General features: G+C 43.6%; 53 protein-coding genes, 1 riboswitch and 1 other annotated feature (2 of these 55 only partly in view). Of the genes, 12 read left to right on the top strand and 41 right to left on the bottom strand.

Going from position 1 to position 57,671, the window contains the following annotated elements; all coding sequences use genetic code 11:
• The 4 genes from E7L17_RS03735 to E7L17_RS03720 form a co-directional block, all read left to right on the top strand.
• Window positions 1-804, top strand: the 3' portion of a protein-coding gene (locus E7L17_RS03735) for an efflux RND transporter periplasmic adaptor subunit (RefSeq protein ID WP_316321920.1). The gene continues 285 nt to the left of window position 1, outside the view; 804 of the gene's 1,089 nt are visible here — the last part of the coding sequence; its start codon lies off the left edge, out of view; its stop codon occupies window positions 802-804.
• Window positions 797-1,984, top strand: a complete 1,188-nt coding sequence (locus E7L17_RS03730) for an ABC transporter permease (RefSeq protein WP_316321919.1) — start codon at window positions 797-799, stop codon at window positions 1,982-1,984. Before E7L17_RS03735 ends, E7L17_RS03730 begins: the two co-directional genes overlap by 8 nt.
• A gap of 32 nt (window positions 1,985-2,016) precedes the next feature.
• The gene (locus E7L17_RS03725; RefSeq protein ID WP_316321918.1) at window positions 2,017-2,790 is read left to right on the top strand and encodes a DUF6873 family GME fold protein; all 774 of its coding nucleotides are present in this window, start codon (window positions 2,017-2,019) and stop codon (window positions 2,788-2,790) included.
• Between the two features lie 157 nt (window positions 2,791-2,947).
• On the top strand, window positions 2,948-4,015 hold the full coding sequence (locus E7L17_RS03720) for a tyrosine recombinase XerC (RefSeq protein ID WP_316321956.1): 1,068 nt from the start codon (window positions 2,948-2,950) through the stop codon (window positions 4,013-4,015).
• A 114-nt stretch (window positions 4,016-4,129) separates the two neighbouring features.
• Here the strand turns inward: E7L17_RS03720 and E7L17_RS03715 are convergent, their stop codons facing one another.
• The 11 genes from E7L17_RS03715 to queA form a co-directional block, all read right to left on the bottom strand.
• Window positions 4,130-4,978 carry an SseB family protein gene (locus E7L17_RS03715; RefSeq protein WP_316321917.1) on the bottom strand — a complete coding sequence of 283 codons (849 nt, stop codon included), beginning with the start codon at window positions 4,976-4,978 and terminating at the stop codon, window positions 4,130-4,132.
• Window positions 4,979-4,993: 15 nt separating this feature from the next.
• The gene (locus E7L17_RS03710) at window positions 4,994-5,923 is read right to left on the bottom strand and encodes a hypothetical protein (protein WP_316321916.1); all 930 of its coding nucleotides are present in this window, start codon (window positions 5,921-5,923) and stop codon (window positions 4,994-4,996) included.
• Window positions 5,924-5,962: 39 nt separating this feature from the next.
• Window positions 5,963-6,865 carry a site-specific tyrosine recombinase XerD gene (gene xerD, locus E7L17_RS03705; RefSeq protein WP_316321915.1) on the bottom strand — a complete coding sequence of 301 codons (903 nt, stop codon included), beginning with the start codon at window positions 6,863-6,865 and terminating at the stop codon, window positions 5,963-5,965.
• 30 nt (window positions 6,866-6,895) lie between these two features.
• A complete protein-coding gene (locus E7L17_RS03700; protein WP_316321914.1) occupies window positions 6,896-7,585 on the bottom strand; it encodes a stage II sporulation protein M in 690 nt (229 codons plus the stop codon).
• 131 nt (window positions 7,586-7,716) lie between these two features.
• Entirely contained in the window at window positions 7,717-8,514 is a 798-nt protein-coding gene (proC, locus tag E7L17_RS03695) for a pyrroline-5-carboxylate reductase (RefSeq protein ID WP_316321913.1), read from the bottom strand.
• Window positions 8,515-8,871: 357 nt separating this feature from the next.
• Window positions 8,872-10,236 (bottom strand): thioether cross-link-forming SCIFF peptide maturase, encoded by a 1,365-nt coding sequence (gene scfB, locus E7L17_RS03690; protein ID WP_316321912.1) that lies wholly within the window; start codon window positions 10,234-10,236, stop codon window positions 8,872-8,874.
• 92 nt (window positions 10,237-10,328) lie between these two features.
• Entirely contained in the window at window positions 10,329-10,478 is a 150-nt protein-coding gene (gene scfA, locus E7L17_RS03685) for a six-cysteine ranthipeptide SCIFF (protein WP_009063491.1), read from the bottom strand.
• A gap of 67 nt (window positions 10,479-10,545) precedes the next feature.
• Window positions 10,546-10,974 carry a TIGR04086 family membrane protein gene (locus E7L17_RS03680; RefSeq protein ID WP_316321911.1) on the bottom strand — a complete coding sequence of 143 codons (429 nt, stop codon included), beginning with the start codon at window positions 10,972-10,974 and terminating at the stop codon, window positions 10,546-10,548.
• A 91-nt stretch (window positions 10,975-11,065) separates the two neighbouring features.
• On the bottom strand, window positions 11,066-11,395 hold the full coding sequence (gene yajC / locus E7L17_RS03675) for a preprotein translocase subunit YajC (RefSeq protein ID WP_316321910.1): 330 nt from the start codon (window positions 11,393-11,395) through the stop codon (window positions 11,066-11,068).
• 67 nt (window positions 11,396-11,462) lie between these two features.
• Window positions 11,463-12,593, bottom strand: a complete 1,131-nt coding sequence (gene tgt / locus E7L17_RS03670) for a tRNA guanosine(34) transglycosylase Tgt (RefSeq protein ID WP_316321909.1) — start codon at window positions 12,591-12,593, stop codon at window positions 11,463-11,465.
• Between the two features lie 43 nt (window positions 12,594-12,636).
• Window positions 12,637-13,674 carry a tRNA preQ1(34) S-adenosylmethionine ribosyltransferase-isomerase QueA gene (gene queA, locus E7L17_RS03665; RefSeq protein ID WP_316321908.1) on the bottom strand — a complete coding sequence of 346 codons (1,038 nt, stop codon included), beginning with the start codon at window positions 13,672-13,674 and terminating at the stop codon, window positions 12,637-12,639.
• A 101-nt stretch (window positions 13,675-13,775) separates the two neighbouring features.
• A riboswitch (Lysine riboswitch) is annotated at window positions 13,776-13,950 on the top strand.
• A 113-nt stretch (window positions 13,951-14,063) separates the two neighbouring features.
• On the opposite strand from queA, the gene asd reads away from it, so the two are divergent.
• From asd to E7L17_RS03640, 5 genes are all read left to right on the top strand, one after another.
• Entirely contained in the window at window positions 14,064-15,143 is a 1,080-nt protein-coding gene (gene asd / locus E7L17_RS03660; protein ID WP_316321907.1) for an aspartate-semialdehyde dehydrogenase, read from the top strand.
• Window positions 15,144-15,237: 94 nt separating this feature from the next.
• Window positions 15,238-16,125, top strand: a complete 888-nt coding sequence (gene dapA, locus E7L17_RS03655) for a 4-hydroxy-tetrahydrodipicolinate synthase (RefSeq protein WP_316321906.1) — start codon at window positions 15,238-15,240, stop codon at window positions 16,123-16,125.
• A 39-nt stretch (window positions 16,126-16,164) separates the two neighbouring features.
• Window positions 16,165-16,938 carry a 4-hydroxy-tetrahydrodipicolinate reductase gene (gene dapB, locus E7L17_RS03650; RefSeq protein ID WP_316321905.1) on the top strand — a complete coding sequence of 258 codons (774 nt, stop codon included), beginning with the start codon at window positions 16,165-16,167 and terminating at the stop codon, window positions 16,936-16,938.
• Complete coding sequence (locus E7L17_RS03645; protein ID WP_316321904.1) at window positions 16,938-17,405, top strand: ACT domain-containing protein; 468 nt, start codon at window positions 16,938-16,940, stop codon at window positions 17,403-17,405. The genes dapB and E7L17_RS03645 overlap by 1 nt, the downstream gene beginning before the upstream one ends.
• A gap of 141 nt (window positions 17,406-17,546) precedes the next feature.
• A complete protein-coding gene (locus tag E7L17_RS03640; RefSeq protein WP_316321903.1) occupies window positions 17,547-18,548 on the top strand; it encodes an SPL family radical SAM protein in 1,002 nt (333 codons plus the stop codon).
• Window positions 18,549-18,635: 87 nt separating this feature from the next.
• Here the strand turns inward: E7L17_RS03640 and E7L17_RS03635 are convergent, their stop codons facing one another.
• The 15 genes from E7L17_RS03635 to E7L17_RS03565 form a co-directional block, all read right to left on the bottom strand.
• Window positions 18,636-21,332, bottom strand: a complete 2,697-nt coding sequence (locus E7L17_RS03635) for a YfhO family protein (protein ID WP_316321902.1) — start codon at window positions 21,330-21,332, stop codon at window positions 18,636-18,638.
• A 78-nt stretch (window positions 21,333-21,410) separates the two neighbouring features.
• Window positions 21,411-22,637, bottom strand: coding sequence for a tyrosine--tRNA ligase (gene tyrS, locus E7L17_RS03630; protein ID WP_316321901.1), 1,227 nt, complete (start codon window positions 22,635-22,637; stop codon window positions 21,411-21,413).
• A 61-nt stretch (window positions 22,638-22,698) separates the two neighbouring features.
• Window positions 22,699-22,949, bottom strand: a binding site (T-box leader).
• A 49-nt stretch (window positions 22,950-22,998) separates the two neighbouring features.
• Window positions 22,999-24,669 carry a DNA repair protein RecN gene (gene recN / locus E7L17_RS03625; protein ID WP_316321900.1) on the bottom strand — a complete coding sequence of 557 codons (1,671 nt, stop codon included), beginning with the start codon at window positions 24,667-24,669 and terminating at the stop codon, window positions 22,999-23,001.
• 6 nt (window positions 24,670-24,675) lie between these two features.
• A complete protein-coding gene (argR, locus tag E7L17_RS03620) occupies window positions 24,676-25,131 on the bottom strand; it encodes an arginine repressor (RefSeq protein WP_316321899.1) in 456 nt (151 codons plus the stop codon).
• Between the two features lies 1 nt (window position 25,132).
• Window positions 25,133-25,990 carry an NAD(+)/NADH kinase gene (locus E7L17_RS03615; protein ID WP_316321898.1) on the bottom strand — a complete coding sequence of 286 codons (858 nt, stop codon included), beginning with the start codon at window positions 25,988-25,990 and terminating at the stop codon, window positions 25,133-25,135.
• Window positions 25,987-26,808 (bottom strand): TlyA family RNA methyltransferase, encoded by an 822-nt coding sequence (locus E7L17_RS03610; protein WP_316321897.1) that lies wholly within the window; start codon window positions 26,806-26,808, stop codon window positions 25,987-25,989. The genes E7L17_RS03615 and E7L17_RS03610 overlap by 4 nt, the downstream gene beginning before the upstream one ends.
• Complete coding sequence (gene dxs, locus E7L17_RS03605) at window positions 26,805-28,664, bottom strand: 1-deoxy-D-xylulose-5-phosphate synthase (protein WP_316321896.1); 1,860 nt, start codon at window positions 28,662-28,664, stop codon at window positions 26,805-26,807. Before dxs ends, E7L17_RS03610 begins: the two co-directional genes overlap by 4 nt.
• A 32-nt stretch (window positions 28,665-28,696) precedes the next feature.
• A complete protein-coding gene (gene folD / locus E7L17_RS03600) occupies window positions 28,697-29,557 on the bottom strand; it encodes a bifunctional methylenetetrahydrofolate dehydrogenase/methenyltetrahydrofolate cyclohydrolase FolD (protein WP_316321895.1) in 861 nt (286 codons plus the stop codon).
• A 54-nt stretch (window positions 29,558-29,611) separates the two neighbouring features.
• Entirely contained in the window at window positions 29,612-30,703 is a 1,092-nt protein-coding gene (lgt, locus tag E7L17_RS03595) for a prolipoprotein diacylglyceryl transferase (protein WP_316321894.1), read from the bottom strand.
• A 16-nt stretch (window positions 30,704-30,719) separates the two neighbouring features.
• A complete protein-coding gene (yfmH, locus tag E7L17_RS03590; RefSeq protein ID WP_316321893.1) occupies window positions 30,720-31,994 on the bottom strand; it encodes an EF-P 5-aminopentanol modification-associated protein YfmH in 1,275 nt (424 codons plus the stop codon).
• Window positions 31,991-33,274 carry an EF-P 5-aminopentanol modification-associated protein YfmF gene (yfmF, locus tag E7L17_RS03585; protein ID WP_316321892.1) on the bottom strand — a complete coding sequence of 428 codons (1,284 nt, stop codon included), beginning with the start codon at window positions 33,272-33,274 and terminating at the stop codon, window positions 31,991-31,993. The genes yfmH and yfmF overlap by 4 nt, the downstream gene beginning before the upstream one ends.
• Window positions 33,275-33,746: 472 nt before the next feature.
• Window positions 33,747-34,310 carry a metalloprotease gene (locus tag E7L17_RS03580; RefSeq protein ID WP_316321891.1) on the bottom strand — a complete coding sequence of 188 codons (564 nt, stop codon included), beginning with the start codon at window positions 34,308-34,310 and terminating at the stop codon, window positions 33,747-33,749.
• A 47-nt stretch (window positions 34,311-34,357) separates the two neighbouring features.
• Window positions 34,358-35,338 (bottom strand): M23 family metallopeptidase, encoded by a 981-nt coding sequence (locus tag E7L17_RS03575; RefSeq protein ID WP_316321890.1) that lies wholly within the window; start codon window positions 35,336-35,338, stop codon window positions 34,358-34,360.
• Between the two features lie 180 nt (window positions 35,339-35,518).
• Window positions 35,519-36,913, bottom strand: a complete 1,395-nt coding sequence (gene gltA / locus E7L17_RS03570; RefSeq protein WP_316321889.1) for an NADPH-dependent glutamate synthase — start codon at window positions 36,911-36,913, stop codon at window positions 35,519-35,521.
• On the bottom strand, window positions 36,906-37,754 hold the full coding sequence (locus E7L17_RS03565; RefSeq protein WP_316321888.1) for a sulfide/dihydroorotate dehydrogenase-like FAD/NAD-binding protein: 849 nt from the start codon (window positions 37,752-37,754) through the stop codon (window positions 36,906-36,908). Before E7L17_RS03565 ends, gltA begins: the two co-directional genes overlap by 8 nt.
• A gap of 368 nt (window positions 37,755-38,122) precedes the next feature.
• Here E7L17_RS03565 and E7L17_RS03560 point away from each other — a divergent pair, with 368 nt between their 5' ends.
• Both E7L17_RS03560 and E7L17_RS03555 read left to right on the top strand, forming a co-directional pair.
• Window positions 38,123-38,644, top strand: a complete 522-nt coding sequence (locus tag E7L17_RS03560; RefSeq protein ID WP_316321887.1) for a nitroreductase family protein — start codon at window positions 38,123-38,125, stop codon at window positions 38,642-38,644.
• A 36-nt stretch (window positions 38,645-38,680) separates the two neighbouring features.
• A complete protein-coding gene (locus E7L17_RS03555) occupies window positions 38,681-39,175 on the top strand; it encodes a DUF4240 domain-containing protein (protein ID WP_316321886.1) in 495 nt (164 codons plus the stop codon).
• A 107-nt stretch (window positions 39,176-39,282) separates the two neighbouring features.
• Here E7L17_RS03555 and spoIVA read toward each other — a convergent pair whose 3' ends face one another.
• From spoIVA to pflB, 8 genes are all read right to left on the bottom strand, one after another.
• Window positions 39,283-40,761, bottom strand: coding sequence for a stage IV sporulation protein A (spoIVA, locus tag E7L17_RS03550; protein ID WP_316321885.1), 1,479 nt, complete (start codon window positions 40,759-40,761; stop codon window positions 39,283-39,285).
• Window positions 40,762-40,805: 44 nt separating this feature from the next.
• Complete coding sequence (locus E7L17_RS03545) at window positions 40,806-42,344, bottom strand: DUF3794 domain-containing protein (protein ID WP_316321884.1); 1,539 nt, start codon at window positions 42,342-42,344, stop codon at window positions 40,806-40,808.
• Between the two features lie 195 nt (window positions 42,345-42,539).
• Window positions 42,540-43,541 (bottom strand): NrtA/SsuA/CpmA family ABC transporter substrate-binding protein, encoded by a 1,002-nt coding sequence (locus tag E7L17_RS03540; protein WP_316321883.1) that lies wholly within the window; start codon window positions 43,539-43,541, stop codon window positions 42,540-42,542.
• Window positions 43,538-44,281, bottom strand: coding sequence for an ABC transporter ATP-binding protein (locus tag E7L17_RS03535; RefSeq protein WP_316321882.1), 744 nt, complete (start codon window positions 44,279-44,281; stop codon window positions 43,538-43,540). Before E7L17_RS03535 ends, E7L17_RS03540 begins: the two co-directional genes overlap by 4 nt.
• Window positions 44,253-45,011 (bottom strand): ABC transporter permease, encoded by a 759-nt coding sequence (locus E7L17_RS03530; RefSeq protein WP_316321881.1) that lies wholly within the window; start codon window positions 45,009-45,011, stop codon window positions 44,253-44,255. Before E7L17_RS03530 ends, E7L17_RS03535 begins: the two co-directional genes overlap by 29 nt.
• Window positions 45,008-45,631, bottom strand: coding sequence for a hypothetical protein (locus tag E7L17_RS03525; protein WP_316321880.1), 624 nt, complete (start codon window positions 45,629-45,631; stop codon window positions 45,008-45,010). Before E7L17_RS03525 ends, E7L17_RS03530 begins: the two co-directional genes overlap by 4 nt.
• 161 nt (window positions 45,632-45,792) lie before the next feature.
• On the bottom strand, window positions 45,793-46,527 hold the full coding sequence (gene pflA, locus E7L17_RS03520; RefSeq protein WP_316321879.1) for a pyruvate formate-lyase-activating protein: 735 nt from the start codon (window positions 46,525-46,527) through the stop codon (window positions 45,793-45,795).
• Window positions 46,528-46,654: 127 nt separating this feature from the next.
• On the bottom strand, window positions 46,655-48,868 hold the full coding sequence (gene pflB, locus E7L17_RS03515) for a formate C-acetyltransferase (protein WP_316321878.1): 2,214 nt from the start codon (window positions 48,866-48,868) through the stop codon (window positions 46,655-46,657).
• 201 nt (window positions 48,869-49,069) lie between these two features.
• On the opposite strand from pflB, the gene E7L17_RS03510 reads away from it, so the two are divergent.
• Window positions 49,070-49,816: a Crp/Fnr family transcriptional regulator gene (locus tag E7L17_RS03510; protein ID WP_316321877.1), complete on the top strand. Its 747-nt coding sequence runs from the start codon at window positions 49,070-49,072 to the stop codon at window positions 49,814-49,816.
• A gap of 560 nt (window positions 49,817-50,376) precedes the next feature.
• On the opposite strand, the gene E7L17_RS03505 is transcribed toward E7L17_RS03510, so the two are convergent.
• The 7 genes in view from E7L17_RS03505 to E7L17_RS03475 are tightly spaced (at most 23 nt apart) and all read right to left on the bottom strand, a layout consistent with a single transcriptional unit that may run on beyond the window.
• Complete coding sequence (locus tag E7L17_RS03505; protein ID WP_316321876.1) at window positions 50,377-51,000, bottom strand: thiamine diphosphokinase; 624 nt, start codon at window positions 50,998-51,000, stop codon at window positions 50,377-50,379.
• The gene (rsgA, locus tag E7L17_RS03500; protein ID WP_316321875.1) at window positions 50,997-51,884 is read right to left on the bottom strand and encodes a ribosome small subunit-dependent GTPase A; all 888 of its coding nucleotides are present in this window, start codon (window positions 51,882-51,884) and stop codon (window positions 50,997-50,999) included. The genes E7L17_RS03505 and rsgA overlap by 4 nt, the downstream gene beginning before the upstream one ends.
• Complete coding sequence (gene pknB / locus E7L17_RS03495) at window positions 51,884-53,890, bottom strand: Stk1 family PASTA domain-containing Ser/Thr kinase (RefSeq protein WP_316321874.1); 2,007 nt, start codon at window positions 53,888-53,890, stop codon at window positions 51,884-51,886. Before pknB ends, rsgA begins: the two co-directional genes overlap by 1 nt.
• Before the next feature lie 23 nt (window positions 53,891-53,913).
• Window positions 53,914-54,645 carry a Stp1/IreP family PP2C-type Ser/Thr phosphatase gene (locus E7L17_RS03490; protein ID WP_316321873.1) on the bottom strand — a complete coding sequence of 244 codons (732 nt, stop codon included), beginning with the start codon at window positions 54,643-54,645 and terminating at the stop codon, window positions 53,914-53,916.
• Entirely contained in the window at window positions 54,642-55,688 is a 1,047-nt protein-coding gene (gene rlmN / locus E7L17_RS03485) for a 23S rRNA (adenine(2503)-C(2))-methyltransferase RlmN (protein WP_316321955.1), read from the bottom strand. The genes E7L17_RS03490 and rlmN overlap by 4 nt, the downstream gene beginning before the upstream one ends.
• Before the next feature lies 1 nt (window position 55,689).
• The gene (gene rsmB, locus E7L17_RS03480; RefSeq protein WP_316321872.1) at window positions 55,690-57,033 is read right to left on the bottom strand and encodes a 16S rRNA (cytosine(967)-C(5))-methyltransferase RsmB; all 1,344 of its coding nucleotides are present in this window, start codon (window positions 57,031-57,033) and stop codon (window positions 55,690-55,692) included.
• Window positions 57,034-57,036: 3 nt separating this feature from the next.
• Window positions 57,037-57,671, bottom strand: the 3' portion of a protein-coding gene (locus E7L17_RS03475; protein ID WP_316321871.1) for a zinc metallopeptidase. It continues 64 nt past the right edge of the window; the window shows 635 of its 699 coding nt (coding positions 65-699); its start codon lies beyond the right edge, outside the window; it ends in the stop codon at window positions 57,037-57,039.

Below are 57,671 nucleotides of genomic sequence, written 5' to 3'. Positions count from 1 at the left end.
CTCGCCCAAAGTACAGGTTCCATACCATCTAATTCCTTGGATGAACAAACATATCAAGGGCTGCTCCAAGCGTATTATAACCAAATTTCAGGTGGCAGCGATTCATCAACCGCTGCACTGGAAGCGCCCGCTGCTTCTGCTTCAAGTAGCTCGGCGGAGGTTAGCTCTGCACCAGTTGATATCAATTCTTCCGAAACAAAGGAAATTGAGGTAACTGCGCCCATTGCGGGAGTGGTGACTTCGATTCCCGTTTCAGAGCAGGCAACGGTAGACCGGAACAAGCCGGTTATAACAATTTCTAAATCCACCGATTTGCAGGTGCGTTTGTCAATAAATGAATCGCAAATATCTGAAATTAAAGTTGGGCAGAGAGCAATCATTACCGGTGCAGGGTTTCACACGGCATATGAGGGAAAAGTAACCTCCATATCATCGGAAGCAAAACAGGAAATTAATACAACCGGAACAGAAACGATTGTTGAAGTTATTGTTCGCATTCAAAATCCAAAAAGCGATATAAAGCCCGGTTTTTCTGCGAAAGCAAAAATTGTTACGGACGAAAGTAAAAATGTTTTGGTGGCCCCTTATGAGGCAGTTCATGCTGATGACGATGGAAAAGAATTTGTGTATCTTCTCCAAGGGCGCAAAGCTGTAAAAGTACCGGTGACAACCCGCAAGGAATTTGAAACTGGTTTTGAAGTATTGAACGGCATAAAAGATCAAGATTCGCTAATTATTAACCCCGATTCCATCAAAGACGGCGCCGCGGTATTGCCAAAGGAGGAGGGGGCCTCCCATGGCTGATATTTTTCGCTCTGCTTTTCAAAACCTTGGGCGTAAACGACTACGTACAGCATTAACAATGATGGGAGTAGCCATAGGTGTTGCCTCTGTTATCATGATTGGCAACATTAGTCAATGTGGTACCGACGCACTTACGCAAGAATTCGACAGCCTTGGCCTAAGTGGATTATCCATTAGTGCTTTAGAGAACACTAGCCAAGTTACTTTAAACGATACCGACCTGAAGGTGGTACGAGAAGCCGAAAACGTAGAAAAGGCTATGCCGGTTATGATGCAGGCTACCAGTATACAAACCACGAGAATTACTGGCAAAGCCCTTCTATGGGGAATTGATGCCGATGCAAACCAAATTATTTCTTTAAACATCCTTTATGGGCGTGCCATTAGCGTAAGTGATGTAAAATCCGGAGCAAAGGTTTGTATGGTCGATGAGAATTTTTCAAACGCTTCTTATAAAAGAAACAATATTATTGGTAAAAAAGTTTTAGTCTCCTGCAGCAGCGGTACAGAAGAGTTCGAAGTAGTAGGTATTGTAAAAACTGGAAGTGGATTGCTGCAAAACTTTATTGGCAATTATATACCGAATTTTGTTTATGTTCCTTATTCTACAATGCAGCAGCTATTGGGTAAGAAATCATTTGACCAAATTGCGGTAAAGCTGAAATCTGGTACAGATGTGGATAAAACAGGGGACATGCTGGTGCAGTCTCTTAATCGTACAAATGGCAGTAGCAACGCATTTGTATCAAATAATTTAATGAAACAAAAAGACAGCCTCGCCAACATACTTGGCGTAATTACGTTAATATTATCTTCCGTAGGTGCAATTTCTCTATTAGTAGCGAGTTTGAGCATTATGACAGTCATGCTAGTATCTGTTAACGAGCGAACGCGAGAGATTGGAATTAAAAAATCAATCGGTGCTCGTAAAAAAGATATTTTGCTTGAGTTTATGTTTGAAGCAGTTTTAATTACTATGTTTGGTTCGTTTTTTGGAATATTAGCTGGCTATGGAATCTCGTTTATAGGAGCATCCTATTTTGGATTTACCCTTGGCATACGACTCGATATTATGGGACTTGCCGTTGGATTTTCTGTTTTGACCGGTCTTATTTTTGGGGTATACCCAGCAATGAAGGCTGCAAAAATGAACCCTGTAGACGCGTTACGTATGGAATAAAAGAATTTTGTAGGGAAGGGGATTCGCACAATATGAGAAAAGAACGATTTGTAGAGAATCCCCATTTACCTTCCTCGCAGGTAAGTGCAGTTATAATGGCAAATCTAGTTCCGCAAGCGACTAAAGAGTTACAGTCGAGAGGGATTCGTATAATAACAGCTCCAGTATATAAAGCATTGCCACTTCCAATTAATCAGCATGCTGATTTACAGTGCTTGCATTTTAGAGGGAAGCACTGGCTAGTCGCAAGATCAGATACCGGACTGGACCGAATTTTAGAGGATGAGGGCGCAAAGGTTCTTATAACAGAACAAAAGCTAGGAAATACTTATCCAGAAGATATTCGGTTAAACGCTCTGTTAATAAATAAACAATTGTATGGAAAAATAAGTGAGTTAGATCCGGCATTACAAAAAGCTAGTGATCGTGTTGGAATACATAAAATAATGATTCAGCAGGGATACGCTAAATGTTCCACTGCAGTTGTAGCTGATAAATCCATTATAACCGCGGATGCAGGAATTGCAGAAGCCGCAAAAGAACAAGGACTGGAAGTGCTCAAAATACAACCGGGAAATATTGAGTTATCTGGTTATGATTATGGTTTTATTGGAGGTTGCTGCGGATTTATTTCAGAATCGATTCTTGCATTTACTGGCAAACTCAGCACACATCCAGACGGATTTGCAATTCGGAAATTTATAGAATTGCATAAAAAGCAGGTACTTGAATTAACGGATGATCCACTCATAGATATAGGGGGAATACTGCCGTTGAAAGAAGTGGGTGAATCAACGAAATATTAAAGATTGACTCCTCTATTTTTTAATGTTATAATTAGTCATAATAACTATTTTGGCTAATTCGGGGAATGAAAAATGATAGTACAATCTTAATGGAGTTCGTTTCTTATAAATACTTGTATCATGACGCTTGGAGTGATTTTAATTGGATCCTAAATTAATGCATGAATGTCCACTGATTATCCGCGAATTTCTCGGATACATTGGAACGGTTAAAGGAAAATCTGACCATACAATGGAAGAATATTTTCGTGACTTAAGAACGTTTTTTCGCTACATAAAACAACACAGACATTTGGTTCCAGAAAATACCCCAATTGATGAAATTAGTATTTCAGATGTCGATTTAGAGCTAATTCAGTCGATTTCATTAACCGATGTATTTGAATATATGAATTATTTATCTAGTGTACGCGGCAATAAAGCATCCACCAGAGCACGAAAATCTTCCAGTTTACGGGCGTTTTACGGGTACTTAACCAATAAAGCGCATAAGCTTTCTGTGAATCCTATGTTAGAGCTGGAGACTCCAAATATTAAAAAAGCATTGCCAAAATATTTAACCCTTGAGCAAAGTATTGAATTACTTAATGCAGTGGATGGCCCCGATCGGCAGCGAGATTACTGCATTCTTACTTTGTTTTTAAACTGCGGAATGCGTCTTTCAGAACTTGTGGCAATCAATTTAAATGATGTTCGTCAACATGCATCTACATTGCGAATTGTAGGAAAAGGAAATAAAGAGAGAGTGGTTTATTTAAATGATGCCTGCCAGGATGCCATCGAGCAATATTTACAGGTTCGCCCAAACAACAACCTAATCGACCGAGATGCTCTTTTCATCAGCAGGCAACGAAAACGACTCAGCACAAAAACTGTACAGCATTTGGTGAAAAAATATCTAGCAAAAATAGATTTTAAAGGACCAGGTTATTCTGTTCATAAATTAAGGCATACGGCTGCAACGTTAATGTATCAGCATGGGCATGTGGATATTCGTGTTTTAAAAGATGTACTTGGCCATGAGAATTTAGGAACTACACAAATCTATACCCATTTATCAAGTCAGCAAATGAGGCAGGCCGCCGATTCAAATCCGCTTTCAAAAGTAAAATCGCGAGGAAAAGAAAACATAACAGCAAGTCAAGTAAAAGAAGTGATTGATAATGGGCTGAACGAAGCTATGCTAGAAAATCAAAATGAAGAAGACGAAAAAAAGGAGCCGTAAAAGGCTCCTTTTCTACGTGTTACAATTATTCTGTTTCGGGGTATCCTCCCTCTTTCCATTCTTTGAAAATCTAAGAAAAGAAAAAGCGCACCTCTCCCCTTTTCCAAAAAAATATTACTGATCAACTTTACCAGCTGCAGCTTCAATTTCCTTGATAAGTTCTGCTGAAAGTATGATATTCGCACCAAAAGGATTGATAACGGCGCCATCAGACTCCTTAATAAAATTCTTAATATCATCAAGGTCTACCAGCATACCATTGTACTTCTTATCGGGGTCATATTTTCTAAATTCATTCCAATCGGTAAATACAGGATTAAAATGTTTATCTTCGCTATTGCGAATCAAAGGCAGAGAGATTTCACTGTCCTTTTTCACAACCGTTTTACCATCCGAATCGGCATTTCCGAGCTCCATTTTGCTGCCATCCATCGGCATTAAGAACTGTGCTTTCTTAATCTCTTGGAAAAAACGATTCTGCTGCTCAATCGTAGCTGTATTGCTACCCGCTGCTTCAAATAATTCGTTTGTAGCACGAATTAAGGAAGGGTTTATCACAGGGCGTTCAATCTCTGGGTATTTTGAAAAATCCGGCTTCTCCATTAAAGCAAACAAGCTAAGGTGAACCGCTTTCTGACCTTTATCCAGAATCAAACCCTCAAACCCACTGCGGTATAAATCGCCGAGTAATGCCATTCGATCTTTCGCTTCATTTTCGACACAATTTACCTCAATATCCCGTTCCTTGCATTCCTGTTGGTACTCTTCAAAGAAACTTTTTTGAGAGAAGATGCTGGCACAGGGCACTGATTTTACATATTCTAAACTGTAATTTTTAGAATATGGGCAAGTAGCAACCCAAATGGTCTCTTCTTCTTTTAATTTTTGTAGAAGTGTACTGCGAGCTTCTTTATCTTCACCATCAATTACTTTGCTAATTAAATCTTGAATGCTATTCGACATAATAATCTCCCTTTTTCATTCACTATCCCGAAAGATAGAATCGTTATTTTCTAATGTACTTCTTTTTACCAGTTTACCTTGGTAAAAAACATACTCCGATTCAGTATTTCTCTCCTCATTCCCTGCAGCTTGACCATTTTCTATTGTTTCCGTATGAGCCGGTTCTAATGCAGGGTGAATCATTAGCTTCTCAACAAGAGGATACACTGTAAAGTTAATGATAAAGGAAGAAAATGAAAAAGTAAAGAACAAAAGCAATATTCCATCTAAAAGCAGAATCAAAACAGGATACATATAGTAAACAAAATAGTTTATAAATACAAGAGCACCAAAAAAAGCAGTTAATAAAATATTACGCCACAATCCAACAATCGCAAAGATAAAAGCATTTTTATAAATTTGCTTTAAATTGAGATGAAACGTAATCATCATCACTGGAATATAGTACTGCATGAATATAAAGATTAAAAAAACTGCAATGCTTATACCAAACAATACCATAAAAATGGTACCTTGCGAAGCCGCCAGTGTATAGTAAAATCGAATGCAATAGGTAATGATGTTAAAAAGAATGTAACTGATTACACCGTGAATGGAAAATTGCTTCCAGTTAAGCAAAACAGCGTCTTTAAAATCAGATAAAATAAACGCATGATCTTCCCGAACATAATTACGGGTTACAAGCGTTAAGCCTGCTAAAAAAGGGCTGAGTAAAATAAAGGGAAGGCTCCACAAAAATGATTGACCCACAAGCAAACCCATTAAATACGAGATAAGACCTAACACTGCAAATGGAACAACAAACAACAAATTAAGCTTTATTAATTCAAAAAACTTACCTAGCAGTATATCGAAAAATCGTTGTAATGGTGGCTTTTGCGGTGCATTTTTACTTATTCCTGGCCCTGGCTTTTGGTAGCCGCCGAATAGAGAAAATCCTGACAAAACAGAGTCACTCCTTTTGTTACCTACCGTTGGGTTCTGTTAACCTACACCAAGCTTTGCTTTGGGATGACAATGGTTATAAACCTCTTTAAAATGGTCATTCATTAGCTGCACATAAACCTGTGTGGAAGAAATATCTGCATGGCCAAGCATAAGCTGAATATCCTTTAGGCTTGCGCCGTTTTCCAGTAAATGCAGTGCAAAGGAATGCCGTAATGTGTGAGGGGTAATTTCTTTGGTGATTTTTGCCTGTTCCGCATACCCCTTAATAATCTTCCAAAAACCCTGCCGGGTTAAACGCCGTCCGTTTAAATTGGTGAACAACGCCTGTCCCCCATCCGCGCGAATCATTACGCTTCTTACGCGGAATAAATAATCCGAAACAGCGGCAATTGCTTTTGAATAAATTGGTATCATCCGTTCGTTTTTGCCGTGGCCACCACAGCAAAGCATTGCCGAGTGCAGATTAATATCCGTTACATTCAAATCCACCAGCTCAGACACTCGAATACCAGTTGCATATAAAAGCTCGAGCATTGCTTTATCGCGGCAGCCTTTGGGCTCTGAAATATCTGGCTGCGCAAATAAGAGTTCAATTTCTTCGCTGCTTAATATTTGAGGCAGCTTTTTTTGAACCTTTTCAAGCCGTATGTTCTTTGCTGGGTTTACAGAAGCTTTTCCCGTTAGAATGAGAAACTGATAAAACCCTCGTATCGACGCCATATTACGTGTTACGGTAGAAACGGAGCATTGCCGGCCGTTGAGTGCCTCAACATACTTCTCCATATCTGATTCGGTAACCTGTTCCGGTCCCGGAAGGTTCCGCTGATCAACGTATTCCAAAAAGTGCTCTACATCTCTGGTGTAAGAATCCAAAGTGTTTTGAGAAACCAGTTTTTGAAAACGCAGGTAGTCCCGGTAATCGGAACAACATTCTTTCATCTCAATTGTACCCCCTATTGGCTTTTGGCTTTAAAAGGTAAATGCGCCGGTAAAACAAACGGTTGTAATCAGGTCGATTGCAGCCGCAGCTGCAGAAAGAATTAAAATAGAGCCAAACTGTATTGCATACGCCTTTAAAGAAAGTGCTTTGCTTTGCTCATGTTTTAACGCTTGTATTAGAGTCGATTTTGAAAACAGCATACCTTCCTTCGCCGCAAGAAGAATGGCAACCATCGACAAAAAGGCACCTGGCAAAACTACCACCGCATTGAACAAAACTCCTTGAAACCCGTATGCCGCATAAAGGTAACCGGAAGCCAGACCAAAGCCGAATCCTCGAAATAATGGAATGAATGGAAGTACAAATACTCCCCACAAAGACATTCCGAATAAAAAAGATATCATAACAAAGAAAAAGGAAGAGCTGAGCGATGCCACAAAAGCAGAGCCCGAGGATTGTACCGCTCTTGCTTTTACATCACTAACAAACAGTAAATCCAGCTTCTGTAAAATCGTGTCGTCAGCTCCTCTGGCAAACAGTGCACCAAAAATAGTTCCTACCAGCAGTAAAAACGCCAGCACCGTTACCAAAGGATTCTCTAAAACAACTTCAAGCATACTGTGCAAATCAAACACACGAAATCTCGGTTCCGCAACGGTTCGTGATTTTTTTTGCATGCGATAGTGTATCGGTATGATTCTTGTCCCTTTTATGTCCATACGTATCCTCCCGAGGGCAGTTGCCTACTGAATTGTATGAGCGAAGGGGTCTTAATATGAATCAATCCCAAAAACTCTATCTACATTATGGAGTAAAAAAAGTGGTTTCAATCAATTTGTGTTGGAAAAGCTTACTTACCCAGCTCCTCCGCACGGTGCGTGCAGGCAAGCATTGCTTCATCAACAATCGCTTCAAAGCCTCTGTTATAAAATACATCTAAAGCTTTGAGGGTCGTTCCTCCTGGTGAAGACACCATTTTAATTAGTTCCTCTGGGGTGTGACCAGAATGTAAAAGCATTTCTGCACTGCCAATCAACGTTTGGCTGAATAAACGCAGGGCGGCATCCGCTGGTATACCCTGGCGGTCTGCACTCTCTGCCGCTGCTTTTGCGAACAGATATACATACGCCGGGCCGCTGCCGTTTACAGAGGTTGCCACATTAATTTGGTCTTCCCTTAAAATTTCTACTGTGCCGCATGCTTCAAAAATGGAGCGAACAAACGAAAAATCTTCATCTTTCACCTGTTCGGAACGGCATAAAGCAGTAGCTCCCTTACCAACGAGCAGAGGGGTATTGGGCATTGCCCGAATCACGGGGCAATTGCAGCCCAAGGTGGAGGCAATATAATGAATCGAGATACCTGCCGCAATCGTAACAAAAAGTGTTTTTTCGCTAACGGTTAATTTGGCGTCTTCCAATACTTCTGCAAAGTTCTGAGGTTTTACAGCAAGAAATACAATATCTGCATTTTTTACTACTTCAGCTGCGGAAACGGCGGAGCGAAGCCCCTTTTGTACATATTCCGAACGTTTTTCTTCACTAATATCAAACACAATCATATCCTGCGCAGGGTGAATCCCAGCGCGAAGAATACCGTTCATAATTGCTCCTGCCATATTACCGGCGCCAATAAAACCTACTACCATTTCTTCTCATTCCTTTGCATGTATAATTTGGAGAGTAAACACCAATTTTCTACTCAGATTGCGTCTATTTTACGCTTTTTCCTCCACTTTATGGTATTAAATATATTATACTATAATACTTTTCCCACACCAAAGCAAGCAAAAACCTAGGAAAATGGAAAATTTATACAGTATGCAGAAAAAGAAGGCTCAGAATTATGTAACCCTCTAAATAATTATGTTAACTTGAATCCAAAAAGGCAAACGAATAATTATGCACACGCCTGTTTTCTGCTAGCAAGCGTGTGCATAAAAAAGACCTTTATCACGTTTTACAATAAGCAACACATAGAAAATCTACACCCTAAAAAGCAATACTTATTCAAAGTCTGCCATAGCGGCTTTCATCATAATTGCGCACTCCAAACGCTTTTTCTCAAGCTGACAGGAGATTGTGTGGGGCTTTAAAATATCGCCCTCATACTGCCAGCTATTGGCGTTACACCCGCCGCTGCAATAGAACTTTGCCCAGCAGTTCTTGCAGTCTTTTTTACTATAAATATTGTATTGAGCAAATTTTTCTTTCATGGCACGGTCAAAGGTACCTTGAAGAATGTTGCCCATTTTCCAGTCATCATCGCCTACAAACTGGTGGCAAGGGAAAATATCTCCCTCCGGTGTTACCGCAACATACTCATTGCCGCAGCCACACCCACGCAGCCGCTTAATGGCGCAAGGGCCTTGGTCAAGGTCTAGCATGAAGTGGAAGAAGTTAAAGCCCTTCCCCTCTTTTCTGCGCTCAATCAAAACTTTCGCCAAACGCTCATATTCCTCGAACACAGCAGGTAGGTCTTTCTCTTTTAAAGAGTAATCCAGCTTCTCATCCGACACAACCGGTTCAATCGAAAGCTGGTCAAAGCCCAAATCTGCCATGTGCATCACATCCTCTGAAAAATCGAGGTTGTGAGTGGTAAAGGTACCGCGCACATAATAGTCCTTATCGCCGCGGGTAGAAACGAGCTTTTGGTAATTCGGTACAATGCGGTCGTAGCTGCCGAGGCCGTCTGTACGAACACGAAGCAAATCGTTAATCTCTTTACGGCCATCTAGCGAAAGTACCACATTTGACATTTCGCGATTAATATATTCTATTTTATCATCAGTTAGCAGCATGCCGTTTGTGGTGATCGTAAAGCGGAAGTTTTTATTATGCTGTTTTTCAATGCTTCTGGCGTAATCTACCACCTGCTTCACAACGTCAAAGTTCATGAGAGGCTCTCCGCCAAAAAAGTCGAGCTCCAAATTGTGCCGTCCCTCTGACTGCTCAATTAAAAAGTCGATTGCCCGTTTGCCAACCTCAAAAGGCATGAGCATACGGCCGCGGCCAAAGTCCCCTTTGGCTGCAAAGCAATATTCGCAGCGAAGGTTGCAGTCGTGCGCAACGTTCAGGCACATGGATTTAACAGGCGCATCACGCAGCATATCGCAGAACTGCTCGTACTCATCTTTAGAGTAGAGCAGCCCGGAACGGTACAGCTCAAGCAGTTCATCGTACGCTTCCTCTATTTCAGATTCCGTAAAGCGATCAAGGAAGTTTTTCTTTAAATCCTCTGGCTGTTTCTCCGGTACACTGTCCTTAAAAAAATCCAGCATCAGGTAAGGTAATTCATCAAATAGATGAACAGCTCCGCTATTGGTATCAAGAACAATGTAATATCCGTTCAGGTAATATTTGTGTATCATTTCACTTTCTCCATCCGCACAAAATTGAAGGGACAGAATTCTGTCCCTTCAATCATTTGATCTTATCCGGCCCGCCGCAGGTTCAACAATAATTATGCTCTCTGCGCGTTCTCACACTTCTGGTTTGCTACTGTACAGGAGGTTTTGCAAGCAGACTGGCAGGAAGCCTGGCACTCGCCGCAGCCGCCCTTTACAGCGCTCTCCTTCAGGTTAGCTTTATTCAAAGTTTTGATCTGTTTCATTTCAAAATCCCCATTTCACAAGTTTTAATTGCCAATATTATAGCACAAGAATGGAAACTTGAAAAGCCTATTTTCTCCTTGATTTTTTGTTTACTGACAAAATACCGCCAATTGCACCGGTAATAAGCATAATCAGGCCCTTCGTAAGCATAAATGCAGAAACGCTTTCGCCTGTAATGGTAAGCCCAGCTAAAAATAGTAGACCAAACAATAAGAATGCGGAGCCTGCGCCATTCATCATACCTCGTTCACCAGACATGCGCGCCGCTATGTAACCGGCAGCAAAAGCGCCTAATGCCGCAATAAGCACGGTTAATGGTTGAAGTAAGCTTTGCGGCAATTGTTTTGCAGCAACCAAAATCAAAGAAAGTACCAAAAGAAGAACGGTGCAAACCGCTGCACCGGCTAAAGTGCCGAACACGATTGGGCGAAGTATTTTCCAAACTGGATTTTGCATACGTTCTCTATTGGATTTCACTCTTTTTGGTTTTTTCATATAAAATACCCCTCCTGCATGTTCTCTACGTTTCATAGATATTCGCAGGAGGGGTAAAATATACTAGTTTTTCTGGCAAATGGAGGATTGTTTATTTATCATCCTCATGAACAGTGTTGATTTTGCCCAAAGCCCAACGCTTTACAATAATCTTAGTGCGGTCGATTCCAGATTCGAGAACAAAAGTATCGCTCTCTTCTTTAATTGCAACAATACGGCCAACAATACCACCAATTGTTGTAATTTCGTCACCAACCTGCACATTCTTTTTCAGTGCTTCCTCCGCCTTTTTCTTCTTTTGCTGCGGGCGGATCATAAAGAAATACAACGCACCAAATAACAGACCGTAAATAATTACGATTTGCCAGATAGAACTGCCAGAAGCTGCAGCGGTTGCCGCCAAGGGTAATAATTGATTCATAAAAAAACAGCACCTCCGTATTAATGAATTAAATTATAGCAATAAAAAAAGAATCATGCAAGCCAATTTAGATTCTTTGTCCTAATTTTTCAACATTATCATTATAAAATGTGTCGAAGCTACCCTGTTCTAATGAGTAGCGAATTTTTTCCATTAGCGTATTGTAAAAATAGATGTTGTGCATTACAGAAAGTCTCATTGCCAGCATTTCCCCCGCTTTAAATAGGTGGTGCAAATAGGCACGGCTAAAATTACGGCAAACGGGGCAATCGCACTCTTCGTCCAAAGGCGTGTCATCTAGCGCGTATTTGGCATTAAACAGATTTCTTCTTCCCTGCCAGGTAAATAAGTGCCCGTGGCGCGCATTGCGAGTTGGCATCACACAGTCAAAGAAGTCGACTCCGCGGTAAACCGCCTCCAAAATATTGTCGGGGGTTCCAACACCCATCAGGTAGCGGGGTTTATCTTCCGGCATCTCGGGCTCTACGGCTTCAATAATGCGGTACATTTCCTGTGCACTTTCCCCCACCGCTAAGCCTCCTATGGCATAGCCGGGCAAATCCAGCTCACGTATCTGCTTCATGTGCTCAATGCGAAGGTCTTCATAGGTGCTGCCCTGATTAATACCCCACAGCATTTGGTGTGGATTAATGGTGTCTGGCAGTGTATTGAGCAAGTCCATTTCTGCCTTGCAGCGGTTGAGCCAGCGGGTAGTGCGTGCGCAGGACTGTTTGGCATAAGCGTACTCGGCAGGATTTTCTACGCACTCGTCAAACGCCATTGCAATGGTCGAAGCCAAATGCGATTGAATGCGCATGCTTTCTTCCGGCCCCATAAAGATTTTGTGACCATCGATATGGGAAGAGAAGGTTACCCCCTCCTCCTTTATATTGCGCAGTTTTGCGAGGGAGAATACCTGAAAACCGCCGCTATCTGTCAAAATAGGGCCATCCCAGCGGGTAAATCGGTGCAAACCGCCCAGTTGTTTTACTTTATCATCACCCGGGCGCAAATGGAGGTGATAAGTGTTGCAAAGCTGAACTTGACACTTTAGCTCTTTTAAATCCAGAGCTGACACAGCGCCTTTGATTGCTCCCGCAGTGGCAACAATCATAAAGGCTGGGGTTTGTACGGTACCGTGTACGGTTTCAAAAGAACCGCGGCGGGCTCGTCCCTGTTTGGTTTGTATTTTTAGCATAATGTCTTTATTTCCTTTTCTATTTTAAAAAAGATATGATTTTTTAAATAATTAACATGGCATCTCCAAAGCTAAAGAACCGATATTTGTCTTGCACGGCAACCCGGTATGCGTTTAGAACATGCTCTCTGCCAGCCAGTGCAGACACAAGCATAATCAACGTGCTTTCCGGAAGATGAAAATTAGTAATCAGGCCGTCGAGCACCTGAAATTCGTAGCCAGGATAAATAAATATATCTGTAAAGCCGCCGCTTTCTTTCATGCAGCCTTCTTTCTTCGCAACGGATTCAATGGTACGGCAGCTGGTAGTCCCTACGGAAAAGACTCTGCCCCCATTTTTCTTCGTTTCATTGATTAAATTGGCAGTTTCCTGCGGCATCCAGTAATGCTCGGAGTGCATTTTGTGGTCTGTAATTTTATCAACGCTTACAGGCCGGAAAGTACCCAACCCTACATGCAACGTAACGTAACCTACTTGAATGCCCTTTTCTTTTATTTTTGCTAACAACTCGTTTGTAAAGTGCAGTCCCGCGGTAGGTGCAGCAGCAGAACCAACTTCACGGGAATAGACCGTTTGGTAACGCTCTTTATCCTGCAATTTTTCTTTAATATAGGGCGGCAAGGGCATTTGACCAATTTGATCAAGAACAGCAAAGAAATTGCCTTGGTAGGTGAATTTTATTAGTCTGTTACCACCTTCCATAATTTCCAGTACCTCAGCGGTCATAAGTCCATCACCAAACGTAAAGCGGCTACCGGGCTTGGCTCGTTTACCGGGGCCGGCAAGAACCTCCCAAACATCATCATCCTTTGCGGCAAGCAGTAAAAACTCTACTCTTGCGCCGGTACCTTCCTTAATACCATAAATTCTGGCAGGCAGTACTCGAGAGTCGTTTAAAATAAGGCAGTCACCGGGATTAAGATAATCAATAATATTGTAAAAATGCTTGTGCTCTAATTCCCCAGTTTTTTTATCTAAAACTAATAGGCGGGAAGTATCTCGCGGTTCTACTGGAGTTTGTGCGATTAGCTCCTCCGGCAAATCAAAATCAAAATCTTTTGTGCTTAAAGTACTTTCCATTCTTTATCTCCTAAAATTGGTTCAGATTAATTCTTAATTTCTATTATAAATAAATTGACAACCGATAGCAACCCGTGCTATGATAAAGCAAGATAAAAATAAACGAAGATAGAGGCGCGTCTTTCAAAAGTAGCGGGATGTAGGTTGCCAAAACCGACGAGAGCCTGTGAAAGGGAAAGTCGCCGAAGGAAATGTGCGGCAAGCATTTACCTGGTTATGGCCGTGAACAACGGCATGACTGTCATCATGAGAGTATGGTGGAGAGCTATCACAGATTGCAACGATTTTCTGCATCTGGAATGCTTTTTAATTATATTTGATTGATGACCGGTTTTCAACCGGTTTTTTTTATTTTCTATCCCATTTTCTTACATTAGGAGGAACAATCCATGAAACAGTATAAGGTAGGCATTATTGGAGCAACCGGTATGGTAGGGCAACGTTTTGCCACATTATTAGAAAACCACCCCTGGTTCCAAGTGACCGCACTGGCAGCAAGTGCCCGTTCTGCAGGGAAAACATACCGCGATGCTGTGGGAAAACGCTGGCTCATGCCTTCTCCCATGCCTGAGAAGATGGCGGATATGATTGTACTCAACGCAGAACAGGATGTAGAAAAAGTTGCATCTATGGTCGATTTTGTATTCTGCGCAGTCGATATGAAAAAAGAAGAAATCAAAGCATTGGAAGAAGCGTATGCCAAAGCCGAATGCCCCGTTGTTTCGAACAACAGCGCACACCGCGGCACAGCCGATGTTCCTATGGTAGTACCGGAGCTTAACCCGGAGCATACTCAAATCATTGAAGCGCAGAGAAAGCGCCTTGGTACAAAACGTGGTTTTATCGCAGTAAAATCAAACTGCTCCCTACAAAGCTACGTGCCTGCACTGCACCCCTTAAAGGATTTTGGCATTACAAAGGTTTTGGCATGCACCTATCAGGCAATTTCCGGTGCTGGTAAAAACTTTGAGACATGGCCTGAAATGGTAGATAACGTGATCCCCTATATTGGCGGTGAGGAAGAAAAATCAGAGCAGGAGCCCATGAAGATTTGGGGACACATTGAAGGTGACCAAATTGTAAATGCAACAACTCCCGCAATCACTGCACAGTGCCTGCGTGTACCGGTAAGCGACGGTCATATTGCCGCCGTATTTGCTTCCTTTGAAAAGAAGCCAACTTTGGATGAGATTTTGAATCGTTGGAACAATTTTGCCGGTGTACCCCAGCAGCTTAAGCTGCCCAGCGCACCGAAGCAGTTCCTGCACTATTTTGAAGAAAACGACCGTCCGCAAACTAAGCTGGATAGAAATATTGAAGGCGGTATGGCGGTATCCGTTGGTCGCCTTCGTGAAGACAGCCAGTACGACATTAAGTTTGTTTGCCTCTCTCACAATACTCTGCGTGGTGCAGCTGGCGGCGCTGTTCTGTTGGGCGAGCTGCTTTGCGCACAAGGATATATGGACTAAGCGATTTTTTCTTGGTGAAACCTCTTCCCCGCTGCTTGTGGGGAAGAGAATTTAACCCTTATGGTATATACTATAATAATAGGAGGTTGCTATTATGAAGAAGGCACCTTTTCTCGGCTCCGGTGTTGCTATTGTAACACCCATGAATCAAGATGGCTCGGTCAACTACGATATGCTGGGTCGCCTAATTGATTTTCAAATTGAAAACGGAACCGACGCGATTATTTCCTGTGGTACAACGGGCGAATCCGCAACACTTTCACACGAAGAGCACTGTGGCGTTTTGGAGTATTCCATTAAAAAGGTTGCTCACCGTGTACCAGTTATTGCGGGTACGGGAAGCAACGATACTTCGTATGCAATTGAGCTGGCGGTCGAAGCAAAGCGCTTTGGTGCAGATGCACAGCTCAGCGTTACACCCTATTACAACAAAACATCTCAGGCAGGTTTGATTCAGCATTTTACCAAAATTGCAGATGCAACCGATTTGCCCATGATTTTGTATAATGTTCCCTCTCGCACCGGCTGTGCCATTCAGCCTGCAACTTATTTAGAGCTTTCAAAGCACCCGAATATTGTTGCAACAAAGGAAGCCAACGGAGACATTTCTTCTGTTGCGCAAACGGCTGCACTGTGCGGTGAGAACCTGCATATCTACTCTGGTAACGATGACCAGACTCTGCCGATTCTCTCTTTGGGCGGCAAGGGCATTATCTCTGTTTTGGCTAATATCTGCCCCGCAATTATGCATAATATTTGCCAGAGCTTCTTTGACGGAGACTTGGAGAAGAGCCGCGCTCTTAGCTTGCAATACCTCGATTTAATGAATGCCATGTTTGTAGATGTGAACCCCATTCCGATTAAGGAAGCGGTAAACTTAATTGGTTATGAGAGCGGCGAGTGCCGTCTCCCCCTTGTTGCAATGAACGATGCCACTCGTGAAAAGATGGTTTCTGTAATGAAAAAGCATGGTCTGATATAACAAGACCAATTGTGATCAATTTAAGAATGGAATGATAAAATGACTAGATTTATCATAAGCGGATGCAATGGAAAAATGGGTAATTACATTGCCGCAGGAATAAAAAACCGCCCCGATTGCATTACGGTAGCAGGTATTGATGCTTTTGCTGGTGGTGCAGAGAAAGAATTCCCAGTATTTTCTTCTGCCGCCGATATTAGCTGCGAAGCGGATGTTCTGATTGATTTTTCCAACCCTGCGCTTCTCTCTTCTCTGCTGGAGTTGGGGGTTTCTCGCAAATTACCTATGGTAATTTGCACCACAGGTTTTTCAAAAGACCAAGTGGCTCAAATTAAAAAAGCCTCTGAAACCATTCCGATATTTTGTTCGGGTAATATGTCTCTTGGGGTTAATTTGATGATTGAATTAGCAAAAAAGGCTGCCTCTGTACTTTGGGGTCAGTTCGATGTTGAAATCATTGAAAAGCACCATAACCTAAAGGTTGACGCTCCCAGTGGCACTGCGCTCATGATTGCAGATGCCATCTCTTCAACCGTAGATGAGGAACCTCATTATGAATATGACCGGCATTCTCAGCGTAAGAAGAGAAGCAAAACAGAAATTGGTCTTCATTCTGTTCGCGGCGGCACGATTGTTGGGGAGCATGAAGTTCTGTTTGCAGGCCCAGATGAGATTTTAAGCATTACTCATTCGGCTCAATCCAAAGAGATTTTTGCAACAGGCTCCATCAATGCCGCTTTGTTCCTAGTCGGTAAGTCTGCAGGTATGTACAATATGGGCGACCTGCTGGCCGATCATAAGGAGGAATCTTGATGCCCGGAGCGACAATTTCTTCGTCTAGTGAAATCACTTTAATCACATTGCAAAACTGCTCGGCAATCATTTCTTTTATTTGTGAATTGTTTGAGAAAATTGCTGCGTTAGAAGTAAATGTAGATATGATTTCCCTCTCCCCTACGCAAGGTGCTTTTACTTCTCTTTCGTTCACCATTGCGGATGAAGATTTAGGAAAAATGCTTCAATTTACCTCTGAGCTTCAATCTAGACATGAAATAAAAATGATTGTAAGCAGTGGAAACAGCAAAATCACCGTTTGTGATCAACGCATGAAAAACACTCCCGGTATAGCAGCCGCTGTATTTGCAGCCGCAGCCCGTGTTTCTACCGATGTTCGAATTATTACTACATCGGATGATGAGGTGTCTTTGCTGGTAACCTTTGCAGATTACCCGGAAACACTCACTGCGATTGAGCAGGCGATGAGAGAGCCACAAGATTAATTTATTATAATTTTTGCAGCACCGAGAATTTCTTTCAAAGGATATTCTCGGTGCTGTTTTCTTCTCTACTAATCGATAAAATGATAAAGCTTATAGTTCCCCTCTGTTTTGGGAAAACTCCCTAAAGAGGAGGAATTTACTTTGAATACAGGCTTTGACGCGGTTTACTATGAACCAGACTCACTATATTATGAATTGGGCCAAATGCTCAAGCAGAAGTTTAGCGATTTACCTTGGATTAAAATTGAAAGTCATAACCGAATCCCCGAAATGACGGAAGCGGAAAACCGAGACTTTCCGAAGCTAAAACAGCATTTAATTATTGGAATACGAAAAACGCACAAATATACGCCAAACCACAAGGTGTCTGATTGGCTTGTTCCTTACACCTCATCGGGTTGCAGGGCTATGTGCCTTTACTGTTACTTGGTATGCAATTATAATAAGTGTTCCTATTTGCGTTTGTTTGTTAACCGAGAACAAATGCTGGATAGACTTATGAAAAAAGCGGCGGAAGCAATTGAACCAGAAACCTTTGAGATAGGCAGCAACAGCGATTTAGTATTAGAAAACACCATTACAGATAATCTAATCTATACCATCGAACGATTTGCACGTGAAGGCCGTGGGAATATTACGTTCCCAAGCAAATTTAATATGGTAGAGCCTTTATTAGGGCTTAATCATCAAGGCAAGGTCATTTTTCGCATGAGCATCAATCCTGATGAAATTATTCGGCATGTTGAAATTGGAACCTCTCCCCTACAAGACAGAATTCGTGCCCTTAATAACATGGCGGAAGCAGGTTACCCAGTGGGAATTCTAATTGCTCCTATTATTTTAGTTCCCGAATGGAAACGCTTATATGGAGACTTAATTGAACAGCTCGCGACAGAGCTTAGTCCCAAAGTAACCAAGAATGGTTTTCTAGAAATTATTTTGATGACTTACAGTTTTGTTCAGAACGCAATCAATACAGATGCGTTCCCCAATGGGTACCCATTGTTTGACAAAGAGATTATGACCGGACGTGGCCGTGGTAAGTACTGTTATCGCAACGAAATACGTGCAGAGGCAGAAGCTTTTTTGCGCGAAAGGTTAGCAAAAGCATTGCCGGATATGCAAATCCTTTATATCTCATGAGCTCATTTGAAAACAATTATTGTGGATATAAGAAAAAGGGCATCGTAAAATTACGATGCCCTTTTCGATTCAAATACAAACAAGCTCTTACCCAATCGCATATACAATAAGCGGGAACAAGTAAATACCAGCTAGCACAATAAAGAATAAAATACGGAAAATCCATAGCGCGGGTAATTCAAGAGGTTTGAGGTAACGATACCTGCTTTTTCTCAAGAATAGCCAGAAGACCAATAAAGCCAAAGCACCTGCAATAGAAAGAAAAATACCAGGCTTTAGACCCTGCGGTACAAACGTAAGCTCTACCTTATTCTCCCCTTGCTGAAGTGGAATAGCAAGCATGTCGCCAAAAACCTGATACACTTCGGCAGACTTCCCATTCACTTTTGCCGTATACCCTTCATGATAAGAGAGTGGTAACAGCAGGCTAGGCGATTTCCCCTCTGCCTGTATTGTGCCGGTAATCTGATTCCCTATTTGCTTCAATTGCAGTTTAGGAGCCGATTGAGAAAATGAATCTAATGTATCTAAATTCATGCCGAAGATTCCGAAAGATTTCGCATGAAAATCTCGCAGAACGGTAACGCGAATATCTACCGCCTCATCGGTAAAGGTACCAAGGTTTAAAAGTCCATTTTCCTGCTGTGTTGGGTACTGATATGCAACAATTTCATCATTAACCGTAACGCGCAGGCTTTTATAGGCTGGCTCCATTAAGTGGTTGGTAACCTGATCAAAGCAATCCAGATACAACGTTTGCGTTCCATCTACCAAGACGTGGTAGTCTAAGTCGCCGTCCTTTTCCGGATTTTCACGTACTAGCTCCATTTGTGAGCCAGTATCGTAAACAAATAAATTCGAAGTATAGGACGGATCATAATCCTCGGTAAGTGATTCATCCGTACCAAAAACATTTGAAAATAAATACTGCTGAATGGTACGGCGTGTGCTATTGGGTAAATCTTTCAGGTTTGTAAGATTGTCCGCTTGAATCACAGTGCCAAACGACATGCGGTCTTTATTTTTCACCAAGGAGTAGCGGTCATTTTGGTAAAGTATTTGATCGTTGGGGGTGGTCTCATATTCCCGCTGAATGGTGTATCGATTTCCCCACAAAGCGTCCGTTAACTCTGTTCCACCGTGAGAGCTTACCTCCATCCAGTAGGAGGAATATCCCATTTTCTTTAACGTAAACATAAAATCTTCATCTGTAAGTGAAGTATAGTGATTGAGTGTAGGGTAGTTAATCCCACCTAATAAATTAACATCAAAATACTTATGGCCATTTTTGACTCGATACATCGAATCGTCTTTAATTTTATCTTTCAAATCGAACACCGTATCATAAAAAGCAGCCGGGTTTGCGGCAGAACCAATAAAAACGCTACCGGAAAAAATGGACTCACAACAGATAAAGAGTAGCAAAAACACAGAAAAATACCGTTTAGTTACATACCGGTGTTGGTATAAATATAGTAGCAGGTAATAGCATAGTACCGTTAATATGGAAAAAAGAAGATAATATAAAACCGCATTCTGATCAAGCCAGAGCGTTCTTGTATAGATACTTAGCTCCCGATAACGGTAATAGAGAAGCAAATAGGCTACTAAGGACATACAAATAATTAAAAAGATACCAATGCAAATTCCTGGCCAATCCTGCCGCTGCAAACGCCTCTCATCATTATTTAAAACAGAAATAACCTTGGCAAGAAACAGCAGTCCTAAAAATGCAGTCATATATCCATAACGTGCAGGAAATGCCTGGTAGCTGCCGGTATGCCACATTTTATTAATGGGTTCAATAAACAGTGGGATGACCAACAGTACCCATAAAATGAAAAGACTACGCATTTTTCTCTGGTGCCAGAACTTTACCGGGTTTAGAATCACCAGCGCCGCAAATACACCGGAACTGCAAAGCAGTATTGGCAGAGTTGTATAAAAGCTAGTGAAAAAAGAGCCCGAAGAAATGCTTTCTATAATACCTACTGTTCTAGCGGATGATAAATACTGGAACAACGACGGCAGCCACACAACGCTGGTAGTGAGCAGTGCTAAAAAGGTTGAAATCCCTAATAAAACGATGGGCTGCTTTCTCTCTTCCCTGTTAAGAGTAAGATGTAGGTAAATGGCAAAGGCCAAAATAACAAAAACAACCACCATATACGTTAAATAAAAATTTAGAAAAATAATGGCGGTTAAGCTTAGTGCATAACAAAGCGGTTTTTTCTGCTCAATCAGCCGGTTAAGACCAATCATTAAAAGGGGAAAGATGCCCATTACATCCAGCCACACCATATTTTGAAAATACAGCATGCTGTACCCGCCAAAGGCATACATAATCGATAAAGAAAGAATCTGGATGGTGCCCAAATTATGAAACCGGTGCCTTAAAAACAGCGCGGCGGTATAAGAGCAGAACGCCATCTTTAGCAAAACTAAAATGTTGGCGAATAAATACATTTGCTCTGCGGGAACAAGCAGAACTAAGAACGTAAACGGGCTTGATACAAAAAAGAAGAAAACGCCCAAAAAGCTCATTCCGCCGGCATTCTGTGTGTTTAATAGAAAATCTGCATTGCCCTTTAGAATGTTTTGAAAATCAAGCAAAAAGGGAATGACCTGCTGCTTCATATCACACCAGGCCAACGTTTGATTTTCGAATGGGTACAAATGAAAGAGGAAGAATACCAACAATGTAAGCAAGGCCGTTGCTATTGGAGCAGGCCAGCAGCGTTGTTTCATAGATTCTTCCCTCTCTTTATTAAAATAAATGCTCATTCTTTACCACCTGGTATCTTCCCCTGGAAAACACAGGGGAAGATACGGTAAATTGTTGATTTAAAGAGAGAAATCTCTTTATTTTAGAATGATTTTATGAAATACCTTCTTGCCCTTTTTAATGATGGCATAACCCTTTTCAAAATTTGCCGCAGTGAGCATATGGTCAACTGTGGTAATTTTTTCGTCATCTACCGATACGCCACCCTGCTGAATCAGCCTGCGACCCTCGCCCTTAGAGGGAATGAGGCCTGCCTTTATCATAACGTCTAAAATCCCTATGGAACCGTCCGTCAGATCAGATGAGAGAATTTCAGAGCTTGGCATATTATCAGAGTTTCTGCCGCCACCAAACAGAGCACGTGCAGCTTCTTGTGCTTTATTTGCCTCTTCTTCCCCATGAATTAGTTTGGTAACCTCATAAGCCAGCACTTCTTTAGCCTGATTCAGCTCACTACCCTCCATTGCCTCATATTCTGCAATTTTAGTCAGCGGCAGGAAAGTCAATAGCTTCATGCAGCGGATGACATCGGCATCGTCCACATTGCGCCAATACTGGTAAAAATCAAAGGGAGAGGTTTTTTCTGGGTCAAGCCAAACTGCACCGTTTTCTGTTTTTCCCATCTTTTTACCTTCACTCGTAGTGAGCAGAGTAAAGGTCATACCGTATACCTCTTTGCTCTTCATACGGCGCAGCAGTTCCACACCGCCAATAATATTGCTCCACTGGTCGTCTCCTCCCAGCTCCAAAACACAATTATGGCGCTCATTGAGCTCTAAGAAGTCGTAGCTTTGCATAATCATATAATTCAGCTCAAAGAAAGACAACCCCTTCTCCAAACGCTGCTTATAGCATTCCGCAGCAAGCATACGATTAACAGAAAAGTGTACGCCAACCTTGCGCAAAAATTCAATATAATTAAGGTTTAGCAGCCAATCACCGTTATTCGCCATAATGGCTTTTCCATCTGAAAAGTCAATGAGGCGAGACATCTGCTTTTGGAAGCAAGAAATATTGTGATTGATATCTTCCATCGTCAGCATTTTGCGCATGTCGGTTTTTCCGGAAGGGTCACCAACCATTCCCGTTCCACCGCCAAACAAAGCTATGGGGGTATGGCCCGCTTTCTGCATATGTGCCATTACCATAATCTGCACAAAATGCCCTACATGAAGGCTATCCGCAGTTGGGTCAAAACCAATATAGAATGTGACCTTGTCTTCGTTAAGCAGCTTCTTTACCTTTTCTTCGTTTGTGATTTGGGCAATCATGCCTCTTGCTTCAAGTTCTTCGTAAACTCCCATTTTCATTTCCTCCAATTCAGTTTGCAGAGGGAAAAGAAAAAGCCCCCTGCGATTTTCTTCTGCAGAGGGCGGAAATTCCGCGGTACCACCTCAGTTTACCGCAGCCTCACGGCAGCGGCCTCACAGGTAAAATTCAATTTACCCAAACGCTGTAACGGGCGTACCCGGGCGAGCCTAACTCCAGCATTGTGCTGTTTTTTCAGCCCGACGGCTCTGGAACGTATTTCTGGGAGTCTTCCGCCCCTGCTTGCACCAACCGCAGGTTCTCTGTGCCGGCCGTTTTCCCGTACTTTTTTCCTTCTTCGCCATTGATTTGCATTATAACGAATGTTTTTTACCTTGTCAAGCCCTGCTCAATTCCCTATGCCTGTTCTGCATTACGCAGCATTTCACGAGCATTCTCAAGCATAAGCTCGGTTACGGGAAATCCCCCCATAATACGAGCCAGTTCGTTGGCTCGTCCATCCGTATTAAGCGGAGTAATTTCGGTAAAGGTACGATTTTCTTGCTGCTGTTTTTGAATCAGCAGGTGATTTTGAGCCAAAGCGGCAATTTGCGCAAGGTGAGTTACACAAATCACTTGGTGCCCTGCGGCCGCCTCACGAAGCTTTAGCCCAACCTTTTGAGCGGCATTACCGCTAATACCGGTATCCACTTCATCAAAAATTAAGGTATCTACTTCATCTTTCCCCGCAAGCACGGTTTTAATCGCAAGCATAATTCGGGAAAGCTCACCGCCGGATGCGATTTTTGCAACCGGCTTCGGTGGTTCACCGGGATTGGTTGATAATAAAAACTGGATTTTATCGCAGCCGTTGGAATTGAGCGGACAGCGTTCCTGCTCAACCTGAAAAGAAACGCCAGGCATATTCAAAAACTGCAGCTCGTTTTTTACGCTTTCAATAAAGCCTATCGATGCCTTTTTGCGCTGTTCCGAGAGAAGCTTTGCAAGGCGAATGGCTTCCTCTTTTGCACCCTCATACTCTTCGTTGAGTTTTGCAAGGCGTTCCTCTGACAATGCAATGTTTTGCAGCTCTGTGCGGCAGTTTTCAAGATAGCTTAGCATTTCCTCTTCTGTTTCACCGTATTTCAGGCTAAGCCGATAGAGAAAATCCAAGCGCTCTTCCATTTGTTCGAGCTCTGCGGGGTCGTAATCCAAAAGCTCTGCGGCACGGCTAAGCTCTGCACTGCAATCCTGCAGCTCATATTCCAGATTTTGAAAACGCTCCGCTAAGGAATCCAGAGAGGATAAAAAGCGCTTTGCATCCAGCATTGCTATATTAATTTGGGCCATGGCAGACAGTACGCCGCCCTCTTCCTCGCCGTCCAACAACACTTTTACAAGCTGAAATTGCTGCGCCATGCGCTCACTGTTGCGAAACAGCGTACGTTTTCCCGTTAGCTCTTCCTGCTCGCCCGGGCGAAGCGCGGCTTCTTCCAGCTCTTGTATTTGGTATTTGAGCAAGTCCATTCGGCGTTCCTTTTGGGATTCATCCAAATCGAACGCTTGTAACTCATCTCGAACCTTGCACATAGTACGGTAAGCATGCTGGTATTCCGCCAATAGCGGCAGCAGCTCGCCCACACGGTCTATGTAGCGGATATGCAAATCCGGAGATAAAAGCTGGTAGCTTTCATGCTGCCCGTGTATGTTTACCAAAAAGGGAGCTAACTCTTTTAACACGGACACGGTGGCAGGTTTGCTGTTTAAGCGGCAGCTATTTTTACCGGTAAGAGTTATTTCTCTTTGAATCAAAATACTACCGTCTTCTTCTGCAGAATAACCAAGCTCCTCCAATTTTTGCAGTACAAGATTGTTCGGTGAGGAAAAAACTGCACTCACAAAAGCAGAAGATGCTCCGGTACGAATGAGCTCGCGAGAGGTTCTCTCTCCCAGAATCGCACCGATGGAATCAATGAGAATCGATTTACCGGCACCGGTTTCACCGGTAAGCACATTAAACCCTGCATCAAAATCCAGTGAGCATTTTTCAATGACAGCTACATTTTCAATATAAAGCTGTGAGAGCATCGGTATTCACCTGCCAGAAATCAGTTTTTTAAGATCCTCTTTTAGTTCGAGAGCCGTCTCTGGTGTTTTGGTAATTACCAGCACGGTGTCATCACCCGCTACCGTACCCACAACCTTCTCCCAACGAAGGCCGTCAAGCGCAGCACAAACTGCATTTGCCATGCCTGTTAAACACTTAATGACTACAAGGTTCATTGCGTTATCAACTTCAATGGCGGAATCTTCAAACAGCGAATAAAAAATACCGGAAATATCTCGCGACGGCTCTTGGTTGTTGGCATAGCGGTATTTTCCGTCCGCAGACAGAATTTTCACTAGCCTCAGCTCCTTAATATCGCGGGATACCGTTGCCTGCGTTACATCAAAACCGGCATCCTTTAGGCGTCGCAGAAGCTCTTCCTGGGTATCAACCTGGTATTCGCTGATGAGTTCCAGAATTTTCGTATGGCGTCTTGTTTTCATGTCACGCTCTCCGTTCTGAAAGTTTTTCATTCACTATTTCATAAAAGGTTTGGTATTTTAAGTCGATTAAGCTAACCGACCGGCTGGATTTTTGAAAACGTACACAATCCTCTTCCGTTACCGGAATTGTCGGTTCACCATCAAGGGTTAAGAACATTTCGCTTTGACCATTGGGCACCGCTTTTATATGCAACGTGGTATCCTCATCAAATACCACAGAGCGCGTGAGTAAAGAGTGCGGGCAAATCGGTGTTAACAGCAAACAGCGCATTGACGGCTCGATAACCGGCCCACCCGCAGAAAGAGAATATGCCGTAGAACCGGTGGGAGTTGCAACAATTAGGCCATCTGCCCGGTAATGGCAAAGATTATTCCCGTTGTAAGAAACCTGAAAATCAAGGATTCGAGATTGGGAACCTCGAGAAATAACCCCTTCATTGAGTGCGTAATACACCTTTTGGTATTGCTCGCTTTTTAAAGATGCTTCCAGCATCAGGCGGCGCTCCACCTTGTAGGTGCCGTCTAGAAGCTGGCGTAAGCGGTGAAGCTGGTTTGGCTCGAGCCCTGCTACAAACCCAATTCTGCCAGCGTTAACACCCAGAACAGGCTTGTCAGCCAACGCAGCATGCTTGGCTGCGTGAATAATGGTACCGTCGCCACCAACGGCAATTACAACATCGCATGCAGATATCATGCCAAAAAAATCCTCAAAAAATTCAATATCGCGGTACGGAAAGGTGCTGTAAAGGCTCGCTTCCATACAAACACGTATTTCTAAACGACGAAGTTCGCAAAGCAAGTTTTGCGTTACAAGCTCCGCGTTTGCTTTTGTAAGATTTGGTATGATTGCTGCAATCAATGTGTATCACCACCACTTAACTCATTATGAGATTGCTCTACTAAAGCTGAAATAGACTGACCACTTAAATCTTCCGCATCTTCTGCCTTTTGCAGATAGATGAGGTATTCAATGTTCCCCTCCGGCCCTTTGACCGGAGAAAACGTAAGACCAAGTACTGTAAAACCATGCGAAAGAACAAAATCACGAATTTTCTCTATCACCTGTTCATGAACTGCTTTATCGCGCACCACACCTTTTTTCCCTACGTTCTCACGCCCGGCTTCAAACTGTGGTTTAATCAGGCACAGCGCCCGCGCATGTTCTGATAAAAAGGTTCTGGCTACCGGTAACACTAAGGTTAAAGAAATAAAGGAAACATCTACACTAAAAAAATCGATAGGATCCTTTACTTGCTCGGTGGTAAGGTAACGAACATTGGTGCGTTCCATATTTACAACGCGGGGGTCTGTGCGAAGCTTCCAAGCGAGCTGGCCGTAGCCAACATCTACTGCGTATACTTTTTCGGCGCCGTTTTGCAGCATGCAATCGGTAAACCCGCCAGTAGAAGCGCCAATATCCATACAGGTTTGGCCTGTAAGATTAAGCCCATATTGCTGAATGGCTTTTTCAAGCTTCAATCCACCACGGCTTACATAGCGCAGCCCCTGACCGCGTACCTCAATAGCTGTATCTGTTGGCAGCATCGTACCCGGTTTGTCTGATTTTTGGTTATCTACATAAACATTCCCCAGCATAACAAGAGTTTTCGCTTTCTCTCGGCTTTCTGCAAATCCCTTTTCAAACACTAAGGTGTCGAGTCTTTTTTTTTCTATCACTTCACGTACTCCGTTTGAATCAAGTTTTTCATTCCCTCGCTGTCCAACCCCAACTCAGCCAATGACTGGCGCATCGTCGCTTGCTTTACAAAGCGGCTTTCCACCGCTCGCAAGGTCGTTTTGCCCTTATAGCTTTGCTGATACATTTGGTAAAAGAAATGCTCACCTACTCCACCCTGTCGAATTCCTTCTTCAAAAAAGAAAGTGTGGCTTGCTCCTAGGCAAGCATTGATTGCCTGCGGGTCTACCGGGTGAATTCGGTTGAGTTTAATAATCTGTAATGAAATGCCCTCTTTTTCCAGCTTATTTGCTGCAAGGCAAGCCATTGAAAAAATTCTTCCATAGGTAACAAGTGTAACAGGTGCTTGTGGGTCACCGTAAATGTCGTAGGCGTTCCCCGTTACCACAAAATCGTCGGGCTGGTATAGCTGGCCTCCACGGGGATAACGAACAGCCGTTACGCCTGGGCAATCGTATATCGCTTGGTGCAGCAGAAGCTTTAGCTCTTCATGATAAGCGGGCGAGAAAATGGTCATGTTTGGTATCGCACTAAGCAGCGATACATCAAACAAGCCTTGGTGGGTTTCCCCATCCTCTCCTACCACTCCGGCACGGTCAATTGCAAGGGTCACTTTCAGATTTTGCAAGGCCGCGTCATGAATCACTTGATCAATACTGCGCTGCAAAAAGCTGGAATATACTGCAAACACCGGCAGCATTCCGCCGGCTGCAAGGCCACCCGCAAAGGTAACTGCGTGTTCTTCCGCAATGCCTACATCAAAAAAACGATTGGGGTACGCTTTGTGGAATCCTGCTAACCCGGTTCCACTCTCCATTGCGGCAGTAATGGCACAAATTCGCTCATCTTTTTCAGCGAATGCCATAAGACTTTTACCAAATACTTTCGAAAAATTTTCTCCGGAAGCTTGAGATTCACCTGTTTTAATATCAAAACACGAAACGCCATGGAATGCGTCGGGGTTCTTCTCTGCAAAGGTGTATCCCTTGCCTTTTGCTGTTATCACATGCAATAAAACAGGACGGTTAATTTCTTTTGCGCTTTGTAGTATGGTTATTAATTGCTCTACATCGTGCCCATCGTATGGGCCATAGTAAGCAAAACCCATGTCTTCAAATAAAGTTCCTTTATAAAGCGCCTGCTTTAGCAGAGTTTTAGAGGTTTGCAAAACATTACTGATAGGGCTGCCAAGCACGGGCAGATGGTCAAGAATCCCTTCAACCGTTCCCTTGGCTTTGAGGTACCCCGGTTGGGTACGAATATGTGCCAAATACCTTGCGATAGAACCAACATTTTTCGAGATTGACATTTTATTATCATTTAAGATAACGATTAAATTTTTGGAGAAGCGACCAGCGTTATTCAAACCCTCATACGCAAGACCGCCGGTTAATGCGCCATCGCCAATCACTGCCACTACGTGGCTTGGGTCATCATGCAGCTTTTTCGCACTTGCAAGCCCTAATGCAACTGAAATTGAGGTACTACTGTGCCCCGAATGGAACGGATCGCAGTCGCTCTCTTTGGGATTAGGGTAACCGGAAAGGCCACCCTGTGTGCGTATAGAGGAAAGCTGTTTTCTACGCCCTGTTAGAATTTTGTGGGTGTAAGACTGGTGCCCTACATCCCACACAATATTATCAAAAGGAACATCGAAAACATAGTGCAGTGCAACCGTAAGCTCTACCACACCCAAGTTCGATGCCAAATGCCCGCCATTCTTTGCAACCGTGCGGATAATTTCCTGCCGGATTTCTCTGCATAATATGTTCAGTTCATCCATTGTTAAGGATCTAAGATCCCTTGGAGACTCGATGCCATTTAAAAATTTACCCATCCAAGAAACCTCGGTTCATTGTAATGAGGCAATCATACGGTAATACCGCCATGCCTTTTCGCCGCCTCCAGCGTGTTTTGCAGTAGCATAGCAACCGTCATGGGGCCAACACCGCCGGGAACGGGAGTAATGTAGGATGCAATTGGCTCTACCGATGCAAAATCCACATCTCCACACAATTTTCCTTCCGCGTTGCGGTTCATACCAACATCGATTACGACTGCCCCGGGGCAGACCATGTCGCTGGTAATAAAACCGGCTTTACCTACGGCACTGACTAAAATATCTGCCTCACGGCAAATTTGCGCTAAGTTTTCTGTTTTGCTGTGGCAAATCGTCACGGTAGCATCTGCATGCAGAAGCAGCATCGCCATTGGCTTGCCTACAATATCGCTACGGCCTACCACAACACAGCGTTTACCGGAAGGGTTAATTCCAGCTTCACGAAGCATCTGCATAATCCCCGCAGGAGTGCAGGGCAAATAGATGAAATCTCCGCGCATGATATGTCCTATATTCTCCGGGTGGAAAGCATCCACATCTTTGTCCGGACGAATGAGAGAGACAACCGGGTCGGAATTCAGCTTGCCCGGAAGCGGGAGTTGAAGCAGAATACCGTCTATATCTTCCCTATCGTTTAACGAGCAAATGGTTTCTTCCAGCTCCTGTTGTGTAATAGAAGCAGATAGACGAAACAACTCAAAAGAAATCCCAACCTCTTCGCAGGCCTTTTCTTTGTTTTTTACATATACTTCCGATGCCGAGTCTTCCCCTACCAAAACCACGGCCAAGCCGGGGGTAATCCCTTGCTCCTCTTGTAAAGCGTCTATTTCTTGTTTAATCTGTTTGCGAACCGCTTCAGAGATCGCTTTTCCATTCATCAATTGAGCCATAAATAGCCTCCCATAATTTCCCTTATTGCCGTATCCTTGCAAGCCAAGGTTCGGTTATTCTTTTTGCGCAGCATCGTCTGATGCAGATTCTTGCGCTACAATTTCTGTAGGTGTTGTTTCTTCGCTTTGTGCCATATCTTCCGTAAGATTATCCTCAATCACAGGAGAATCATCGTCAGCGGATTCTTCTATATCAGAACCATTGACTGCATCGTTTATCTCGGGTTTTGAAGTAATATCACTGAAAATGGTACTCTTACCATCCCCAACTTCACTCTCCGCGACCGCAAATGTAATCCCATTTAGTGCCATCACCTTTGAGGATCCAATGCCCGAAAGGCTCGTTTTATTGCGGAAAACAATTAAAAGCGATAAAGCAACCAGAACTGTTGCTGCCGCTAAAAGCTGAGATATTCTTAGGTTAATTACCGGTGCAATCAGGCTGTCGGTACGCAGGCCCTCAATCCAAAAGCGGCCAAGGCCATACCACAACAGGTAAAGCAGGAAAACCTGCCCGTCGTACCGGCGCACTCTGGTAGCAAACAAATGCAGCAGACCAAAGCCAATGAGGCACCAAATTGATTCGTATAAAAAGCAAGGGTGAACGGGTCCGTCAACCATTAGGCGTGTTCGGTCACTGATCATGCCCCAGGGCAGATCGGTAGCAGTACCAAATGCCTCTTGGTTTACATAGTTGCCCCAACGACCCACGGTTTGTCCAATTAAAAAGCCGAGCGCAGCTAAATCGAGCACAGCCGCTATATTTAGTTTGCGCAGCTTTGCCATAAGTGCACCACAAAGTAGGCCACCGATAATGCCTCCATAAATTGCGAGCCCACCATTCCAAATATACAAAATGCTGATGGGGTCTTTTACATATTGGTCACCGGGATAAAAAATAACATAATACAGTCTTGCACCTATAATACCGCCAATCATACCAACAATTACGGCGTCGATTAGTCTATCTTGGTCTACATTGAACTTTCTGCAACTAAACATCAGGTACAAAAAGGCCAGAAGAAATCCCATTGCAATAATCACACCATACCACTGAATTGTAAAATTACCAATGGAAAAGGCAGTCGGGTTTATGTTGAAGTCGAGTCCCAATCTTGGGAACTCGACAGTATGAACTTGGTACATGAAAGGTTGCCTCCAATTATTTGATAGGGGTAATCACCGAGAGTGCAGAGTTTTTGGTAAGAAGCTGCTTTTCCAGCAAATCTTGAACATCCTGTAGCTCAACGGTGGCCAGCGCATCAATATAAGAGAAAAGTTCGCGCTCATCAAATGTTAGGGTAATCATCGCGTTTGCAATGGCTTCCGCACTATTGAGTGCAGCAACATTTCTGCCGTACAGCGCTTTTCTGGCTCTAGCAAACGCTTCTTGCGAAATGCCCTCTTTGCGCAAACGTTCTACCTCGCTGCAAATTTCTTTTGCAACGGCATCTGGGTCCTTGGATTCCCCAGAGAAAATAACGGCGGCATAGCCCGGCCCTTCAAAATATTCACTGCCAAAGGATGCCGTGTTAATCAGGTTTGCATCCAACAACCGGCGGTACAACGGAGAAGCATCCGACGCCAAAAGCTCCAATAACACTTCCATTTGCGCCAGCTCTTGAATACTCCGGTGGCCAGCGGCTTCTTTGAAACCGAATTGGAACAAAGGCAGCGTAACGGAAAGCTTTTGTTCTACACGTTTTTCTACCACACCCGCAGGTTCTTCCTCAAATATTCGTTCCACTTCAACAGCTTCAGAAGACTTCAGCATTTTATTGCATAGCTCCAATACACGTTCCGGATCAATGTTGCCCGCAACGCAAAGCGCCATATTATTTAGATTATAAAAGGTATTATAGCAGCGGTAGAGATAATCCGGAGTGATTTCAGCAATGCTTTCTACGGTGCCGGCAATATCAATTTTCACCGGATGATGATGATACAATGCCTTGAGTAAATTGAACATTACTCTCCACTGCGGGTCATCGTCGTACATGCGAATTTCCTGCCCAATGATACCCTGCTCTTTTTGAACGGTTTGCTCCGTAAAATACGGGGACTGAACAAAATCAAGTAGAATTTCAAGCGACTCATACACATTCTCTGTGCTAGAGAACAAGTAGCATGTTTTATCAAAAGAGGTATACGCATTTGCAGAGGCACCAGTTTTTGCAAAACGGGTAAACGCATCTCCGTCTTCACTTTCAAAAAGCTTATGCTCTAAAAAGTGTGCGATTCCCTCCGGAACCGTGCAAACTTCCTTTTCGTCTGAGCGGCGGAAGCTGGTATCTACCGAACCGTAACGCGTACCAAAAATAGCATAGGTTGAGTTGCTGCCCTCTTTGGGGTATACAAAAATGCGCAGGCCACTCGGGTGCTTAAAGCTGTAATAGCTGTCGTGGACACGCTCGTTTGTGATTTTTTCCATTTTCATTCTTCCGTATCCCCCTTTCCTACCATACGGTAGACCGTATCTAAAACCACACGATTTGCAGCCTGAACTACCTGCTCCATAGTAACGGAGTTGATTTCTTCCGCTGCTTCATCGGGAGATTGAATCTTTTCGCAGAAAGACTGAGAAACATACCAGTTTTCAAGACCGCCAAGGTAATCTCCAATTGTACGAAAACTATTACTCATGCTCAGCTTTGCAGCAAGCAGCTCTTCTTCCGTTACTTTGCCGGCCCGAATCTCATCGAGCTGAGCTAAAATCTCAGTTTTAGCGCGATCAATGTTTTCGGTCTCTACTCCGCTTTCCACCATGAGAATACCTTTGTTCCAATCATAGCGAGCGGCGCAGTAGTAGCAAAGGCTAAGCTTTTCACGAACGTTTAAGAAAAGCTTAGAACTAGGCGAGCCGCCAAATACCGCGGTCATTAACTTTGTGGATGCCACTGCATCTTGCGGAACGGCAGCGCCTGCACGGAAGCCCAAAACCAGCTTAGACTGCGCAACGTCCATGGTATCGGTAAATTCACGTGGCTTCGTTACCTCTTTGATTACTTCCGTTTTCAGTTCGGCAACAGGCTCACGGTCTAACTTTTCAAATGCATTTAAGAAGCTGTCGTAAATCGGAACTGGGTCGCAATCACCAAGCGCCATAATTTCAATGCGAGCTGTGCGAAGAACACGGTCCCAAACCTTGGTCATTTCTTCCCGCTGTAATGCCGTTACATCTTCACGGCTACCATAGCGGCTAACACCAAACGCTTCACGGTCACACATGAGCTGTTCGCAACGCAAACGAGCATAAACACGTTTGTCGTTAAAATCAGATTCAATCATTTCAATCGTTTGTCTTTTTTCCTGCTCAAAGCCATCCTCTGGGAAAAGCCCGTCCACAAATGGCGGGTCAAACAATATGCTGCACAAAAGGTGTGAAAGCTCGGCAGAAATATTCTCGTTATCCAACGCGTAACGGTCTGCCAGACCAGCTACCGCGATGGAAAGCAACTGGGATTCTCCCAGTTTACGTACATCGCAATGAATCGCTGCGCCATATAATTCTGCAAGGCGCTCATTGAGGCGAGTAAAATCCGGGTATTCCCGGCTAGCACGGCTCAATAAAAAAGGAAGCAGTGCATTTGCAGCCACCGTGTCTTTCTCCAAAGGCAGCATAAAATTCACCGCAATACGCAGAGTCTTAAATCTGGTATCTCGAATACTCCGGAATTGTATTCCCTCTGATACGGGATACTGCTCTATTTTTATCATGTGACTCATCTCCCTAATTCGTAAATAAAAGCATTTAGAACTATTACCCTGCTTGTTATTTACAACATTTTTCTTTATCATTCCCTAATTTTAATCATTTACGTAATGACACAAAATGAATAGCATTAATTAAATATCTTTTATAAAAGAATTTTTTAACTTACAGCGCTCAAAAATAATATTAAATTTCAATCGTATGATTGCATCTATTATAACATAAAATCCCAATCATAAGTTTATAAAAATCCAGATCGCTTGAATAATTCGTTTACTCAAAACAGAGTGAAATAGCATATAAATATGGCTGTTTAACAGCAACGAAGGATTCTTTCCTTTATAATTCTTGAAAAAACAAGGTTGTTCTATGCACATTTTGCCGTGAGTTTATTATATCACAATGCCTGCTTAGATAAAAGCAACAATATTCTAAATATTTTGTGAATCAATTCAAAAATACAGGCTTACAAGTAGTTTAGAAGTACCTTCCCTTTTTTAATAATAGCATTAGCATAAGGTAGCCGCTTACAACAAGCAATGAAAAATTATAACGAGATTGGAGCAACACAAAAAAACCTGCAATTGATATAGGAAGAATAATAAAAAAAGAAACGATATCCACTATTTTTTCGCAGGATTCGGCCGGATACTTTTTACAAAGCAAAGCATACAGCGCTTGCCCGCCATCCAAAGGCCCAACTGGTAACCCATTTAAAAGTGCTAACATTAGATTTGCCACTCCCAAATTAGCAAGGTACAGCGAATGCGTAAGCGTGTATGCCAGCCAGCAAAGCGCAAAAAAGATCAGGTTTGCCAAAGGACCAGCCACGGCGATCCAGGCATCCTGACGATAAGTTCGGCAGCTACCCACCTTCTGGCAAATTTCAAGTCCAAACAGATTCATAGATAAGCGCTCTGGAGGAGTACCTACCCAATACATCATCATCAGGTGTCCACTTTCGTGAAGAATTACCGCAATTAGCCCTATTCCGGCCATTCCGCTTCGGTCTAGCAACAGCCCCAATGTTATAAATGCCATAAACCAAAACTGCACCGTAACCTGACAGCCCCACACGCGGAACCGCATTAGACCGTCCTGTTTTTCAGCAGCGGCTGAGGGTCATAGCAGACGCCGGAAAGAATAAGCTCAAAATGTACATGCGGGCCGGTAGAATCTCCCGTACTGCCAACCAGGGCTATCGGCTGGGAATAGGTAACTAAGTCCCCTTTTTTGACCAATAATTTCTCGCAATGAGCGTAGCGTGTTTCTATATTAGAGCCATGGTTTATAACAACATATTTTCCATAGGATGAATTCTCACCGCTAAACTCCACTTTACCCGGCATGGCAGGCACAATTTTACTACCGGCATCAGCAGCAAGGTCTAGCCCTAAATGGGTAGACCCATCTCTGGGGCCAAAACCAGAGGTAATCACCCCGTTTTTTACCGGCGTATCTAAAAACACAGAAACAAACACCGGCGTTTTAGAAGAAACACTGGTGGTATATGCAACTCCCGATACTGCGGAAGATATATCTGGCATGGAGGAAGATGGCTGTGAAGCAGAAGACGAAGAGGATGGTGCAGAGGCCGGCGGCACCGAATTATTTGGTGTTTGGGCAGAAGAAACCGTTCCCTTCCCATGATCGGCAGGAGAAGCAGAGAAAAACTGCACCCATGTACGTGTAAATTGATTAAACGATTCCTGTGCTATAATCGAATCACTCGAATAGCTGATATACAATGACCGTATGGTTTGGTACGCATTGCCTCCCGTTACTTTTAGCAGCATAGTCGTAACCAAAACCGTGATGCAGACAAGCAATTGAATAAAAATGAGCATTTTTTTCGGCTTTTTCTTGGGTCTTGGCAGGTAGTCCTCTTCCTCATCTTCGTAGCCTTGCGGCTTTATGTAGTGGTAGTCGTAATTATACTCATAACCATCTGCGTCCACTTTATCGGATCCGCTGTAATGGCTATCTACATTTTCAGAATCGCTGTAAATATCATTGGGTTGGTTATAATCATCTTCCGTATAATCTTTTCTATGATACTTGCCCATCATTTTCGTATCCCTCCCGTCAACTCTATTTATATGACAGCAAGTACCAAAAGAGAACGCCAAATCACCTTCCTCCAAAAATGGATAGCAGAATCTCCATGCCTTTATACAAAAGAATTTTTTTGACTCATATGTTAAGAAAAAAGAACCGCCGTTCTATCTGAACAGCGGTTCTTAGAAAGACTATTTATTTTTAGATTGAATGTACTCGTCAATTGATTTTGCGGCGTGCTTACCTTCACCCATCGCCATAATAACAGTTGCGGCGCCTGTCACGGCGTCTCCACCCGCGAACACACCCTCACGCGTGGTTTGCAGTGTTTCTTCATTTACAACCAAGCATCCATGGCGGTTCGCTTCCAGACCTTCCGTTGTTTGGCGAAGCAGTGGGTTGGGTGAATTGCCAATTGCCATGATAACGCAATCTACCGGGATGCGGAAGTTGGAATCCTCCACCTCTACCGGCTTACGTCTGCCACTGGCATCCGGTTCACCAAGTTCCATTTTTATGCACTCAATTTCAGTCACTCTTCCGTTTTCACCACCGTGAATCGCAACGGGGTTCGTGAGCAGGCGGAAATCGATTTCTTCTTCCTTCGCATGGTGAATTTCTTCCACACGCGCGGGCATTTGCTCTTCTGCACGGCGGTAGATAATGTAAACGTTCTCCGCACCAAGGCGTTTTGCACTGCGAGCAGCATCCATAGCAACGTTACCGCCGCCGCAAACTGCCACATTCTTGGGGCGAATAATGGGCGTATCGTACCCTTCTTTGTATGCTTTCATCAAGTTAATGCGTGTTAAAAACTCATTGGCAGAATAAACCCCAACAAGCCCTTCTCCGGGAATTTTCATAAAGCTGGGCAAACCTGCGCCAGACCCAATGAATACTGCCTCAAAGCCCATTTCGAAAAGCTCGTCCACAGAAAGAACCTTGCCAATTACCATATCTGTTTGAATGGTAACCCCGTTTGTTTTAAGTAAATCAATCTCTTTCTGCACAATTTCTTTGGGAAGACGGAACTGGGGAATGCCATACATGAGCACGCCGCCAGCTGTATGCAAGGCTTCAAAAATAGTAACGGAATACCCAAGTGCGTTCAAATCGCCAGCGCAGGTTAAGCCTGCGGGGCCTGCACCAATTACCGCCACCTTATGGCCATTACGGTTTGTTTCTACGGGCTTTCTCTCACGGTTATTCATGTACCAATCGGCTACATAACGCTCTAAACGGCCAATACCAACCGGTTCATTTTTAATACCACGCACGCACTTTGCTTCACATTGCGATTCTTGCGGGCACACACGGCCGCAAACCGCAGGCAGTGAGCTTGTAGAGGTAATCACGTGGTATGCCTCTTCTATATCTCCCTCTGTAATACAGCGAATAAACTCAGGGATTCGAATATTTACGGGACACCCATTAACGCAGGGCTTGTGCTTACACTGCAGGCAGCGCTGCGCCTCTTCCAGCGCCATTTCGTCTGTATAGCCTAGAGTTACCTCTTCAAAGTTTTGATTGCGTACCAGAGGATCTTGCTCTGGCATTGCTGTTTTATTGGGTTTCATATTAGCCATTCTTTGCACCCTCCATTAGATGACAGTTGTATTCACGTGTTGCTCTTTCTTCATCCTCACGGTACGTTCTGGTACGAAGAATCGCTTCATCAAAATCGACGAGATGGCCGTCAAAATCAGGGCCGTCTACACAGGCAAACTTTGTTTCGCCGCCAACTGTAACTCGGCAGCCACCGCACATACCGGTACCATCTATCATAATGGGATTCATACTGATAATGGTCTTAATCCCGTAGGGCTTTGTAAGGTTACAGACGGCACGCATCATGGGCAGAGGGCCAATTGCAACAACTAAATCATACTCTGCACCGGCTTCGATTTGAGCCTTCAGAGCATCGGTTACAAAGCCTTTATTCCCATTAGAGCCATCGTCGGTCATCAGGAACAGGTTTTGGCTTACTGCATTCATTTCATCTTCTAAAATGATAATGTCTTTATTGCGGAAACCAGCAATCATATCTACGTGAGCACCCATCTCATGCAAAGCTTTTGCTTGAGGATAAGCAATGGCGCAGCCTGCACCGCCACCAATAACCGCAGCTTTTTTGTAGCCCTCCAAATGAGAAGCTGTACCGAGAGGTCCGATAAAATCGAGAATGCCCTCCCCCTCTTCTAGTTGGTCGAGCAGCAGAGTGGTTTTCCCTACCTTCTGGTATATGATTGTTACGGAGCCATTCTCACGATCATAATCGGCAATGGTCAACGGTATTCTTTCACCGAATTCATTCACACGCAGGATAATAAATTGCCCTGCTTTCGCCTTTTTTGCAATAAAAGGAGCCTCAACCTCCATTAACGTCATAGTATCATTGAGTCTTCTCTTTTTTAAAATTGGGAACATTCTGCCACTTCCTTTATCAATTATTAAACTCGTGCAATCTAAGCGGAATGCGGTTAAAAACCGTTGCACAAGACATTTTTTACAACTCTATTATATCCTCCTTGTTCTTTAAATGCAAGAAAAGTCATATGGCAGAAGCACCAAAAAAGGGAATGAACTCTTTTTTCGATTCCGTTCTTTCAGACTTTGTATTCTTAATCCTTCACTTTTTATTGTTCGCCTATAAATTGTTAGATGAAAATAACTGATTAAATAGAAAACAATGACAATTCATGTTATAATACAGATGAATAATTAGTATTTCATTATTCATTTACAGCAATAAGTATTGGTTTTTAATTCTTAAATTTAAATGTGGAGGATGTATTATGAGTTTTATGGAGTTAGCAAAAGACCGGTATTCCGTTCGTAAATTCAGTGATAAGCCTGTGGAACAGGATAAGCTAGATTTGATTTTACAAGCAGGGCAAATTGCCCCTACTGCCCACAATAATCAACCGCAAAGAATTTTGGTGCTGAATACCGCAGAGGAAATGGAAAAGCTGGCAAAGTGCTGCCCGTTCCGTTTTCATCAAACGTTAGCACTCTTGGTTTGCTATGATAAAGAAACAAGCTGGAAACGCTCTGAATTTGACAATGCCGACAGCGGTGATATTGATATGGGTATTGTTGGTACACATATGATTCTGCAAGCCCAAGAATTGGGTATTGGTTCGACTTGGGTCATGCACTTTGATGCAGAGATTGCTCGCAAGGAGTTTCAAATTCCGGGACCTCTTCTTCCCACGGCTATTCTAATGATGGGTTATCCCCGCGAGGATGCAAAACCAAGTAGACTACATGACGATCGCTTTGAGATTTCAAAAACGGTATTTTACCACAATTTCTAAGATTTAGATTCCTTATCTTTTTATTAGGAGTGCATGATGGGAATAAATCTTCCACCTGTTATACAAAAAATATTTGAAGAACATACCATGCATGATTACGATTTTTTTGCGATGCTCAACACTTTGGATTGGTCTAAAAAAGGAAATGACGAACTTGTGGTTAAACCATTAATCGAATATTTAGCTCAGTGGCCAGATGAAGTTATTTTTACTTTCGAAAATAAGATGTCAGAGCTACTCTATGCAATTGATAATCCCATCATCGCTAAAGAGTTAAACAAATCTGATTGTTTTTCAGGCGATGACTTTCTTTACGCCCGATGTACTGCGCTGATCAATGGCAAAGCTTATTATAACGCGATCTTAAACCAGAAAAAGAAGCTTCGTAAAAATATGGAGTTTGAGGCACTATTGTATATTCCGGCAAAGGCATGGGCAAAAAAGCACCAACAAGACCCGAGTCAATATCCCCATTCCCCAGAGCCAAGCTATGAAACGGGAAGAAATAAGGAACTTTGGAATAATGGATGAAATGAAAATCCCCAAGCACTATAAAAAGTGCTTGGGGATTTTGGAATTATATACTCTCACCGGTTTCACCAAATGCCATGGGTTTACTTGTTTTTCTACAACTTGCCTTACAAAATGATGCAAATAAGGCCGTTGCAGCCGTCGTTGATAATACGCTCAATTGTCTCTTTCATCTTATCGCGAGCGTCTCCCGGCATGCGGTACAATTTATTGTGCATCCCCTCATTTACTAGTTCGTGCAGAGATTTGCCAAAGATATTCGATTCCCAAATCTTTTGCGGACTTTCCTCGAATTCTTTCATCATCGACATAACCAGCTCTTCCGATTGCTGCTCGGAACCAACAATGGGAGTTAGCTCGGTTGTAATTCGGGTACGAATTAAATGAACCGAGGGAGCAGCTGCTTTGAGGCGCACACCGTACTTGCCGCCTTGTTTGATGATTTCAGGCTCTTCGAGGCTCATCTCATCAATTGTTGGCATCATAATTCCATAGCCGGTGTCCAAAACATCTTGGTAGGCGTCTCGAATCTTATCGTACTCCATCTTAATCTTTGCAAGCTCCAGAACCGAAGAGAGTAGTTCTCCCTCATTGTGCAGCTCCAGACCCGTCTGCTCACCCAGAATGCGGTAGAACAAGTCTGTTTTTAGCTGAACACCCACTCTGGCACAGCCGGTACCCAAATCGACAGAAAGTGTTTGAGCCGAGCTTACATTTTCGCACTTCGACATATCATCAACCAAACCGCCAACCTCACGTATCCGCGAGATTTTCATAGCAGATTGCTGAATGATTTGGAAAATGGAGGAACGCAGCCAGTGTTTCTTGTCGAGAGTAGAAAGCCAATGCGGCATTTCCACTTTAATTTCCTTTACTGGGAACTCGAACAGAATCTTTGCTAAAATTTCTCGAATCTCGTTTTCCTCCAGTTCAAGGCAGTTCACCGGCTGTACCGGAACCTTATAGCGCTTTTGCATATCTTCTGCCAGTGCCAGTGTTTGCGGTGCATTTGGAGTGGTGCTGTTGAGCAGCATGATAAAGGGCTTCTTAATTTCTTTAAGTTCGGAAACGACGCGCTCTTCAGCTTCTTCGTATTCTTCTCTTGGAATTTCACTGATACTGCCATCTGTTGTAATGAGCAAACCAATCGTAGAATGCTCCGTGATTACCTTTTGCGTGCCGATTTCCGCAGCCATATTAAAGGGAATGGGTTCGTCGTACCAAGGGGTACGAATCATACGCGGCAAATCGTTTTCAATATACCCCAAAGCACTGGGCACTATATAGCCCACGCAGTCAATCATACGCACACGGAAAGTTGCACTGTCGTCAATATGTACGGTAACTGCCTGCTCCGGAATAAACTTGGGTTCCGTTGTCATAATGGTGCGGCCCGCGGCGGACTGAGGCATTTCGTCAATGGCGCGGTCACGCCGGCTGTTTTCGTCCATATTGGGAATAACGACGGTATCCATAAATTTCTTAATAAAGGTAGATTTACCCGTGCGAACCGGGCCGACCACACCAATATAAATATCACCGTTGGTGCGTTCCGAAATATCTTGATAAATATTGCGCTCTTCCATTTTACCTCCCCCTCAGGCAGAGAATTTTATTTTTGTAGGATTGCTCACATAGGAATTAAAAGCATCCCCCTATTCTCAGCAAAATCTTCCTCCAGCTCATTTTCTAATTTGATTGCAGAGACAGAAGTGCAATAGCGCCGTGCAATATCCCACAGGTTTTCTCCCGCGTCTGCAAAATAAATGGTCAGTGCGGCAGAATCGTCTTTTTGGCGCATTTTATTTTCATCTGCATTTGCACCCGCAATCATTTTATGACTACTGGATTGGAACACCGCTGCGGTGAGCTTGAGTTCTGTTTTTACCTCAACACCCGTACCGCCAGTGATTCGGAAGCTAATGTTACTGATTTCTACCCGGGGTGCACAGAACACTCCACCATCTTTTTTGCGCCACTCGTGGCCGCCAGTAAAGTCGATAACCCGTTCAAAGTAGAAGGGCTTTTCCTGTGCATTCAGTGCAAGAATACATAGATTCAGTTTGCCGGTAAAACGAATTTGGTTTTCTTCTTCTTCGGCAGAAACACTGCTGATTTCATTCCAAACATCGATTACCTTTGAGATTCCGCCTTCGCCAATGTCGAAGCTGTTCTTTTGTGTTACATTATCGCTAATCATTTCAACTAAGCGGAAGACAGGTTTTGATTGTGCCTGTGTTTCTAGATCATATTTTGTTGAGTAGGCATCGGTTACAATGGCAACTTCGGTATCCTCATATGCCATCAGGTTAGCGGCAAGGCGTACCTCTGCTTCAAATAGCGTATTTTCTCCTGATGAATCGCTCTTGATTTGCAAATCCGTACTCAGTACGTTAACGCTTACGTCGCATAGGTTGCCTTCATCCAGCCCATCACCATCCACCATTTGGCTATATGGAATTACGTATTCCATTGCCTCGGGCAGCATATCGTCTGATTCAGGAGCATACAAAAGCTTAACGCTAACCTCTCCCTTAACAATCAGCTTACCGGGTACAACCTTGTAGTCTGAAATATTGGCCGTAGCGCCGGAACGGATAATCGCATTGGCAGGCGGCTTGCTGTCGCTAATTTCAAGTACCTCTGCAACAGAAAACTGCTGTTGTGCAATGGAGGTTACTTGGCTGGCTGGAATTTGCTCTTGCTTTTGCTGAATATCTTCGCCTTCAATATTGCTTACAAATTCATTGTTGACTTTTTCAGCAACTTTAGCGCAGATGGAGAATGCGCCGTGAATATCCAAACGGCGCGGGCTGGTTGCCCTGCAGTTAATGTATTCCACTCGAGAGCTGGTAAATATGACTGCATTGTCAGCTTGCTTTTTCAGCGGAATGGATGCAGAGAACGGTTTCACGTTTTCGCAGCACCGAATACAGCCACCACCGGAATCCAGATATATTACCTTTATCGCGGCAGAGCCCTCAATCTCCAAGTGATCTCCAGCAATACTTCTATTGGTAATGCGGGGGCATACCTGGCATTTTAGGATACGTTGAATGTCCGGGCAATAATCAGGAAGGCTGAAATCCAGGTCGATCGGCTGTTCCTGGCAACCGTCAAATATGATCTCACTTGCGCAGATGGACTGCCGGTTGAGTGTATACTCCATAGAGTTTCTCTCCTTTTCCTGTTTCTACATAATTTCTATTCGCATCCTGTCCCGGATATGCTTAAACATAAAGAAAAAGAAAACGGTTATGTCTTTTATACATATGTTTTTTGTAGCAAAAAGAATACCCCCTTTTCGCAAACAGCAAAAAAGGGGGTATTTTGAAATACAATTTAAATTTGAGTGAAAAAAGTTTTATTTCACTTGTAAAATTAATTGGTCAATATCCACATCGTTTTCAATCATCTTATTGTCTTTCATGAACTTCTCTGTCTTTTTCATGGAAGCAATATCGGCATCGGTAATCTCTGTTTTAAAGTCATACATGGGGTACATTTCTTTTACCGCATCCATGCTCAATTCGGTTTCTTTGGCGGTTATCTTCAGAACATCTTCCATGTTTTCTTTCATGTAAGATTGAATTTGCTCTTCTGCCTGCAAGAAACGCTTTACCAAAAGCGGGTTTTTATCATAGAAAGACTGGCTAGTTGCTACAACAATCGTTGCATCTACAAGGCCTTTTCCGGTTGTTACGATTTTAAAGCCATCCTTTGCTACATTATAAGCAGTAGGGCCAGCCAACAGTGCGCAATCTACGGTACCGCCCGCCAAAGCAGCCTGTGCATCCGGAATACCCATAGAGACAAACTCTACGTCTTTTTCAGTGAGCCCCGCGGTGGCCAGGTAAGCAACCATTAGCTCATGCAAAATGGTACCCTTCGGGCCGGCGATTTTCTTACCCTTTAAATCAGCGGCAGATTCAATTTTGCTGTCTTCCCCGGCAAACATACGGAATGCTTCCGGCGAACGGCTGTAAGTATTCAGAATTTTTATATCTGCGCCATTGGACGCCGACAAAATGACCGATGTGGCACCAACTGCATATAAGAATTGAATATCGCCGGATGCCAGAGCCTGCGTTTGTTCCGGACCAGTGGTTAAATTGGAATATTCTACGGGCAGATTGTATTCTTCAAATGCCTTTGTAAAAATACCCTTTTCCTTTTCTACTATAGAGGGAACGTTAAGTGGAGATTTCACATAAGTAACCCCGATTTTATTTACAGTAAACTCCGGAGAAGATGTTGATGTAGCTTGAGAGGTTTCTGTTTTACCAAAGGATGCAGCAACCCCACAGCCTGAGAGAGAGGCCGCCGCAATTGTTGCCGCCATTAAGATAGATAGAATTCGTTTCATTGCATTTGCTCCTTTTTTGATTGGATTGCCCCGAGTATCTCTTTTTTCTTTACAATACTGTCTTGAGAAAGAAGATCTCTCGGATAGGTGTATTGGGTCAAATCAAATTCTCGTGCCGCACCATTGGGGTTCAGCACCAAAATTTTTTGCCCGATTAAAAGAGCTTCGTCTATACTGTGTGTGACAAACAGAATGCTCTTTTTTTGCTCTAAGAAGATATGAATTAACTCATTTTGCATGGTTTCTCTTGTAAAATGATCGAGTGCGGCAAAAGGCTCATCCATTAAAATCAGTTCGGGATCATAGGCAAGTGCACGGGCAAGGGCTGCCCTTTGCTGCATTCCTCCCGATAGCTGCGACGGGTAGGCTTTTTCAAACCCTTTCAGACCCGTTAATTCAATAAGGCGCTCTATGGCGGCTGTATTCAGCCGCTCTTTTGGCACACCAAAGGTAATGTTCTTCCATACCGTGAGCCAAGGCATTAGCCTAGGTTCCTGAAATACCATCCCTATTTTTTCTTTCGCAGGGGTAATGACTTCACCACTGCTGCATTCCTCGAATCCTGCCAAAATACGAAGCAGAGTTGTTTTTCCGCAGCCGCTTTTGCCCAATATCACTGTTATACTTTGTTCGGGAAACTCAATCGACAAATTTCGCAAAACAGGTATTTCTTTTCCTGCAACCTCAAAGCTTTTCGAAAGGTTCTTTACTTTAGCTCCAGCTATTATCAACACCCCCATGCAGTACTTTTTTAATGGCCAGTGAGAACAGCCGGTCACAAAGATAGCCAACGATTCCAATGACAAAAATACCCACGATTACCTTATCTGAGCGTGACATCTGCTGTGCGTCTAAAATCATGTAGCCCAGCCCGCTTGCCGCCGCTATCATTTCGGCACCGATTATCGCACGCCAGCTATACCCCATCCCTACACGCATACCGATTAGAATATCTGGCAAAGCATTGGGAAGTAAAATCCGCCCGAAAATCTGCCCCTGCGTAAAGTTTAGAGAACGCCCCACCTCAATTAGCTTAGGGTCGCAGGATGCCAATCCCTTTTTGATATTAAGGAACATTGGGAAAAATGAGGCCAAAACAATAATGATAATCTTAGAGGTTTCGCCAATACCAAACCAAAGAATCAATAGAGCAATTAGGCTTAAAGGCGGTACATTTCGAAAGAACTCGACAATATGATTGTAATAAACCGAGGAGCTTGGGCGAAGCCCAGCGAAAAGTCCCAAAAGGAACGCGAGTGCAAAGGCAATGGAAAAGCCCGTAAGTACACGGCAGAAGCTAACCCAAATATTCTCGAAAAGAACACCACTCTGTACCATAGTGTTCATCGATTGAAGTACCCTACCGGGACTAGGCAGTACATATTCACTCCAAATGTTAGCTGAAGACGCAGCCTGCCAAAGTGCCAACACAATTGCCAACGGCAATATAGCCTTTAGCGTGTTCTTCATTTTGCCCCCTCCAATACCCCATCACCGTGATGGCAACCACACTCACAATACAGCATTTCCAGTAGAGCGTGGGAGTTTTTAGGAACGGGTGCTGAAAAATAAGCATCAATTTTATCTCGACTGTCTAGTGTTTTTACCTGTTCACCCAATTCTGCAAAGAAACCCGGAGGAATTGGACTTGCTTCTATTGATTTTCTTTGCAGCGTAATTTGATAGTGCTGTGCAAGCTCCAGAAACGTTAAGAACTCCACATTTGGCAGGTGCAAATTGTTCCCTAGTTCTTTTAAAGAGCGACACGGTGTGGTTACAATTAGCTTCTCTTGCCCCACAAGGCGCTGCTGTAACTCCCTAGCACAATGTAAAAGAATTGGCTCAATGGGCGGGTACTCCAAAAAATCAGGAGAATATCGCTTTTTTACATATTCAACTGCAAGGGGACATCGCATATCTGCCACACAGCGCTTCGTTCGATTTACCATCTGACTGTATTTTTCACGAACTGTACCTATATGGTCTAGCCTACACTCCACCGGCTCTAATCCACACTCTTTTAATTGAGAAGTAAGATAATCTCCCCCATACATTGCGATTGATACCGGATTTAACCAAACAAAAATCATTATTTACCATACCTTTGCGTTAGTTAGATTAAGCTAACTAAAATTATAGCAAGGCATTTCTGCTTTGTCAACTAAATATCAGGTAAGAATTTTAATAGGCGTACCAAAAACTTCCTACTCTATTTACAGAAGCAGGAAGTTTTTCTTATATCAGTCATGCTTTATTCTTTTAGTAAGTATGGCAGGTTATAACTTTCAAAGATTTCCTTCACCATTTGCAGCTCATCCTTTGACGGCGTAGGGGTATTTCCTAACTCATACTCCAAATTAAGTTCTTTCCATTTAAATTCCCCCATTTTATGGAATGGCAAAAGTTCGGTAAGCTCAATACAAGTAAAGGATTGCAGGTAATCTGCCATTTCCTCCAACAAGGTTTTATTCAGGGTTAGACCCGGTACCAATACATGGCGAAGCCATACCCTTTTCTTCGTTTTTTCGAAGTAATCCAATGTTGCGAGCGTGTTTTCCGGTCCTTGCCCGGTTAATCGTTTGCATAGCTCTTCATCTAAGCTTTTAATATCCAAAAGAAGCATATCAGCAGCATCAATTACAGGCTTTGAAACAGATAACGGAACACTTCCTGCTGTATCAACTGCTGTGTGAATGCCATTGCCCTTACATCGCTCCAGAAGGTCGGTTACAAACTCCGGTTGCAGTAACGGTTCACCACCAGAAATCGTTACTCCCCCGGTACGAATAAAGTTACGGTAGCTGAGAATATCGGCAGCAGTCTGTTCGGAATCCACCAGTTTGCCGCAGGAGGGCCTCCATGTATCTGGGTTATGACAGTACAGGCAGCGTAAACCGCAGCCTTGTAAAAACAAAACGTAGCGAACGCCAGGGCCGTCTACCGTACCAAAGCTTTCAATTGAGTGAACATAGCCTGTCTTTCCCATATAATCTCCTCCGGTGCTTTTAATTTCATACCTCTTTTATACTTGCTTCCTTGTACTATAAGTTTATTATAAATTATTTCCAATAGAAAAGGCGGCATAAGCCGCCTTTTCCTTAAAGAATTACTTACTAAAATCTATCATGGAAGGTACGGCTCAGTACTTCCTTTTGCTGCTCACGAGTCAGCTTGATGAAATTAACTGCATAGCCGCTAACACGGATGGTCAACTGCGGATATTTCTCCGGATGATCCATTGCGTCCAGCAAGGTTTCACGGTTGAGTACGTTTACATTGATATGATGGCCAGTCTCAAGGAAGTAACCATCCAGTAGGGTAACCAAATTTTGTTTTTTCTGGTCTCCGGTTTTACCGAGTGCATCCGGTACAATGCTGAAAGTATAAGAAATTCCATCTTCCGAGTCGTCATAAGGCAGCTTTGCTACACTCTTCATGCTGGCAACCGAACCGTTGGTATCGCGCCCATGCATGGGGTTTGCTCCGGGAGCAAATGCCTCGCCAGCCTTGCGGCCGTCCGGAGTTGAACCGGTCTTTTTACCATAAACAACATTTGAAGTAATCGTAAGCACAGACAGCGTTTGCAGGGAGTTGCGATAGGTCTTCTGGCGGCGCAGCTTCTTCATAAAGCTGCTGACAATCTCTGTGGCTATATCGTCCACAACAGCGTCATTGTTGCCGTATTTGGGGTAATCCCCTTCAATTTCAAAATCCACTGCTAAACCAGCCTCATTGCGAATCGTCTTTACCTTTGCGTGCTTGATGGCGGAAAGGCTGTCTGCAACTACGCTTAAACCGGCAATGCCGCCTGCCATCGTGCGCAGAACCTCTTCATCATGAAGAGCCATCTCAATGCGCTCATAGCTGTATTTGTCGTGCATGTAGTGGATGATGTTCAGCGTGTTGATATACAAATTCGCAAGCCAATCCGTCATCGCATCGAATTTGCGAGCAACTTCCTCATAATCCAAATACTCCGATGTGATGGGAGCCAGCTCTGGGCCAACCTGCATGCCGTAGCGCTCGTCTTTACCGCCGTTAATTGCATACAGCAAAGCCTTAGCCAAATTTGCGCGAGCCCCAAAGAACTGCATTTGCTTGCCAATTCTCATTGCGGAAACGCAGCAGGCAATTCCATAATCATCGCCGTATTTCGGGCGCATAATATCATCGTTCTCATACTGAATGGAAGAAGTCTCAATTGAAACCTTAGCGCAATACGCTTTGAATGCCTCCGGGAGGCGATCACTCCACAGCACGGTAAGGTTCGGCTCTGGTGCAGGACCAAGGTTCGTAAGAGTATGAAGGAAGCGGTAGCTCATCTTCGTTACCATGTGTCTTCCGTCCTGTGTAATACCTGCAATGGACTCCGTTACCCATGTGGGGTCACCGCTGAACAGCTCATCGTAATCTGGAGTACGCAGGAAGCGTACAATGCGCAGCTTCATAACAAAATGGTCTACCATCTCCTGAACCTGTGCTTCAGTAAAGACTCCGTTTTTCATATCTTGCTCGGCGTATACATCAAGGAACGTGGATACACGACCCAAACTCATTGCCGCGCCGTTTTGCTCTTTTACCGCTGCCAAATAGGCAAAATACAGCCACTGAATGGCTTCCTTGGTATTTTCAGCAGGCCTTGAAATATCGAAACCGTAAGAAGCAGCCATTTCAGTTAGCTCACCCAAAGCGCGAATCTGCTCGCTGAGCTCTTCTCTGAGCTGAATCAGGTCACTATCCATTGCATTGGCAATCGCTTCACTCTTTGCTTTCTTCTTCTGATCAATTAAAAAAGCTGTGCCATAAAGAGCTACTCGGCGGTAATCACCAATAATACGGCCACGGCCGTACGCATCCGGCAGACCGGTAATAATTCCGCAGTGACGAGCTTTTTTAATTTCATCGGTATAAACGTCGAACACACCATCATTGTGTGTTTTACGGTACTTAAAGACCTCGTCAATTTCTTTTGGCAGCTCACGGTTGTACGTTTCAAGCTCGGTATGCACCAAACGTATACCACCGAAGGGCATAATGGCTCGCTTTAATGGCTCGTCCGTTTGCACACCTACAATAACTTCTAAGTCTTTATTAATATAACCGGGTTTATGAGACGTAATGGTAGAGATGGTATGCTCATCAATGTCATACACCCCGCCGCGATTACGCTCCTCTTTCATTTTGTCGGAAAGCTGCTTCCACAGCTTTTGTGTATTTTCTGTTGGTGAAGCCAAAAAGCTTTCGTCACCTTCGTAAGGGGTATAATTAGCGATAATAAAATCGCGCACGTCAATTTCTTTGTTCCATTTACCATTTGTAAAATTCATAATTAAGCTCCCTTCTTTCCGACAGTTCCAAAGGCAAATCGATTTTGATTTGCAACCATATTATACTAAAAAGGTATACATTAAACTGTGACCTAAATCACAATATTTGGAATAACGATGTTTTTATAATGTTTTTTTGACATTTTGTTAACAGTCAGATATAATTTAAGTTAGCTAACACTAATTAAGGGGGATTTTTTCTTGAACTGCAATTTAAAATGTATGAATTGCCTGAAAGAATTGTGTGTACATAAGGTTCCCTTATTCTCTGCTCTTGCACATGAGGATTTTGAAGAGATTGCAGAGCGAATGATTTGCCGTAAATATGAAAAAGGTGAAATTATAATAACGCAAGACTCAAAGCCGCACGGTATTACTATTATTCGAAAAGGCAGTGCAAAGGCATTTCGTATCGCTCCAGACGGACAAGAAAAGATTTTATATCTGTTTTCAAAGAATGATTTTTTTGGGGAACAGTTTTTGTTTGGAGATGTACGTGTAAACTACCATGTACAAGCGCTTCAAAAGGTAGAAACCTGTTCTTTTTCAAGGGAACATTTTCAGCAAATGATACTCACTCATCCCCTATTAGCACAGCATTGTATTGAGGAGCTTGGCCGCCGCGTAATTGCATTGGAGCAAATGGTGCAGGAAGCCGGCAACTTAAAGATAGAGGACCGTATTGCTCTTTTGCTATTGGAATTTAATCGCAAATATGGAGTAATGGGAGAACAAGGCCCTTTGGTAACCCTGCCACTTAGCCGTGAGGGGATTGCCAATTACTTGGGAATTGCCCGAGAGACGCTAAGCCGAAAGCTAAACCAACTGGAAGAGGATGGAATCATACGCTCAGTGGGAAATAAAAAAATTCAACTATTACAGCCTCAGGTTTTGACTGCTATGGCAAACGACCATACAGAGCGGCCATCATATTCCGATAAAAATTAATTGTTTTTAAGCGAATGTCAGTCGAGTTTTTAAAAGTAAAAAAAGGAACAGGCAGCCTTTTGGCTGCCTGTTCCTTTTTCTTACATGTAATTATTCATACTATGAATGAAAATCTGAAGTCTACGATAGCTATTTTTTGAAGAGTTTACTCTTCACGGCACTTGGGGATTCCAAACATCTTCCTTAAAATAAAGCCAAAGAATCCGGAGCTTTTTACTACTACTACTTTCATCGTACAGACCTCCTAATTATGTTCAGCAGCGTCTCAACAAGGCAATACCTAGCGCTACCAGTAGAACAGCCATGATGAACATGGTTAGCCCGATCGGAAGAAAACAGGAAAGTACCAAACCCAATCCAAAGGCAACGGAATAGGCTCCAAGACCCCCAGTGCATTTGCAACCCTTTCGCATACATTCCACCGCCTATCCAGAGTAAGGTCTTTTTTGCTTTCGCCTTACTACAGTATATACGCAATTAGAATTTTGGTTCCTGCGATGATGGATTCAAAACGCTTTGAGAACAAAAATGCGCCCTCGCTTTCGCGAAGACGCACCGCATTATTCCTGAATGATGATTAAAGCAATCCCTGCATGAAGGATGATTTCGGCAACCGGCTCTGTAATGCGGTTGCTTACCCCGAGCGGGTCTTGCGAATACAAGGTATGGCGGTTGAGTGGGTATTCTAAACCCTGATAGGTTACCATACAGCTAGGGGTACCAAACGGGAATACCGAAATGGTTTGCCCCAACATATCCCGCAGGCGAAGCCGACCACTGGAAAGCACGAAGATTTGCGTGCCATCACCAACCAGCACTCCCCTACAATTTTGCATCGCAATAAATTGAAGTGCGCAGAGAGCCGCATAAGAGTGGTCAAAGCGCTCACCGCCCAATACACCCAACAGTATAAACTCCTGGTAACCACGGCGGATTGCCTCGCGAATGGCAAACATCGTATCAGTATCATCCTTATGCACTGGAAGCTGAATCGACTCTATTCCTTGCGGAAGAGAAGATTGTACAGAATCAAAATCACCCACAATCAAATTCGGTACAATCCCATTTTCAGTAGCGACATCCAGCCCGCCATCCGCACAGATTACAAAAGCATCTGCACAGTATTCTTTCATCTGTTCCCGGTTTTTGACCGGCACAGCTCCTATAATCACGCAAGTTTTCATTTGAGTTCCCATTCCTTAATGTTTTTAATTTCATCATACATTGCTACATAGCTTTGGTGGCGGGAGGGAGAAATCTTCCCTTCCTGAAGTGCTGCTAAAATAGCGCACCCCTTCTCTTTTGTGTGGGAACACGATGGGAACCGGCATTGATCCAAATAAGGTGCAAATTCTCGAAAATCGTGTGCCAGATTTTCCTTACGGATCAAATCCGTTTGAACCATATCTACGGACGAAAAGCCCGGAGTATCTGCAACATAAGTATCTGGCCCCAGCTTTAACAACTCTACCTGACGGGTGGTATGGCGGCCACGGCCTAATTTTTGACTAATTTCTGCCGTTGGCAGGCTTAATTGGTCATCGATTCGATTTAACAATGAGGACTTGCCAACGCCGGAATTTCCGGAGAAAGCAGAGAGCTTCCCTTTAAGCATTTTACGTACCTGCTCGACTCCATCTCCGGTAACAGAAGAAACAGTTACCACCGGAATTCCGGTATTTCGGTAAATCTCTAAATATTCGCTGCAATCCTCTAAATCTGTTTTAGAAAACACAATAACTGGAGAGATTCCCTTTTGCTCTGCACCGGCGAGCATTTTATCGAGCACCAGCAAATTGGGAGACGGATGCAACACAGATACAACGAGAAAGAGCTGATCTAAATTGGCGACAGGAGGGCGAACCAAAGCGTTCTTTCTCTCCCCTATTTCTTCGATTGTACAGGTACCATCGTCTTCAATGCTGATGTCAACCATATCTCCTGCAAGCGGCGTAATACCCCGCTTGCGGAATATTCCACGCGCTTTGGCTTCATAGATTGTATCGGCGGCTTCTACATAATAGAAGCCGCCGATTCCTTTTCGCAATAGTCCACGTTCCATTTTCATCAGGGTGCCCTCGTAATTCCACTTGCGGAGTTTTCTCCTGGTTCCTGGTAGGTATAGCTTTCTGTTTGTCTTGGAGTGCCCGTATCAAAATCCAGCAGGAAGGTATTATATTTTTGACCATCCAACTGAATAATTAATGTTTTTTGTCCAGAAGTACCTTTAAAACTCATTTGGTACACACTGTTGTAAGAGGGGTTTACCGTCTTTTCAGAGTACAGGGTGCCATCTACATAAGCTTTTAGTGCAATATCGTGCGTAACCTGTGAAGGCAGCTGCACATAAATATCGATCACCTTTTCGCTCTTCTTACCAGAGCTTACACTAAGTTTTATCGGAGTTCCCTTCGCTACCTTTACGCCGGGTAGCGGAGAGGTTTCGATTACAACGCCCTCGGCTTTATCACTGTCATCCACATAGGTAATTTCAGTATCCACTGTCAGGCCAACCGCCAAAATATCTGTTTTAGCTGCGTCCAAGTTCTTGCCTATAACAGAAGGTACGCCTACTTCAGTGGAAGACGGGCCTTTGCTCACATACAGCTTAATTACAGAACCGCTTAGTACAACCTCTGTGCCCTCAGCAGGTACAACATCCTTTACATAGCCGGCAGCCGTCTGATCATCCTCAACTTGATAAACCTCATATTTTAGGTTCAGCTTCTTAAGCTTATCTTCCGCCTCCGCCTGAGTTAGGCCTTTCACGGTAGGAATGGTAACCGTTTGGCTCTCTCCATTTACCGTAAGCGTAATTTCAGCGTTTGCTTTTACTTTTTTGTTTCCCTTTGGGTTTTGGTCTAAAACGATTCCGGGATCTTTACTGGAATCCTCGGAATATTCAATCTTAAATTGGAAGTCTTTATAATTTTCATTCGATTGAATATCTGTAAGCTTTTGACCAATAAATTGGGGTAGGTCTACATCGGCTACTTCCTGCGAGCTACAGCTACGGGTTAGAGCCATAATACCAAAGACTACCGCCGTGAGTAAAAAAGCTGTTAATACACCACTCACAATAAGTGTTGCAGTAGACTTTTTCTTCTTTTTACCACGAGAGTATTCTTCCTCATACGCATAATTATCGTTATAATTCGCCACTTCTGTACCGCGCACCGTATTGATTGCATCTACATACTTCGTGGGCTTTTCATCAATAAAATACTTATATTGAAAGCTAATGCTGGGGTTACGACGGAACTGCTCAATGTCGCGCAGCATTTCCGCAGCGGATTGGTACCGCTGGGAGGGGTCTTTTTGCATTGCCTTTAAGGTAATCTCCTCTAGTCCGTCTGGAATAGCGGGATTTATATCTTTGGGAAGACGCGGGTCTGCCTGAAGCTGCATAATCGCAACAGAAACGGCATTATCGGCTTCGAATGGAAGCTGACCAGTTATCATCTCGTACAACATAACGCCAACCGAGTAGATGTCCGCTTTTTCGTCCGTCAGGTCACCCCTGGCCTGCTCCGGAGCAATATAATGAACGGAACCAATGGCCTTATCTGTCATTGTTCTTGTTTCATTTCTGGAGAAACGCGCAATGCCAAAATCAGTTACCTTTATCGTTCCATCTTGCAGCAGCATAATATTTTGAGGCTTTATATCACGGTGAATAATGCCTTTTTCATGTGCATGCTGTAAGGCTCGCAGAATTTGAACCGTAAAATGAATGGCTTCTTTCCACTTGATTTCTTTTTGCTGATCCAAATACTCGCGCAACGTGATTCCATCAATATATTCCATCACAATGTACTGTATTTGATCACCAAAGCTTACATCATACACTTTTACAATATTCGGGTGCGACAGAACCGCAATTGCCTTTGATTCATTTTTAAAACGGCGAATGAAATCCTCGTTCTCTAAAAACTCATCTTTTAAAATTTTTACAGCAACGGTCCGGTCATCAATTTGATCATAAGCACGGTAAACCAATGCCATTCCGCCAACACCGATCAATTCATGGATTTCATAACGGCCGTCAAGCCTTTTTCCGGTATACTTATCCAACAAGTATCACTCCAATCACATGGTCAGTTTTCGATTACGACAACCGTTATATTGTCGCCGCCGCCTGCACGGTTTGCATATTCGATTAACTGTTCACTAAAACCTTTCGCATCCAGCTCTTGCGACAACTGAGAAATCTGCTGGGTTTCAATGTAGTTAGACAATCCGTCTGTACATATTAAAAGCTTAGCCCCCTTGGGAAATGGCTCTTCCATATAATCAACATCCACCACGGGCAAAACGCCAAGCGCCCTTGTAATAATATTTTTTTGTGGGTGTGTTTGCGCTTGCTGTTCGGTAAGGTCCCCTTTATCCACCAACTCCTGCACAATCGAGTGGTCTACGGTAATTTGGCGTATGGAACCATCGCTTAAAATGAGGTATGCACGGCTATCTCCCGCGTGAACAATATAAAACTTTTCATCCCTAACTACAGCAAGTACTATAGTGGTGCCCATACCACGCAGCTCTTCCTGCTCTTTGGCAAGGTGATAAACCGCTGTATTGGCCTCTCCCACCGCCTGAGCCAGCAGCTCTTTTAAATGAGCCTCATTTGTTTGGTTTAAAGTCTCTGCTGTTATTATTTCTGCAATTTTTTGTACTGCAAGGCCACTGGCTATGTCACCGCCGGCAGCACCGCCCATTCCGTCACACACAACGGCCCATGCCCGGTCCTGCGCATAGAGCTCCCCGGCACAGGCGTCTTCATTCGATTGCCTTACTAGGCCAACGTCGGTTTTACTATAAAGTTTCAAAGACCGGTCACCTCCTCTTGCTGTCTGCGTCTCAGCTGTCCGCAGGAAGCGTTAATATCTGAGCCGAGCGTTCGCCGCACCGTAGCCGTAAGGCCACTTTTTTCTAAAATACGGATAAACGCCCGCTGTCTTTCAACAGATGCACTGTGGTACCCTGTTCCTGTCACTTGATTCACCGGTATTAAATTAATATGCGAAAGCGTTCCCCTTAATTTCGCCGCCAGCTCTCTAGCACAAGCGTCGCTGTCGTTTACGCCGCTGATCATCGCATATTCAAATGAGATTCGCCGGTGTGTTTGTTCTGAATAGTATCGGCAAGCTTTCAGCAGTTCATCCACTCCCCACCTCCGGTTTACCGGCATGGTCTGCGAACGAATGGTATCGTTCGGTGCATGCAAAGAAACAGAGAGAGTAATTTGGAGCTTGCGTTCTGCTAAATCGTAAATTTTATCTACCACACCGCAAGTAGAGAGAGAGATGTGCCGCATACCAATATTCAGACCGTGATCCGAAGAGACAAGCTCCAAAAAACGAAGCACATTCTCATAGTTATCAAGCGGTTCTCCCATCCCCATAAGCACAATGTTTGAAATACGCTTGCCGGTGTCTTTTTGTGCAGCCTGAATCTGTGCCAGCATTTCTGCCGCAGTTAGATTGCGAGAAAAACCGCTTTTACCGGTAGCGCAAAAAGTACAACCCATTTTACACCCTACCTGAGTAGAGATGCAGATGGTATACCCATGGTGGTACTGCATGAAAACGCTTTCCACCATTTCTCCGTCTGCAAAGCGGAAAAGGTATTTAATAGTATTATCATATTGAGAAACGAGTTTCTTTTCAATAGTTGCTACAGAGATGTAATATTTTTCTGCTAATAACTGGCGGGTTTGTTTGGACTGATCTGTCATTTGGTCAAAATCTTCTACCCCACGGTGTAGCCACTGGTACACCTGCCGTGCCCGAAAGGCCGGCCAGCCATTTGCTGTAAATTCCCTCTTTATTTCTTCTTCCGTTAATGAATTGATTTCTTCCCGTGCCATAATCCTACTCCCGTCGGCGGCGGAAAGCCGCTATAAAAAAGCCATCTGTGCCATGTACGGGAGGCAACAGAGTAACTTGATTTTCTGGCTCATCAAAAGCCCTTCGGAAAGAACCTGGCAAACAAAGCGGCTCTGGCTCAAATTCCGGATGATTTTGTAAGAAGCGCGCTGCGACCGCACCATTTTCTGCGGGATTTAGCGTGCAGGTTGAATAAAATAATAGCCCGTTTGGCTCAACAAGCCCGGAAGATCTACAAAGAATAAGGTACTGCAAATCAGGCAGGCTGTCAAGAGACTCCTGCGGCTTGTAGCGAATCTCTGGTTTTCTACGAATAATGCCCAAACCAGAGCAAGGTGCATCACACAAAACTCGGTTCGCACAAGGGATTTCTTCTCTGGGCTGTGCAGCATCTCGAATGGCCGCATCTACAATAGAAAGCCCTAGTCTTTCGGCACCTTGGCGAATGAGCCCCACTTTTCCCTTATACTTATCAAAGGCAAGCAGTTCACCACGGTTCTCCATTCGTTGGGCCATAGTAAACGTTTTTCCCCCGGGTGCAGCACAAACATCCAAAACACGTTCGCCCGGTTGCGGGTTTACGAGAGCACAGCATAGCTGCGAAGATAAATCTTGTATATGGAATAAACCTTCTTGAAAGCTCTTTAATGAAGCAACAGAACCCGTATTTTCTAAAATAAGAGTATCTGACAGTTCTGTAATGGCAGTTGCCTTTACAGCTTCTTCTTCTAAAACCCGAATTAACGAACTTGATGTTGTTTTAACCGTATTCACTCGCGCATAAATCGGTGCTTTTTGAAAAAGACTGTCTAAAATAGAACGACAAATTGGCTCTCCGTATGCCTTTGTCCATAATTCAATCAGCCATACTGGGCATGAATATTTAATGGAAAGTGCATTTTGCAGTTGCCGTTTCTCATTTGGTAAGCGAAGAGGATTCTCTTCTCGCAGTATGGAGCGCAGCAATCCATTTATAAAGCCCGATGCCTTTACAGCTCCATTTTCTTTCGCACAAATGACGGCCTCATTTACTGCAGCTGATGATGGTATTTTTTCCATATAAAGGATTTGATATACCCCAATCCGTAAAATCTCACGTACAGTTGCAGAGAGAACTTGCTCTGGATTTCGAGAAAAACGTTCGATGACATAATCGAGTGTAATACGCCGTTCCAATACGCCGTAGAAAAGAGCAGTCGCTAATGCGGCATCTCTCGGTTCTAGCGAAAAGCGCCGCAAGGTTTTATCAATTACAATGTTGGAATAGCCTTCGTTTTCATCCACATGAAGCAGGGCTTGCAGTGCCGCTGTTCTGGCATTTGGTGTCATTTATTATCTCCTTCGGTTCCCTGCAATCGCCAATAGGCGAAGCAAAGATAGGATTGAGGCAAACGCTGCAGCAACATAGGTCATAGCGGCAGCTCGAAGAACCTTCGATGCACCGTACAGTTCTTCTTCAGAAAGAATACCGGAACGCTCCAGAGCACTAATTGCCCGGGCGCTGGCATTGAACTCAACTGGTAAAGTAAGCAGAGAAAATACGACAGCCAAGCTGTACAGTGCAATCCCTGCATATATTACATATTCGTATTGAAGGGGCAAAAACATACCGATTAAAATCAGCGGAATTGCCAACTTAGAAGAAAAGTTTACGGCAGGAACAAGAACCGCGCGCAAATTAATAGGAAAATAGCCGTGAGCATATTGAACTGCATGCCCGGCTTCATGCGCTGCCACACCTACCGCAGAAATGGTATTGCTCCCGTAAACCGGCTGGCTTAAGCTAATGCTATTATTTCTTGGGTCATAATGATCCGTTAGCTGGCCACCAATCGGCTGAATTGGCACGTCGCTAATGTCATGAAAGCGCAAAACCTGGCGGGCTGCCTCTGCTCCCGTCAGGTTTCGACGATTTGGAATCTGAGAATATTTGCGAAAGGCAGATTGAACCTGTAACTGAGCTATCA

The sequence above is a fragment of the Clostridium sp. genome (genome assembly GCF_032576335.1).
GTDB lineage: Bacteria > Bacillota > Clostridia > Oscillospirales > Acutalibacteraceae > Faecalispora.
Note: the sequence above shows the minus strand (reverse complement) of the source record. Positions and strands in the feature narration are given on the sequence as shown.

What these genes read in the sequence shown, in the direction of transcription:
- E7L17_RS03730 (WP_316321919.1), top strand. Translation starts at nt 797, where the DNA reads ATGGCTGATATTTTTCGCTCTGCTTTTCAAAACCTTGGGCGTAAACGA.
- E7L17_RS03725 (WP_316321918.1), top strand. Translation starts at nt 2,017, where the DNA reads ATGAGAAAAGAACGATTTGTAGAGAATCCCCATTTACCTTCCTCGCAG.
- E7L17_RS03720 (WP_316321956.1), top strand. Translation starts at nt 2,948, where the DNA reads ATGCATGAATGTCCACTGATTATCCGCGAATTTCTCGGATACATTGGA.
- E7L17_RS03715 (WP_316321917.1), bottom strand. Translation starts at nt 4,978, where the DNA reads ATGTCGAATAGCATTCAAGATTTAATTAGCAAAGTAATTGATGGTGAA.
- xerD (WP_316321915.1), bottom strand. Translation starts at nt 6,865, where the DNA reads ATGAAAGAATGTTGTTCCGATTACCGGGACTACCTGCGTTTTCAAAAA.
- E7L17_RS03700 (WP_316321914.1), bottom strand. Translation starts at nt 7,585, where the DNA reads ATGGACATAAAAGGGACAAGAATCATACCGATACACTATCGCATGCAA.
- proC (WP_316321913.1), bottom strand. Translation starts at nt 8,514, where the DNA reads ATGGTAGTAGGTTTTATTGGCGCCGGTAATATGGCAGGAGCAATTATG.
- scfB (WP_316321912.1), bottom strand. Translation starts at nt 10,236, where the DNA reads ATGATACACAAATATTACCTGAACGGATATTACATTGTTCTTGATACC.
- scfA (WP_009063491.1), bottom strand. Translation starts at nt 10,478, where the DNA reads ATGAAACAGATCAAAACTTTGAATAAAGCTAACCTGAAGGAGAGCGCT.
- E7L17_RS03680 (WP_316321911.1), bottom strand. Translation starts at nt 10,974, where the DNA reads ATGAAAAAACCAAAAAGAGTGAAATCCAATAGAGAACGTATGCAAAAT.
- yajC (WP_316321910.1), bottom strand. Translation starts at nt 11,395, where the DNA reads ATGAATCAATTATTACCCTTGGCGGCAACCGCTGCAGCTTCTGGCAGT.
- tgt (WP_316321909.1), bottom strand. Translation starts at nt 12,593, where the DNA reads ATGCTAAAAATACAAACCAAACAGGGACGAGCCCGCCGCGGTTCTTTT.
- queA (WP_316321908.1), bottom strand. Translation starts at nt 13,674, where the DNA reads ATGGAAAGTACTTTAAGCACAAAAGATTTTGATTTTGATTTGCCGGAG.
- asd (WP_316321907.1), top strand. Translation starts at nt 14,064, where the DNA reads ATGAAACAGTATAAGGTAGGCATTATTGGAGCAACCGGTATGGTAGGG.
- dapA (WP_316321906.1), top strand. Translation starts at nt 15,238, where the DNA reads ATGAAGAAGGCACCTTTTCTCGGCTCCGGTGTTGCTATTGTAACACCC.
- dapB (WP_316321905.1), top strand. Translation starts at nt 16,165, where the DNA reads ATGACTAGATTTATCATAAGCGGATGCAATGGAAAAATGGGTAATTAC.
- E7L17_RS03645 (WP_316321904.1), top strand. Translation starts at nt 16,938, where the DNA reads ATGCCCGGAGCGACAATTTCTTCGTCTAGTGAAATCACTTTAATCACA.
- E7L17_RS03635 (WP_316321902.1), bottom strand. Translation starts at nt 21,332, where the DNA reads ATGAGCATTTATTTTAATAAAGAGAGGGAAGAATCTATGAAACAACGC.
- tyrS (WP_316321901.1), bottom strand. Translation starts at nt 22,637, where the DNA reads ATGGGAGTTTACGAAGAACTTGAAGCAAGAGGCATGATTGCCCAAATC.
- recN (WP_316321900.1), bottom strand. Translation starts at nt 24,669, where the DNA reads ATGCTCTCACAGCTTTATATTGAAAATGTAGCTGTCATTGAAAAATGC.
- argR (WP_316321899.1), bottom strand. Translation starts at nt 25,131, where the DNA reads ATGAAAACAAGACGCCATACGAAAATTCTGGAACTCATCAGCGAATAC.
- dxs (WP_316321896.1), bottom strand. Translation starts at nt 28,664, where the DNA reads ATGGGTAAATTTTTAAATGGCATCGAGTCTCCAAGGGATCTTAGATCC.
- folD (WP_316321895.1), bottom strand. Translation starts at nt 29,557, where the DNA reads ATGGCTCAATTGATGAATGGAAAAGCGATCTCTGAAGCGGTTCGCAAA.
- lgt (WP_316321894.1), bottom strand. Translation starts at nt 30,703, where the DNA reads ATGTACCAAGTTCATACTGTCGAGTTCCCAAGATTGGGACTCGACTTC.
- yfmH (WP_316321893.1), bottom strand. Translation starts at nt 31,994, where the DNA reads ATGAAAATGGAAAAAATCACAAACGAGCGTGTCCACGACAGCTATTAC.
- yfmF (WP_316321892.1), bottom strand. Translation starts at nt 33,274, where the DNA reads ATGATAAAAATAGAGCAGTATCCCGTATCAGAGGGAATACAATTCCGG.
- E7L17_RS03580 (WP_316321891.1), bottom strand. Translation starts at nt 34,310, where the DNA reads ATGGCATTTATAACATTGGGGCTGTTGCTAGACCGAAGCGGAATGGCC.
- E7L17_RS03575 (WP_316321890.1), bottom strand. Translation starts at nt 35,338, where the DNA reads ATGATGGGCAAGTATCATAGAAAAGATTATACGGAAGATGATTATAAC.
- gltA (WP_316321889.1), bottom strand. Translation starts at nt 36,913, where the DNA reads ATGGCTAATATGAAACCCAATAAAACAGCAATGCCAGAGCAAGATCCT.
- E7L17_RS03565 (WP_316321888.1), bottom strand. Translation starts at nt 37,754, where the DNA reads ATGTTCCCAATTTTAAAAAAGAGAAGACTCAATGATACTATGACGTTA.
- E7L17_RS03560 (WP_316321887.1), top strand. Translation starts at nt 38,123, where the DNA reads ATGAGTTTTATGGAGTTAGCAAAAGACCGGTATTCCGTTCGTAAATTC.
- E7L17_RS03555 (WP_316321886.1), top strand. Translation starts at nt 38,681, where the DNA reads ATGGGAATAAATCTTCCACCTGTTATACAAAAAATATTTGAAGAACAT.
- spoIVA (WP_316321885.1), bottom strand. Translation starts at nt 40,761, where the DNA reads ATGGAAGAGCGCAATATTTATCAAGATATTTCGGAACGCACCAACGGT.
- E7L17_RS03545 (WP_316321884.1), bottom strand. Translation starts at nt 42,344, where the DNA reads ATGGAGTATACACTCAACCGGCAGTCCATCTGCGCAAGTGAGATCATA.
- E7L17_RS03540 (WP_316321883.1), bottom strand. Translation starts at nt 43,541, where the DNA reads ATGAAACGAATTCTATCTATCTTAATGGCGGCAACAATTGCGGCGGCC.
- E7L17_RS03535 (WP_316321882.1), bottom strand. Translation starts at nt 44,281, where the DNA reads ATGGGGGTGTTGATAATAGCTGGAGCTAAAGTAAAGAACCTTTCGAAA.
- E7L17_RS03530 (WP_316321881.1), bottom strand. Translation starts at nt 45,011, where the DNA reads ATGAAGAACACGCTAAAGGCTATATTGCCGTTGGCAATTGTGTTGGCA.
- E7L17_RS03525 (WP_316321880.1), bottom strand. Translation starts at nt 45,631, where the DNA reads ATGATTTTTGTTTGGTTAAATCCGGTATCAATCGCAATGTATGGGGGA.
- pflA (WP_316321879.1), bottom strand. Translation starts at nt 46,527, where the DNA reads ATGGGAAAGACAGGCTATGTTCACTCAATTGAAAGCTTTGGTACGGTA.
- pflB (WP_316321878.1), bottom strand. Translation starts at nt 48,868, where the DNA reads ATGAATTTTACAAATGGTAAATGGAACAAAGAAATTGACGTGCGCGAT.
- E7L17_RS03505 (WP_316321876.1), bottom strand. Translation starts at nt 51,000, where the DNA reads ATGAAAACTTGCGTGATTATAGGAGCTGTGCCGGTCAAAAACCGGGAA.
- rsgA (WP_316321875.1), bottom strand. Translation starts at nt 51,884, where the DNA reads ATGAAAATGGAACGTGGACTATTGCGAAAAGGAATCGGCGGCTTCTAT.
- rsmB (WP_316321872.1), bottom strand. Translation starts at nt 57,033, where the DNA reads ATGACACCAAATGCCAGAACAGCGGCACTGCAAGCCCTGCTTCATGTG.